At 71.8% G+C, this 57,301-nt stretch carries 52 protein-coding genes and 2 pseudogenes (2 of these 54 only partly in view); 27 read left to right on the forward strand and 27 right to left on the reverse strand.

The annotated features are described in order from the left end of the window. The 4 genes and pseudogenes from RF647_RS13165 to RF647_RS13180 all read left to right on the forward strand — a co-directional run. Positions 1–937: the 3' portion of a hypothetical protein gene (locus tag RF647_RS13165; protein ID WP_368812095.1), read on the forward strand. Its footprint begins 23 nt before the window's first position; the window shows 937 of its 960 coding nt (coding positions 24–960); its start codon lies beyond the left edge, outside the window; it ends in the stop codon at positions 935–937. A gap of 86 nt (positions 938–1,023) precedes the next feature. Continuing rightward, positions 1,024–2,073, forward strand: a pseudogene (locus tag RF647_RS13170) (alcohol dehydrogenase catalytic domain-containing protein); the annotation flags it as partial. Between the two features lie 32 nt (positions 2,074–2,105). Beyond that, positions 2,106–2,609, forward strand: coding sequence for a hypothetical protein (locus RF647_RS13175; protein ID WP_126350465.1), 504 nt, complete (start codon positions 2,106–2,108; stop codon positions 2,607–2,609). 114 nt (positions 2,610–2,723) lie between these two features. Continuing rightward, on the forward strand, positions 2,724–2,912 hold the full coding sequence (locus RF647_RS13180) for a CsbD family protein (protein WP_368812096.1): 189 nt from the start codon (positions 2,724–2,726) through the stop codon (positions 2,910–2,912). Between the two features lie 244 nt (positions 2,913–3,156). Here RF647_RS13180 and RF647_RS13185 read toward each other — a convergent pair whose 3' ends face one another. The 4 genes from RF647_RS13185 to RF647_RS13200 all read right to left on the reverse strand — a co-directional run bounded on the left by RF647_RS13185 (position 3,157) and on the right by RF647_RS13200 (position 6,539). Next, the gene (locus RF647_RS13185; protein ID WP_109221844.1) at positions 3,157–3,546 is read right to left on the reverse strand and encodes a CBS domain-containing protein; all 390 of its coding nucleotides are present in this window, start codon (positions 3,544–3,546) and stop codon (positions 3,157–3,159) included. A gap of 57 nt (positions 3,547–3,603) precedes the next feature. Then, the gene (locus RF647_RS13190) at positions 3,604–3,957 is read right to left on the reverse strand and encodes a transcriptional regulator (RefSeq protein ID WP_368812097.1); all 354 of its coding nucleotides are present in this window, start codon (positions 3,955–3,957) and stop codon (positions 3,604–3,606) included. After that, positions 3,954–5,435, reverse strand: a complete 1,482-nt coding sequence (locus RF647_RS13195) for a DUF1538 domain-containing protein (protein WP_368812098.1) — start codon at positions 5,433–5,435, stop codon at positions 3,954–3,956. Before RF647_RS13195 ends, RF647_RS13190 begins: the two co-directional genes overlap by 4 nt. A 78-nt stretch (positions 5,436–5,513) precedes the next feature. Then, a complete protein-coding gene (locus RF647_RS13200; protein ID WP_368812099.1) occupies positions 5,514–6,539 on the reverse strand; it encodes a DUF368 domain-containing protein in 1,026 nt (341 codons plus the stop codon). Between the two features lie 139 nt (positions 6,540–6,678). On the opposite strand from RF647_RS13200, the gene RF647_RS13205 reads away from it, so the two are divergent. The 9 genes from RF647_RS13205 (at position 6,679) to RF647_RS13245 (ending at position 14,885) form a co-directional block, all read left to right on the forward strand. Then, positions 6,679–8,121, forward strand: a complete 1,443-nt coding sequence (locus RF647_RS13205; RefSeq protein WP_368812100.1) for a sodium/glutamate symporter — start codon at positions 6,679–6,681, stop codon at positions 8,119–8,121. Between the two features lie 6 nt (positions 8,122–8,127). After that, positions 8,128–8,886, forward strand: a complete 759-nt coding sequence (locus RF647_RS13210) for a dienelactone hydrolase family protein (protein WP_368812101.1) — start codon at positions 8,128–8,130, stop codon at positions 8,884–8,886. A 271-nt stretch (positions 8,887–9,157) separates the two neighbouring features. Beyond that, positions 9,158–9,379: a hypothetical protein gene (locus RF647_RS13215; protein WP_035925329.1), complete on the forward strand. Its 222-nt coding sequence runs from the start codon at positions 9,158–9,160 to the stop codon at positions 9,377–9,379. Between the two features lie 103 nt (positions 9,380–9,482). After that, positions 9,483–10,355 (forward strand): N-acetylglucosamine kinase, encoded by an 873-nt coding sequence (locus RF647_RS13220; RefSeq protein WP_368812102.1) that lies wholly within the window; start codon positions 9,483–9,485, stop codon positions 10,353–10,355. A gap of 34 nt (positions 10,356–10,389) precedes the next feature. Next, positions 10,390–11,304, forward strand: a complete 915-nt coding sequence (locus RF647_RS13225; RefSeq protein WP_368812103.1) for a DMT family transporter — start codon at positions 10,390–10,392, stop codon at positions 11,302–11,304. 45 nt (positions 11,305–11,349) lie between these two features. Next, positions 11,350–11,556 carry a hypothetical protein gene (locus tag RF647_RS13230; RefSeq protein WP_368812104.1) on the forward strand — a complete coding sequence of 69 codons (207 nt, stop codon included), beginning with the start codon at positions 11,350–11,352 and terminating at the stop codon, positions 11,554–11,556. A gap of 55 nt (positions 11,557–11,611) precedes the next feature. Then, complete coding sequence (locus RF647_RS13235) at positions 11,612–12,751, forward strand: NAD(P)/FAD-dependent oxidoreductase (protein ID WP_368812105.1); 1,140 nt, start codon at positions 11,612–11,614, stop codon at positions 12,749–12,751. 83 nt (positions 12,752–12,834) lie between these two features. Then, positions 12,835–13,863 (forward strand): ion channel, encoded by a 1,029-nt coding sequence (locus RF647_RS13240; protein ID WP_368812106.1) that lies wholly within the window; start codon positions 12,835–12,837, stop codon positions 13,861–13,863. Between the two features lie 236 nt (positions 13,864–14,099). Further along, complete coding sequence (locus RF647_RS13245) at positions 14,100–14,885, forward strand: VOC family protein (RefSeq protein WP_368812107.1); 786 nt, start codon at positions 14,100–14,102, stop codon at positions 14,883–14,885. Between the two features lie 18 nt (positions 14,886–14,903). On the opposite strand, the gene RF647_RS13250 is transcribed toward RF647_RS13245, so the two are convergent. From RF647_RS13250 to rhaI, 6 genes are all read right to left on the reverse strand, one after another. Continuing rightward, complete coding sequence (locus tag RF647_RS13250) at positions 14,904–15,053, reverse strand: hypothetical protein (RefSeq protein WP_368812108.1); 150 nt, start codon at positions 15,051–15,053, stop codon at positions 14,904–14,906. A gap of 24 nt (positions 15,054–15,077) precedes the next feature. Further along, positions 15,078–15,716: a hypothetical protein gene (locus tag RF647_RS13255; RefSeq protein ID WP_368812109.1), complete on the reverse strand. Its 639-nt coding sequence runs from the start codon at positions 15,714–15,716 to the stop codon at positions 15,078–15,080. After that, the gene (locus RF647_RS13260; RefSeq protein WP_368812110.1) at positions 15,713–16,507 is read right to left on the reverse strand and encodes a ferritin-like domain-containing protein; all 795 of its coding nucleotides are present in this window, start codon (positions 16,505–16,507) and stop codon (positions 15,713–15,715) included. The genes RF647_RS13255 and RF647_RS13260 overlap by 4 nt, the downstream gene beginning before the upstream one ends. Positions 16,508–16,612: 105 nt before the next feature. Further along, positions 16,613–18,094: a rhamnulokinase family protein gene (locus tag RF647_RS13265; RefSeq protein WP_368812111.1), complete on the reverse strand. Its 1,482-nt coding sequence runs from the start codon at positions 18,092–18,094 to the stop codon at positions 16,613–16,615. Continuing rightward, the gene (locus RF647_RS13270; RefSeq protein ID WP_368812112.1) at positions 18,091–20,136 is read right to left on the reverse strand and encodes a bifunctional aldolase/short-chain dehydrogenase; all 2,046 of its coding nucleotides are present in this window, start codon (positions 20,134–20,136) and stop codon (positions 18,091–18,093) included. Before RF647_RS13270 ends, RF647_RS13265 begins: the two co-directional genes overlap by 4 nt. A gap of 42 nt (positions 20,137–20,178) precedes the next feature. Further along, complete coding sequence (rhaI, locus tag RF647_RS13275; protein ID WP_368812113.1) at positions 20,179–21,345, reverse strand: L-rhamnose isomerase; 1,167 nt, start codon at positions 21,343–21,345, stop codon at positions 20,179–20,181. A gap of 333 nt (positions 21,346–21,678) precedes the next feature. Between rhaI and RF647_RS13280 the strand changes: the two genes are divergently transcribed. The 3 genes from RF647_RS13280 (at position 21,679) to RF647_RS13290 (ending at position 24,617) form a co-directional block, all read left to right on the forward strand. Continuing rightward, entirely contained in the window at positions 21,679–22,047 is a 369-nt protein-coding gene (locus tag RF647_RS13280; RefSeq protein WP_368812114.1) for an L-rhamnose mutarotase, read from the forward strand. Positions 22,048–22,124: 77 nt separating this feature from the next. After that, positions 22,125–23,423, forward strand: a complete 1,299-nt coding sequence (locus RF647_RS13285) for an MFS transporter (protein ID WP_368812115.1) — start codon at positions 22,125–22,127, stop codon at positions 23,421–23,423. Between the two features lie 168 nt (positions 23,424–23,591). Beyond that, positions 23,592–24,617 (forward strand): LacI family DNA-binding transcriptional regulator, encoded by a 1,026-nt coding sequence (locus RF647_RS13290; RefSeq protein ID WP_368812116.1) that lies wholly within the window; start codon positions 23,592–23,594, stop codon positions 24,615–24,617. A 48-nt stretch (positions 24,618–24,665) separates the two neighbouring features. Here RF647_RS13290 and RF647_RS13295 read toward each other — a convergent pair whose 3' ends face one another. Further along, complete coding sequence (locus tag RF647_RS13295; protein ID WP_368812117.1) at positions 24,666–25,349, reverse strand: maleylpyruvate isomerase family mycothiol-dependent enzyme; 684 nt, start codon at positions 25,347–25,349, stop codon at positions 24,666–24,668. 102 nt (positions 25,350–25,451) lie between these two features. Between RF647_RS13295 and RF647_RS13300 the strand changes: the two genes are divergently transcribed. After that, positions 25,452–25,904, forward strand: a complete 453-nt coding sequence (locus tag RF647_RS13300; protein ID WP_368812118.1) for a MarR family winged helix-turn-helix transcriptional regulator — start codon at positions 25,452–25,454, stop codon at positions 25,902–25,904. A 3-nt stretch (positions 25,905–25,907) separates the two neighbouring features. Here the strand turns inward: RF647_RS13300 and RF647_RS13305 are convergent, their stop codons facing one another. The 4 genes from RF647_RS13305 to RF647_RS13320 form a co-directional block, all read right to left on the reverse strand. Then, a complete protein-coding gene (locus tag RF647_RS13305) occupies positions 25,908–26,090 on the reverse strand; it encodes a PspC domain-containing protein (protein ID WP_017834030.1) in 183 nt (60 codons plus the stop codon). Positions 26,091–26,173: 83 nt separating this feature from the next. Then, entirely contained in the window at positions 26,174–26,659 is a 486-nt protein-coding gene (locus RF647_RS13310; protein WP_017834031.1) for a pyridoxamine 5'-phosphate oxidase family protein, read from the reverse strand. Between the two features lie 161 nt (positions 26,660–26,820). Then, positions 26,821–27,411, reverse strand: a complete 591-nt coding sequence (locus tag RF647_RS13315) for a hypothetical protein (protein WP_368812119.1) — start codon at positions 27,409–27,411, stop codon at positions 26,821–26,823. Next, on the reverse strand, positions 27,408–28,427 hold the full coding sequence (locus tag RF647_RS13320) for a bile acid:sodium symporter (RefSeq protein WP_368812120.1): 1,020 nt from the start codon (positions 28,425–28,427) through the stop codon (positions 27,408–27,410). Before RF647_RS13320 ends, RF647_RS13315 begins: the two co-directional genes overlap by 4 nt. Before the next feature lie 78 nt (positions 28,428–28,505). Here RF647_RS13320 and RF647_RS13325 point away from each other — a divergent pair, with 78 nt between their 5' ends. After that, a complete protein-coding gene (locus tag RF647_RS13325) occupies positions 28,506–29,681 on the forward strand; it encodes a PP2C family protein-serine/threonine phosphatase (RefSeq protein WP_368812121.1) in 1,176 nt (391 codons plus the stop codon). A gap of 33 nt (positions 29,682–29,714) precedes the next feature. Here RF647_RS13325 and RF647_RS13330 read toward each other — a convergent pair whose 3' ends face one another. From RF647_RS13330 to RF647_RS13340, 3 genes are all read right to left on the reverse strand, one after another. Continuing rightward, positions 29,715–30,026, reverse strand: a complete 312-nt coding sequence (locus RF647_RS13330) for a hypothetical protein (protein WP_368812122.1) — start codon at positions 30,024–30,026, stop codon at positions 29,715–29,717. A gap of 363 nt (positions 30,027–30,389) precedes the next feature. Beyond that, positions 30,390–30,944 (reverse strand): thymidylate kinase, encoded by a 555-nt coding sequence (locus tag RF647_RS13335; RefSeq protein WP_368812147.1) that lies wholly within the window; start codon positions 30,942–30,944, stop codon positions 30,390–30,392. Positions 30,945–31,258: 314 nt separating this feature from the next. Next, positions 31,259–31,744 carry an Lrp/AsnC family transcriptional regulator gene (locus RF647_RS13340; RefSeq protein ID WP_368812123.1) on the reverse strand — a complete coding sequence of 162 codons (486 nt, stop codon included), beginning with the start codon at positions 31,742–31,744 and terminating at the stop codon, positions 31,259–31,261. 164 nt (positions 31,745–31,908) lie between these two features. On the opposite strand from RF647_RS13340, the gene RF647_RS13345 reads away from it, so the two are divergent. The 5 genes from RF647_RS13345 (at position 31,909) to RF647_RS13365 (ending at position 38,170) form a co-directional block, all read left to right on the forward strand. Continuing rightward, positions 31,909–33,168, forward strand: a complete 1,260-nt coding sequence (locus RF647_RS13345; protein ID WP_368812124.1) for an MFS transporter — start codon at positions 31,909–31,911, stop codon at positions 33,166–33,168. A 146-nt stretch (positions 33,169–33,314) separates the two neighbouring features. Next, entirely contained in the window at positions 33,315–33,947 is a 633-nt protein-coding gene (locus RF647_RS13350; protein WP_368812125.1) for a dihydrofolate reductase family protein, read from the forward strand. Between the two features lie 390 nt (positions 33,948–34,337). Further along, positions 34,338–35,231, forward strand: a complete 894-nt coding sequence (locus tag RF647_RS13355; protein ID WP_368812126.1) for a zinc-binding dehydrogenase — start codon at positions 34,338–34,340, stop codon at positions 35,229–35,231. Between the two features lie 37 nt (positions 35,232–35,268). Further along, a complete protein-coding gene (locus RF647_RS13360) occupies positions 35,269–36,495 on the forward strand; it encodes an SGNH/GDSL hydrolase family protein (protein WP_368812127.1) in 1,227 nt (408 codons plus the stop codon). 343 nt (positions 36,496–36,838) lie between these two features. Continuing rightward, on the forward strand, positions 36,839–38,170 hold the full coding sequence (locus tag RF647_RS13365; protein WP_368812128.1) for a serine hydrolase domain-containing protein: 1,332 nt from the start codon (positions 36,839–36,841) through the stop codon (positions 38,168–38,170). Here RF647_RS13365 and RF647_RS13370 read toward each other — a convergent pair whose 3' ends face one another. Both RF647_RS13370 and RF647_RS13375 read right to left on the reverse strand, forming a co-directional pair. Beyond that, the gene (locus RF647_RS13370; RefSeq protein ID WP_368812129.1) at positions 38,171–39,031 is read right to left on the reverse strand and encodes an LssY C-terminal domain-containing protein; all 861 of its coding nucleotides are present in this window, start codon (positions 39,029–39,031) and stop codon (positions 38,171–38,173) included. A gap of 97 nt (positions 39,032–39,128) precedes the next feature. Further along, on the reverse strand, positions 39,129–40,097 hold the full coding sequence (locus RF647_RS13375) for a GlxA family transcriptional regulator (protein ID WP_368812130.1): 969 nt from the start codon (positions 40,095–40,097) through the stop codon (positions 39,129–39,131). Between the two features lie 160 nt (positions 40,098–40,257). Between RF647_RS13375 and RF647_RS13380 the strand changes: the two genes are divergently transcribed. Then, positions 40,258–40,899: an isochorismatase family protein gene (locus RF647_RS13380; RefSeq protein ID WP_368812131.1), complete on the forward strand. Its 642-nt coding sequence runs from the start codon at positions 40,258–40,260 to the stop codon at positions 40,897–40,899. A 557-nt stretch (positions 40,900–41,456) separates the two neighbouring features. Here the strand turns inward: RF647_RS13380 and RF647_RS13385 are convergent. From RF647_RS13385 to RF647_RS13410, 6 genes and pseudogenes are all read right to left on the reverse strand, one after another. After that, a pseudogene (locus RF647_RS13385) lies at positions 41,457–42,488 on the reverse strand (NAD(P)-dependent alcohol dehydrogenase); the annotation flags it as partial. A gap of 457 nt (positions 42,489–42,945) precedes the next feature. Beyond that, positions 42,946–44,409 (reverse strand): L-lactate permease, encoded by a 1,464-nt coding sequence (locus RF647_RS13390; protein WP_368812148.1) that lies wholly within the window; start codon positions 44,407–44,409, stop codon positions 42,946–42,948. 840 nt (positions 44,410–45,249) lie between these two features. Next, entirely contained in the window at positions 45,250–46,599 is a 1,350-nt protein-coding gene (locus RF647_RS13395; RefSeq protein WP_368812132.1) for an alpha/beta hydrolase family protein, read from the reverse strand. A 254-nt stretch (positions 46,600–46,853) separates the two neighbouring features. Next, positions 46,854–48,068: an AI-2E family transporter gene (locus RF647_RS13400; protein WP_368812133.1), complete on the reverse strand. Its 1,215-nt coding sequence runs from the start codon at positions 48,066–48,068 to the stop codon at positions 46,854–46,856. A gap of 425 nt (positions 48,069–48,493) precedes the next feature. After that, complete coding sequence (cls, locus tag RF647_RS13405; RefSeq protein WP_368812134.1) at positions 48,494–49,957, reverse strand: cardiolipin synthase; 1,464 nt, start codon at positions 49,955–49,957, stop codon at positions 48,494–48,496. 134 nt (positions 49,958–50,091) lie between these two features. Next, entirely contained in the window at positions 50,092–50,775 is a 684-nt protein-coding gene (locus RF647_RS13410; RefSeq protein ID WP_368812135.1) for a hypothetical protein, read from the reverse strand. Positions 50,776–50,979: 204 nt separating this feature from the next. On the opposite strand from RF647_RS13410, the gene lysX reads away from it, so the two are divergent. Together lysX and RF647_RS13420 are read left to right on the forward strand one after the other, a co-directional pair. Next, on the forward strand, positions 50,980–54,291 hold the full coding sequence (gene lysX / locus RF647_RS13415; protein ID WP_368812136.1) for a bifunctional lysylphosphatidylglycerol synthetase/lysine--tRNA ligase LysX: 3,312 nt from the start codon (positions 50,980–50,982) through the stop codon (positions 54,289–54,291). 123 nt (positions 54,292–54,414) lie between these two features. Further along, positions 54,415–55,569, forward strand: coding sequence for an alpha/beta hydrolase (locus RF647_RS13420; protein WP_368812137.1), 1,155 nt, complete (start codon positions 54,415–54,417; stop codon positions 55,567–55,569). 130 nt (positions 55,570–55,699) lie between these two features. Here the strand turns inward: RF647_RS13420 and RF647_RS13425 are convergent, their stop codons facing one another. Then, positions 55,700–56,578, reverse strand: coding sequence for an LssY C-terminal domain-containing protein (locus RF647_RS13425; protein WP_368812138.1), 879 nt, complete (start codon positions 56,576–56,578; stop codon positions 55,700–55,702). A 406-nt stretch (positions 56,579–56,984) separates the two neighbouring features. On the opposite strand from RF647_RS13425, the gene RF647_RS13430 reads away from it, so the two are divergent. Beyond that, positions 56,985–57,301, forward strand: the 5' portion of a protein-coding gene (locus RF647_RS13430) for a hypothetical protein (RefSeq protein ID WP_368812139.1). The gene runs 43 nt beyond the window's last position; the window shows 317 of its 360 coding nt (coding positions 1–317); its start codon is at positions 56,985–56,987; the stop codon falls past the right edge of the window.

The raw sequence follows: 57,301 nt of genomic DNA on the forward strand, positions 1-57,301 counted from the left end.
CCCCCTCGTCCCGGCCCTGTGCGCCGCGCTCCTCCTGACCGGCTGCGCCCAGGGCGCCGGCAGCGGCTCGGCGGCGACACCGGCGGCGGATGCGTCGCCGTCGTCGGCCGCCCCCTCCCCGACCCCCGTGCCCGAGGAGCCCGCAGAGCTGATCGGCGGGGGCACCGAGGTGTTCCCCGACCGGCGGATGGTCGCCCTGTACGGCCGCCCCGGGACGCCGGCGCTGGGCGTGCTCGGGGAGCAGGGCCCCGAGGAGTCGGCCGTCCGGGCCAAGGAGCTCGCCGCCCAGTACGAGCCCTTCAGCGAGGTGCCGGTGGTCCCCGCGTTCGAGATCATCGCGACCACGGCCTCCGCGGGCCCCGGTGAGGACGGGGACTACTCCGAGGAGCTCCCGGTCGAGGAGCTGCGCCCGTACGTGGAGGCCGCGGCGGAGCACGGCGTCTACGTGGTGCTGGACCTCCAGCCCGGCCGGCAGGACTTCCTGAGCCAGGCGCAGCAGTACCAGGAGCTGCTCGAGCTCCCCAACGTGGGCCTGGCCCTGGACCCGGAGTGGCGGCTGGGACCGGACCAGGTGCACATGGTGCAGATCGGCTCGGTGGACGCCGCGGAGATCAACGCGACCACGGCGTGGCTCGCCGGCCTGACCCGGGACAACGACCTGCCGCAGAAGGTGGTGGTCCTGCACCAGTTCGCGGAGTCGATGATCACGAACCGCCACCTCGTGGACGCCTCCCGCCCGGAGCTCGCACTGGTCCTGCACGCCGACGGCCACGGCACCCCGGAGCTGAAGACAGGGACGTGGGAGCGGCTGCAGCAGGGCCTGCCGGAGGGGATCCGGATGGCGTGGAAGAACTTCTACGACGAGGACACGCCCACCTTCACGCCGGAGGAGACGTCCGCGATCGAGCCGCAGCCATGGTTCGTCTCCTACCAGTGAGCCCTGCCGGCCCGGGATCCTCGCGCCTACGATGAGGACGGGCGGCCCGGCAGCCCGCCGGACCGGCAACCAAGGAGGACCCCACGAAGGCACTCGTCTACCATGGACCGGGCCGCAAGGCCTGGGAGGAGGTCCCGGACCCGACCCTCCAGGACCCCACCGACGTCATCGCGAAGGTCGACACGACCACCATCTGCGGCACCGACCTGCACATCCTCAAGGGCGACGTCCCCGCGGTCGTCGACGGCCGGGTCATCGGCCACGAGGCGGTCGGCACGATCACCGAGGTCGGGGACGCCGTGACCGGGCTGGAGCCCGGCGACCGGATCATCATCCCCGCGGTCACCAACTGCGGGAAGTGCTCCTACTGCAGGAACAACCAGCCCTCCCACTGCCAGACCCTGGGCGGCGTCGGATGGGTGTTCGGGCACCTCATCGACGGCACGCAGGCCGAGTACGTGCGCGTGCCGTTCGCGGAGACCTCCGTGCACAAGGTCCCGGAGGGCCTCGACGACGAGGACGTCCTGTTCCTGACCGACGCCCTGCCCACGGGCTTCGGGATCGGCATCCTCAACGGCAACACGAAGCCCGGCGACACGGTCGCGATCGTGGGCGCGGGGCCGGTGGGCCTGGGCGCGGTCATGACGGCGAACCTCTGCGGCGCCGGGCGCGTCATCACCGTGGACCTCGACGAGCACCGGATGGACAAGGCCCTCGAGCTCGGGGCCACGGACAAGGTCAACGCCGGGGACCCGGACGCCGTCGAGCGGATCAGGGCGCTGTCCCCGGACGGTCTCGGCGTGGACGTGGCCATCGAGGCCGTGGGCGTGCCCCAGACCTTCCGGACCTGCCTGGACGTGGTCCGGCCCTACGGCACCGTGGCCAACGCCGGCGTGCACGGCAAGCCGGTGGAGCTGCCCCTGGACAAAATGTGGATCTCCAACGTGCGGATCAACATGGGCCTGGTCGACTGCCGCACCGTGGGCAACCTGCTCAACATGGTCCGCTCCGGCCGGCTGGACGCGAAGGCGATGGCCACCCACCGCTTCACCATGTCCCGGATGGAGGAGGCCTACGAGCTGTTCGGCAACGCCGCGCAGCACCGGGCGTTGAAGGTGGTGATCACGGCGGACTGAGCAGCCGGCCCGGCGCTTGCTAGCGTGTGGCCGTGCGGACCGACAGACTCCAGAGCCCCCGGCAGCGCAGGACCATCGACCGGCTGGCCCGGTGGCTCGTCCGCGCCCACGGGACCGAGCCGGGATGGGACGCGCTCGTGCTGGACGTCCTGAGCGTGGGCCGGGACCTGCGCCTGCAGGTGCGGGAGGTCCGCGGCGACCGCACGACCCGCCGCCCCGTGGACGCCGAGGGCCTGCGCAGCACCCCGCGCCGGCTGGCCCGGGCCCTCCAGGAGGACTACGCCGATCTCGTGGACGGGTCGTGGCTGTCCGCCACGCTGATCGTCACCGTGGCCGGGCGGCGCTGGCAGCGCCCCGGCGTGGAGCTGGTGCTCAACTACGACGACGACCCCGCCCTCCCGGCGCACGCCCCGCACCCGGTCGCCGCGGAGGACTGGCGCCGGCACCTCGGGCGCTACCGGAGGATGGACCGCAGGATCCCGGCCTGGCTGCGCGAGCGCCTGACCGCGGCCGGCCTCGACGTCCCGGAGCGCTGAGCGGCCGCTGTTCGCCCTGGGGGGAACGCCCCTTCCGAGGCGCCCCGCCTGTTCCCTCAGCATGCTGAGGGGTCTACGCTGGTAGCACCTGTTCACCGACCGGAGGGAGAGCCCATGGGACTCGGAGACAAGTTGAGCAACGCCGCGGAGAAGGCGAGCGGCACCGCTAAGGAGAAGGTCGGCGACGCCACCGACAACCGCGACCTCCAGGCCGAGGGCCAGGCGGACAAGCTGTCCGGCAGCGCCAAGCAGGCCGGCGAGAACGTCAAGGACGCGGGCAAGAACTTCAAGGACGGAATGTAGCAGCACGGTTCAGCCGTCGAACCACCCGGAGGGCCCCGGTGTCACAGTCGACACCGGGGCCCTTCGCCGTGCTCCGCCTCCCCCCGCCGCCGCGAGGGGTCGCGTTCTGCCTCCTGCCACCGCGAGGGGTCGCGTCCTGTCGGAACGCGCCGCTCGTACGGACAGAACACGACCCGTTAGCGCGCGGGACGGCCGCCCGCCGCTCTCGGGGCCCTCGAGGCCGGGGATGTCGCAGGCGGGCCGGTCAGGTGAGGTCGCTGATCAGCCGCGCCAGGATGTCGTTCATCGCCAGCAGCCCGATGAGCTCGTTGCCCTGGACCACCACCAGGCGGTTGAGCCGGAAGCGGGTCATCAGCGCCGCGGCCTGGTTCACGGACAGGTCCTCGCCGACCGTGACCACCGGCTTGACCGCGGCGTCGTAGACGTTGAGGAGGTCCACGTCCCCCTCCTCCGCCACGATGGCCTGCAGCAGCTCGCTGTAGCTGAGCAACCCGTAGCCGTCGTGGGGGTGCTGCGGCTCCACCACCAGGCTCTTGACCTGGCGGGTGCTCATGGTCGACAGCGCCTCCCGCAGGGTGCTGTAGGGGGAGATGGTGATGACGTCGCGCACCATGACGTCCTTGACGGTCAGCACGGGGTTCCTCCTGGGAATCTCGGACGGAGCTCGATCGGGGTTCGGACGGGCGTCGGGTCAGGCGCCCTCGCGGCGCATGTGCTCCTCGAACCGGGCGACCTGCTGCATGTCGATGCCCGTGAGGTGGTCGATGGGGATGCTGAAGGCGATGCCGCGGGAGCCGCCGCCGCCGTCGACGAGCAGGTCGTGCATCACCTTGAGGATGGGCGTGGCCAGGTGCGTGCCCACGACCATCAGGAGCACGGTCTGGGCGCCCTCGAACGTCAGGCCGAAGAAGGTGCGCTTGGTCTCGCCCCCGATGCCCTTGCCCGGGAGGATGGTCACCCCCGTGGCCCCGGCGTGCTGGGCCTGCTCGATGACGGTGTCCTCGAGCTCGTCGGGGGCGATGACCACCACGGCGGTGAACTTCATGTCGGCTCCTTCTGCAGGCGGGGGATCCTCTCCAGGATCATGGCGTACCCGAGCACCGAGATGATCGGGAAGATGGATGCGAAGGCGATCAGGCCGAAGCCATCGATCAGCACGTCCCGGCCCTCGATCGCGCCCGCGAGCCCGATGCCGAGGGCGGTCACGAGGGGCACGGTGACCTCCGAGGTGGTGACGCCGCCGAGGTCGAAGGCGAGGGCCACGATGTGCTTCGGCGCCAGCAGGACCAGGACGATGACCACGGCGTAGGCAGCCATGATCACGTAGTGCAACGGTGCTCCCACGAGGATGCGGTACACGCCCAGGGTGATGCCGACCGCCACGCCGACGGCCACGACGAGCCGGATGGCGGAACCGCTGATCCGGCCCGGCGAGGCCGCCTCGGCCTGCTCGCCGATGGCCACCAGGGCCGGCTCGGCCATGGTCGTGGCGAAGCCGATGAGCAGGGCGAAGAGCAGGATGAGGGCGGGCGCTCCGCGCTCGATCAGCTGCTCCGCCATGATCGTCCCGATGGGGAAGAGCCCCATCTTGAGGCCGACGACGAACGCGTACAGCCCTACGAGGACCATCACGAAGCCCACGGCCACGCGCAGCGGGTGGGCCACGCCGCGCCGCAGCACCACGTACTGGAAGAACAGGACCACGAGCACCATGGGCAGCACGTCCCGGACCATCTCCGCGAGCCCCAGGACGTGCTCCAGGGCCCAGTGCACCGGGGCGCCCCCGGACCCGGCGGCGCCGACGGCCTCGGCGTCGCCGAACGTGTAGACCCAGATCCCGTACAGCTGCACGCCGATCATCGGCACCATGACGCACAGGGCCACGAGGCCGAAGCCGTCCGAGAGCGCGCTGCGGCCCCGGATCGAGTTGGCGAGACCGATCCCGATGGCGGCGATGAGGGGCACAGTGACGATGTTCGTGGTGACGCCGCCGGAGTCGTAGGCGAGGCCCACGATCTCCGGCGGGGCGACGTACGTGGCGACGAGGACGAGCACGTAGCCGGGCAGCAGCAGCCTCTGCACCGCCCAGCCCCGCAGGATGCGCAGGATGCCGAGGACGAGCACCGCGCCCACGGACACGGCGATGACGAGGCGCAGCACGAGGGCGCTGATCCGTCCCTCGCTGACGAGCTCGGCCTGCTCGGCCACGGCGATCAGCGCGGGCTCGGCGACCACGGCGGCGAAGCCGATGGCGAAGCCGAACGGGAGCAGAAGCCCCAGGGCGCCGCGGCGGGCGAACTGGTTGGCCAGGTTCTTGCCGACCGGGAACACGCTGAGGTCGAGGCCCTGCAGGAACAGGGCGATGCCGACGCCCACGACCAGCAGCCCGGCGACGAGCCGCAGGGGCTGCTCCGGAACGTCCCGGAACACGGCCAGCTGGAACACCACGACCACCACCACGATGGGCAGCAGACTCCGCAGGGCCTTCAGGAACTCCCGGGAGAAGTGCGTGAGGTGCTCCATGGGCGCTGCCGGACCTCCTCCGGGGGAGCCGCGGGCGAGGTGTCTCCCGCCAGTCTGTCGCGGCCGGCCCGGGGCCGTCTACCGGGTGCTGTCCGCTGCGTCGTCGCCGGACTCGACGCCGGCGAGCTCCTCCTGGGAGCCGTGCCCGGTGCGCGCCCGGGTGCGGGCGTCGACGGCCAGCAGGGCGAGGACGACGACGCAGCCGGCCGCCGCCGCGAGCAGCTGGACCCACCAGTCCCCCTCGGGGGAGAGCAGCGTGCGGTCCTCGAGCTGCCAGGGCCACAGCGTGCGCAGGGCGCCGAGCATGAGCCCGGTGAGCGCCAGCATGGTGACGCGGTGGTGGTGGTCGAGGAGCCACTGCAGGCCCTTGACGATGACCACCATGCCCAGGACCGCCCCGAGGAAGAACAGGGACAGGTAGCCGAGGTCGAGCTCGTCGACGGCCCGCAGCGTCGGCTGGTAGAGCCCGATCGTCAGGAGTAGGAAGGAGCCGGAGAGCCCGGGGAGCAGCAGCGCGGACACCGCGACCATGGCCGCGAGCACGATGAGCAGCGGCGCGGGGGCCACCGTGGTGGGCGGGACGGACACGAGCACGAACGCGAGCACGGCCGCGAGCGCCACGACGGCGGCGTCCCGGGCCCGCAGGGCCCCGCCCGCCAGGCGGAGGGGCACCCCGATGGAGGCCAGGACCATGCCGAAGAACAGCGCCCGCATGGTGACGGGGTACTCCTCGACGAGGTGGCTCATGGGCCCGGCCACGGTGAGCAGGGCCGCGACCATGCCGATCACCACGGGCACCACGATCCGCCAGTGGACCCGGGCCAGGTGGTGCCGCACCCCGGCGGCGCGGTCGGGCCCGAGCAGCGCCCGCCTGCCGGCGGAGACCACGTGCCCGGCGGAGTTGATGAGCTCATCGTAGATGCCGACCACGAGGGCCACGGTGCCGCCGCTGACCCCGGGGACGGTCTCGACCACGCCGATGAGCGCGCCGCGCACCACGTTGCCCGGGATGCTGCGGCGGACCTCCCCGCCGGGGGTGGTCGTGGCGGTGGTCGTGGTGGCCGGCGGTGTCGAGGGACGGTCCGGGGGCGACGAGGGCGTCACAGGTGCTCCTGGGCAGGGGAAGAGGGGACGCCTGCCAGGGTACCGGGGCGGGCGCCCGCCCCGGCGGCCCCGGGTGTGCCGCCGGACACGCGTGCGTAGACTGGCCCGACCGCACGAGCCTTCGACCCAGGAGCCCGCCATGAGCCCCGACCACGTCGGTTTCGCCCTGATCCTGCTGGCAGCGCTGTTCCTCGTGGGGAAGTGGTTGCGGGTCCGGGTGCGATGGATCCAGAAGATCTTCCTGCCCAGCTCCATCATCGCGGGCTTCCTCGCCCTGCTCGCCGGCCCCCAGGTCCTGGGCCGGGCCGGGGAGGCCGCCGGGGTCGGCTGGCTCGCGGACGGGGGCGTGTTCACCCCGGAGATCCTCGAGGTCTGGGCCGCCCTGCCCAGCCTGCTCATCAGCGTGGTCTTCGCGACGCTCTTCCTCGGGGCGCCCATCCCCGGTCCGCGGCGCGTCGCCCGGCTCGCCGGCCCGCAGCTGTCGGTGGGTCTCGCCTTCGGCTCCGGCCAGTACGTCGTCGGCCTGCTGCTGGTGATCGCGGTCCTCGGTCCCCTGTTCGGGATCTCCCCCATGGCCGGGGCCCTCATCGAGATCGGCTTCGAGGGCGGCCACGGCACCGCGGCCGGGATGCGCCCCGTGATGGAGGAGCTCGGCTTCGAGGAGGGCGCGGACCTGGCCCTGGGCATGGCCACGATCGGCCTGGTGGGCGGCATCGTCATCGGGATCGCCGTCATCAACTGGGGTGTGCGCACCGGGCGCACCAAGGTGCTCAAGGGCAACGTGGAGCAGTCCGTCGAGGAGCAGAAGGGCCTCTACCGCCGGGACGAGAACATCCCCGCGGCCATGATGACCTCCCGGCCGGCCTCGATCGAGCCGCTGACCCTGCACGTGGCCGTGGTGGGCATCGCGATTCTCATCGGCTACCTCATCCTCACGGCCCTGCAGTGGGTCGAGCAGGCCCTGTGGGCGGACACCGTGGAGCTGCTCGCGTTCGTGCCCCTGTTCCCGCTCGCCATGCTGGGCGGCGTGGTGGTGCAGCTGGTCATGGACTGGCGGGGCATCGGCCACCTGCTGGACCACCAGATGATGCTGCGCATCCAGGGGCTCGCCCTCGACTTCCTGATCCTCGCCGCGATTGCGACCCTGTCCCTCACCGCGATCGCCGCGAACTGGGAGGTCTTCCTGGTCCTGTCCGTCGCCGGCGTCGTCTTCTGCACCGGCTTCCTGCTCCTCTTCGTGCCCAAGGTCATCCCCGACTACTGGCTCGAGCGCGGCATCGCGGACTTCGGCCAGTCCATGGGCGTGACCGCCACCGGCCTCATCCTGATGCGCATCGCCGACCCGCACGACGAGAGCCCGGCGATGGAGGCCTTCGGCTACAAGCAGCTGTTCTTCGAACCGTTCTTCGGCGGCGGGCTGATCACCGCCGCCTCGGTGCCGCTGATCTACCAGTTCGGCCCGTGGCCGTTGCTCGTCGTGATGTCGGTGCTGTTCGTGGTGGCGCTGGTCGGCGGCATGTCCTACCGCCGCCGGCTCGTGGCGGCCGGCTCCGCCGACGCCGTGCACGCCCGGCAGGCCTGACGGGCCATGAGCGACGTCCTCGTGGCCACCGGTCACGGGCAGATGCCCGTCCACGTGGCGGTGCCCGACGGCCCGGGGCCCTGGCCCGGGGTGGTGCTCGTGCACGACTTCACCGGGATGAGCCAGGACCTGCGCCACCAGGCGGACTGGCTGGCGGGCACGGGGTTCCTCGCCGTGGCCCCGGACCTCTTCCACTGGGGCGGCCGACTCCGCTGCCTGCGCACGATTATGAAGGACATCGGCGCCCGCCGGGGACGCACGTTCGACGACGTCGAGGCGGCGCGGTCCTGGCTCACCGCGCGCCCCGACTGCACGGGCCGGATCGGGGTCGTCGGCTTCTGCATGGGCGGCGGCTACGCGCTCGCCCTCGCCGTGGAGCACGGGTTCTCGGCCGCGAGCACGAACTACGGCGGGTGCCCCGAGGGCGCCGAGCAGTGGCTCCCGGACGCCTGCCCCATCGTGGGCAGCTACGGCGGGGCGGACACCACTCCCCTGGGCGCCGACGCCGGCCGCCGCCTGGAGGGCATCCTCACGGAGACCGAGGTGGCGCACGACATCAGGATCTACCCCGGGGTGGGTCACGGCTTCATGAACGACCACGACCCCGAGGACCTCTCGCCGATGCTGCGGGTGCTCGGCCGGTTCAGCCGCACGGCCTACGACGATCCGGCCACCCAGGACGCCCGGCGCCGGATCGTCGCGTTCTTCGACCGGCACCTGCGGGAGCCGGCCGATCCGGACGGAGCGCAGGACTCCGAGGGCTGAGCACCCGGCGCGAGGGCGCGCACGACACGGATGAGGGTGTGCGACGACGAATTCGTGACGTGTTGTTGTTCACGCGCCCGGCCGGGACGGCCGTCACAGAACGCCGCCCTCGAGACCCCTCCGGCAACCGTTGCAGGTTGCCGACCGGACGGGGGTGTGACGAAGGTCAAGACCCGCGGGCCGTTTGTCAAATCGAGGTTGCTGCGCAGGTCACCGCGGACAGTGCACCATGGAAGCACACATGAACGAAGACTTGATGGGAGGTGGCGGAATGACCGCTGCTGAGAAGTGGATGACCGACCTGAGCCAAATCCAGCCCGGTGACCGGCTCGAGATCTGGGACGAGTTCTACGAGAGCTGCGTCGGCACCGTGGGGCAGGTCTCGCACCCCCTGGGCGTCCTGTGGGTCCTGGAGGCCGGCACCGGCGTCCGCCGGCTGTTCTCCTTCGAGGACTGCCGCCTGCGCCCCGCGCCCCTGGCCCTCGCGGCCTGACCGGACACGGTCCACGACGCCCGATCGGGCCGGTTCGCACCGGCGCCCGGTCGGGCGTCGTCGTGCCCTGGGCCTGCCCGGCCGCGCACGGCAGGATGGACCCATGACCATCCTCATCGGCCTGGACATCGGCGGCACCACGACCCACGGCCTGCGGGCCGAGGACGGCCTCCCGGTGCAGGAGGCCGTCGGCGGCAGCGCCAACGTGCAGAACGTCAGCTTCGCCCAGGCCTCCCGCGCCCTGGCCGGCGTCCTCGGTGAGCTGGGCGCCTCCGCCGCGGACGTGGTCGTGGCGGGGGCGGGCGGCGTCGACACGCCCGCGGACGCCGAGGCGCTGCGCGCGCTCATCGCCCCGCACACGGGTGCGGCGCGGATCGTCGTCGTGCACGACACCCGGCTGGTCCTGGCCGCCGGCGGGTGCAGCACCGGCATCGCGGTCATCGCCGGCACCGGCTCCGCCGCCTGGGGCGCCGCCCCGGACGGCCGGGAGGCCCGGGCCGGCGGCTGGGGGCACCTGCTGGGCGACGAGGGCAGCGGCTACTGGCTGGGCCGGGAACTCGTGCGCCGCGCCCTCGCCCGGCTCGACGACGGGCTGCGACCCGACGCCCTGGACCGGGCAGTGCTGGCGCACTGCGGGATTCCCGAGCCCGGTCAGCTCATCGAGCGCTTCCACAGCGGCGCGGACCGCGGGTTCTGGGCCGGGCTCTCCCGGGTCGCCTTCGAGGTCGCGGCGCACGACGACGACGCCCTGCAGCTGGTGGAGCGCGCGGCCGGCGCGCTGGCCGACCTCGCCGCCACCGTGTCCCGGCGGCTGGAACTGACCGGCCCCGTGGTGGTGGGCGGTGGCCTGGCACGGCACCAGCCGATGCTGCGGGACCGGCTGCAGCAGGCCGTCGCGGCCCGCGGTCTCGGGGAGCTGCGGGTGCTCGAGCGCGATCCCGTGCACGGCGCCCTGCGTCTCGGCGAGCGCCGGTGACGGCAGAGCCGCCGGGGAGCTCTACCCTGAACGGGTGACCACCCTCGCTCCCGCCCGCGGCCCCCGGCTGCGCCCGACCCTCTACGTGCTGGCCGCCGTCGTCTCCGTCCAGTTCGGCGGGGCCCTCGCCGCCGTCCTGGTGCCCCTGATCGGGGCGTCCGCCACGGTGACCATGCGGCTGCTCATCAGCGCCGCGATCATGCTGGCCGTCATCCGGCCGCGGCTGCGCGGCCGGAGCCGGGAGGCGTGGCGGTCCGGCCTGTTCTTCGGGGCGGCCCTGGCCGGCATGAACTTCGCCTTCTACCAGTCCCTGGCCACCCTCCCGCTGGGCGTGGCCGTGACCATCGAGTTCCTGGGCCCCCTTGCCCTGTCCGCCGTGCTCTCCCGCCGCGGCCGGGATGTCCTCGCCGTGGCGGCGGCCCTGGGCGGGATCGTGCTCATCTCCCAGGCCCTCACCGTGCCGTGGGCGGAGCTCGACCTCGCCGGCATCGCCTGGGCGGCGCTGGCCGGGGCGGGCTGGGCCGCCTACATCCTGGGCAGCCGTTCCGCGGGCCGGCACTTCGACCAGCTGGACGGTCTCGCCGTGGCCCTGGTCGTGGCGGCGGTCCTGGTCACCCCGGTGGGTGTCCTCACGGCGCACGTCCCCGCCCTGACGTGGGGCGTGCTGGGCGCGGGGGTGGGGATCGCGATGCTCTCCTCCGTGGTCCCCTACTCCCTCGAGCTGCTCGCACTGCGGGCCATCCCGCCCAAGGTCTTCGGGATTCTGCTGAGCCTGGAGCCCGCGGTCGCGGCCCTCGCCGGGCTGCTGGTGCTCGGGCAGGCGCTCACGGGCCTGCAGCTCGTGGGCATGGGTCTGGTCGTGACCGCGAGCGCCGTGGTCATGGTGGGCGGGAGCTCCCCCGAGCTCGCCGCGGACGCCGCGGCGGACCCGGCGGCCCGCGAAAACTGATCAGTCCCCTGTTCAATGTCGGACGGCCGTGATGGGATGGAGACCATGGAAGCCAACGAGATCATGGACCGCATCCGCTCCGCCCGGGACCACGCCCTGGAGCAGGAGCGCGAGGAGCGCAGCAACATCGCGAACGCCGACACCGCGGACAAGCAGGGCGCGGCGAGCGTGCGCCTGGCCACCCGGCAGGCCGTGCGGGAGGCCTTCGACGACATCCTCGGCGAGAGCACCGACCCCGGGCAGGACGGCTGAGCGCCCGGACGGCCGCGCGCTCGACCGGCGTGACGAGCGTCCCCGGAGTCCTCCGGTGACCCGCACGGCCGTGGTCGGCGCGGGCATCGTGGGCCTGGCCGCCGCCCACGCCCTGCGGGCGCGCGGCGCCGACGTGACCCTGTACGAGTCCGGGCCGCCCGGCGGCGGGCAGTCCGCCGGGCAGGGCCGGATCTTCCGGCACGCCCACGAGGACCCCCGGCTGGTGGCGCTGGTCGCCCGCAGCCGGGCCCTGTGGCGGAAGTGGGAGCTGGAGTTCGGCGTCGAGCTGGTCTCCCCCGACGGCGCCGTGGCGATCGGGGACGGCGTCGAGGACAAGCTCCGCACCCTGGAGCCGTTCGAGGACGTCCCCGTGCGGCGCCTGTCATCCGAGGAGCTGCACGAGCGGCTGCCGCTGCTGGCCGACTGGACCGGCCCGGCGATGCTCGACGTCCGCGGCGGTGCCATCCGCACCCTCGCCGCCGTCGCGGCGCTGTCGCGCCGGCTCGAGGGATCGATGCTGCGCGAGCACGTGCTCACGGTCCGGCGCACGGGCACGGGGGCGGTGGAGGTGCGCACCGGGACCACCTGCGAGACCTACGACCACGTGGTGCTGTGCGCCGGCCGGGGCACCGCCCCACTGGCCCGCGGCGCCGGGCTCGACCTGCCCGTGGAGGTGGGCGCCCACGTCCGCCTCACGTTCGCCCTGGCCCCGGACGGGCCGGCCCATCACGGCTCGGTCCCGGACGGAGCGCCCCCGGGTGTCGCCCGAGGCCTGCCGACCTTCCAGGACGGCAGCGGGGCCTTCGGCGAGACCGGCGTGTACGCCGCGCCGTATCCGGACGGCCGCCACTTCTCGGTGGGCCTCAGCGCCGACACGCCCGCCCACCCGGACGGCGGCCTCGCCGATCCCGCGGCGCTCGCCGCCCTGGCCGACCGGGCCGTGGCCTACGTGCGGCGCGCCCTGCCCGGCCTGGACCCGCGGCCGGTCGACCACGTGCACTGCTGGGTCACCCGGCTGCCCTGGGGCGACGACGGCGTGGGGATCTGGTCCGAGGACGGGCTCACCGCCCTGGCCGGACACAACCTGTTCAAGCAGGCCCCCGCGCTCGGCGAGGCGCTCGCGGAGACCGTGCTGATCGGCACGGTCCCCGGCCATCTCCGGCACGAGGAGCGGCTGGGCCGTCCGGCCGGCTGAGGCCGCCGCACCGCGCCGTGGTGGCCGCCGACGCGGATCGGCGTAGGCTCGGTGGGGGCCCGCCGACAGACAGGAGACCACCGGTGCCGTTCATCCTGGCTCGTCTGGTCCGCCGGCTCGGCCGCTTGCGGGCCTGGGGGTTGCCGTTGCTGATCATTGCCACGGTGTTCCTCACCAGCTGGCCGCTGATGGCCTGGGCCGAGCCCCCCGAGAACACGATCAGCGCGGCGGAGAACTACTGGTGGTGGTTCCTGGTCACCGCCTCCACCGTGGGCTACGGCGACTTCTTCCCCACCACTCTCGGCGGCCACCTGGTCGGTGTGTACGTCATCGTCGGCGGCATCGCCACGCTGACCATCATCTTCACCAGGATCGCCGCCGCGATCGAGAACGCGAAGGGACAGCGCATGAAGGGCCGGATCGACCTCGGCATGTCGGACCATCTGGTGATCCTCGGCCACACGGCCGGCCGCACCGAGCGGCTCGTGCAGGAGCTCACCGGGGACGGCACCGGGCCCATCGCGCTGTGCGCGTGGGAGGACGTGCCGCAGCACCCGATGCCCGAGCACCCTGGTGTCGGGTTCGTCCGCGGGGACCTCGCCGACGAGGCCGTGCTGCGCCGCGCGGACCTGCACCGCGCGGCACGCGTCCTCGTCGACGCACGCGACGACAACGAGGCCCTCACGCTCACCGTGGCGGTCACGCACGTGAACCCGGACGCCCACGTCGTTGTGACGCTGCGCGACATGGGCCGGGCCCGCAACTTCTCCTACGTCGACGACGACGTGCGGTGCGTGCAGTGGCACTCGCCGCGCCTGGCGACCGAAGAGCTGCAGGACCCGGGCATCGCCGCGGTCTACGCCGAGCTGATGACCCACGGCGGACGGAACACCTACAGCGCCCGGCTGCCCGCGGAGCTGGCCGGCAGCGGCTTCGGATGGGTGCAGGAGGCCATGGGTCGCAGATTCGGCGCCACCGTGCTCGCCGTCCAGCACGACGGCGCGCTGCTCGACCCGGAGTGGGAGACCCCGTTGCCGGAGGGCTCCGTGCTGTACTACGTGGGCCGGCGCCGTCTCTCGGCGGAGGAGATCGCCGGCTGCAGCTCGGCCTGAGGCGGACGCCCGGGGTCCCCGGCCTCGTCCTCCCCCGGCCGCACCCACCTCGTCGAACAGGCCTCCGCGCTCGGCGGGACGCCGGCAAGAGCCGTGCGGAGCGGGCCGTTAGCGCGTCCGACCGGGCCCCTAGCCTGGAACGTGTCGGAGGTCACAGCGCGCCGTGTCCGGGTCCCGGACCCCGCGGAGGACCCCCGGCGGCACCGTTGCACCCGACCCCCGGAAGGACCCCCGTCATGACGACGCACACCGAACCCTGGCCGGCCGGCACGCCCTGCTGGGTGGACCTGATGGCCTCCGACCTGGGCCGCGCCCAGGCCTTCTACCGCGACGTGCTCGGTTGGACCTACTCCGAGTCCCAGCCCGAGTACGGCGGCTACTGCAACGCCCTGCTCGACGGGCGGGCGGTCGCCGGTCTCTCCCCCACCATGGAGGGCATGGAGAGCGCCCCGCACGTGTGGTCGGTCTCCCTGGCCACCGAGAACATCTCCGCCCACGCCGCCCGGGCGGTCGAGGCCGGGGCCACACCGGTGTACGAGCCTATGGAGGTCGGACCCTTCGGCTCCATGGGGATGTATGTCGACCGCACCGGGGCGGCCTTCGGCATGTGGCAGGCCCACGAGCACACCGGCTTCGGCGCGTACGGGGAGCCCGGCGCGGTGACCTGGTGCGACCTCATGACCGACGACCCTGCCGCCGCCCAGGGCTTCTACGCCGCGGTCTTCGGCTACACGTACCAGGACATCGGCGACGAGAACATGCCCTACGCCCTGTTCACCGTTCCCGGCGGGCAGATGCCCGCCGGCGGCATCGGCGGTCTCGACCCCCAGGCCGGTGACGCACAGCCCGGCTGGTCGGTCGCTTTCCAGGTCGAGGACGTCGACGCCGCCGTGCGGCGCGTGCGCGAGGCCGGAGGGTCGGTCGACCGGGAGCCCTTCGACTTCGAGTACGGGCGGATGGCGGTCGTCGCCGGGCCCGACCGGGAGGTCTTCATGGTGATGACGCCGAAGGAGGACATGTAACCCCTGCGCCGGGGCGCCTCAGGCCCGGTCGAGGCGCCCCAGCGCCGCGGCGACCGGTCGGGCGCCGGCCAGGCCGGGGAGAGCGGCGAGATCCTCGTCGAGTCCCAGCAGGCCGGCACGGGCGGCCGGATCGGCGAACAGCCGGCGGACCCAGACCCCGGCCGGCACGGGGGCGCAGTAGCGGGTGCCCGGCTAGCGCCACCGGGCGGTCCCGGAACGCGCCAGTCGGCGCGCGTTCGCGCTGCGGACCAGCCGCGTCCCGGCCTCCTCGGCGAAGAACACCAGGTGCCGTTCCTTGAGGCGCACGATCTCGAGGGCCGTCCCGGCCAGCCGGGGCTCGGTGGCGCCCAGTCGGTGGTAGACCGCGGCGAGCACGGCGGTGTCGAGCCCTCCGGTGGCCATCTGTCCCCCGGTGACGTCGGCGCCCAGGAGGTTGCTCGCCACCGCGCCGATCGTCGGCCGGGCCCGCTCGTCCCAGCTCCGCCGCCACCGCCCTCCGGCCGTGTCGCGGGGTTCCCGCGCCACGCGCCCGTTGGCGGCGAGGACCGCGGCGAGGGTCTCGGCGAGCCAGTGCTGCTCGTAGGCCCACGCGGTGAGGAAGGCGGTCACCCGGGACTCGGCGTGGGTGGGGGTGACCAGGAGGTCCCGCAGCCGGTCCAGCAGACCGCGTTCGACGCACCACAGGTGCGCCAGCACGTCGAGCGTCTCGGGCGAGAGCCCGCGCAGGCTCTCCGGGTCGAGGTCCGCGGGGCGCAGCTCGTGCGGGTCGCGCGCGAAGGCGCGCACGTCGAACCGGGAGCCGGGCACGTCGAACGCGGCGCTCGCACTCACGCCGGCACGCCCCGGGCGTCCAGGGCGTCGGCCACGACGGTCAGGCCCGCCATCCCGGGCAGCTTCGCGATCTGGCGGTCGATGGCCTCGACCTCCTTGCGGCCCGCCGCCCCGGAGAAGAGGTGGCCCATGACGTGGGTGACCTCGTCCTCGGGCGAGACGCCGGAGCCGACGGGCTGCCAGGCCGTGCGCAGGGCCAGGCGGGCCAGTTTTTGTGCCTTCGGGTTGTCCTGCAGCCGGTCGCGCGCCTGGGTCGTGTAGAACGCGATGTGCTTGGTCTCCTGCGCGGCGATGCGCCGCAGCAGCGGGGCGAGCATCGGGTGGTCCTCGAGCGCGGCCAGACGCCGGTAGGCGGCGGCCGCGGACCGCTCGTTCACCGCGCCCCAGAGCATGTGCACGGCGACGAAGTCCGCGCCCACGACGTTGGACAGCAGCGACTGCTTGACGGGGCCGACCCGGTCGCGCCAACCGAGCTTGACCCGCTTGGCCTTGAGCTCGTCGAAGGCCACGGTGATGCCGTGCAGGGCCAGGACGTGGGCGAGGGCCTCGCCGTGCCAGAACTCCTCCCGGTTCCACATGGTCATGAAGGTGCTGACCTCCGGGTCCTTGCGGGAGGGGCTGACGAGCATGTCCCGCAGATAGCAGACGGTGTGGAACTCGACGTCGCACATGTACCGCAGCGTGCGCAGCGTCTCCGGGGGCAGGGGGTCCTCGCGCAGCGCGTCGAGCCCCAGGTCTCCCCAGTTCAGACTGGTGGACTCCTCGGCGAACCGGTCGATGTCGAAGGCCATGACGCCTCTTCTCCTCCTCGATGGGGTGGTCTCACGAGGATGTTCGGCGCCGCGGCGGCATCGGATGGGTCGGAGGAGACCCTGAAGGGGATGCGACCGCGCCCGCTACGGCCGGCGGGCGGGGCTGAGCACCCGCGGGACGTAGCGGACGGGCTCGAAGGTCCTGGCCACGAGGTCCCGCAGGGTCTCCAGGGTGCCGGAGAGGACGCCGGCGGCCCGCAGCTGCACCAGGACGTTGCCGATCGCGGTGGCCTCGACCGGCCCGGCGTGCACGGTGCGGCCGGTGCGGTCGGCGGTGAGCTGGCACAGCAGGGCGTTCTGCGACCCGCCGCCCACGATGTGCACGGTGCGGATGCTCCGCCCGGAGAGCCGCTCGGCCTGCTCGATCGTGGTGGCGTACGCCGCGGCCAGTGACTCCAGGATCGAGCGCACCACCTCGGCGCGGGTGCGCGGGGGTTCGACGTCGTGCTCCCGGCACCAGGCGGTGATGCGGGCGGGCATGTCCCCCGGGGCGGTGAAGCGGTCGTCAGTGGCGTCGAAGACGGGCACGGGGCGGGTCACGGCGGCGGCCTCGGCGAGCAGCGCCGCGAGGCCGCTGCTGCGCTGGGCATCGGTGGCGCCGGGTCCGTCCCAGGTGCGCATGGACTCGGTGAGCAACCACAGCCCGGAGACGTTCTTCAGGTACCGCACCCGCCCGTCCACGCCGCCCTCGTTGGTGAAATTCGCCGCACGGCTCTCCGCGGTCAGGACCGGGGCCTCCAGCTCGACGCCGACCAGCGACCAGGTCCCGGAGGAGATGAAGGCCGCGTCCTCGGCGGTGCTCGGCACCGCGGCCACCGCCGAGGCGGTGTCGTGGGAGCCCACGGCGGTCACCGTGAGCCCCGGTGCCGCCCCGAGCTCGGCCGTCACCGCCGGCAGCAGCGCACCGATGGTGGTGCCGGGGGCGACGACGGGGGCGAGGAGCTCCCGGGCGAGCCCGAGCTCGTCCAGCAGCCCGGTGTCCCACTGTCCGGTGCGGGCGTCCAGCAGTCCGGTGGTGGAGGCGTTGGTGGCCTCGGCCACCTGCTGCCCGGTGAGCCAGTAGGCGACGAGGTCGGGGATCAGCAGGGCCCGGTCGGCTACGTCCAGGTCCCCGGCGACCCGGTCTGCGGCCAGCTGGAAGACCGTGTTGAACGGCAGGTGCTGCAGTCCGTTGCGGGCGTAGAGCTTCTCCGGCGGCACCTGCCCGTGCACGGCCGCCACCCCGGCGGCGGTGCGCTCGTCCCGGTAGTGGTACGGCACCCCGAGCATCCGCCCGTTCCGGAGCAGGGCGTAGTCCACCGCCCAGGAGTCGACGCCGACGGAGACGACGCCGTCCTCCTGGCGGAGGGCCTGGGCCAGCCCGGCGGTCACGGACCGGTGGAGCTCGGTGATGTTCCAGTGCAGCCCGGCCCGGTCCCCCTCGTGCAGGCGCACGGGCTGGTTGGGGAAGCGGGCCACGTGGCGCATCCGGAGCCGCCCGTCCACGAGGCCGCCGAGGATCACGCGCCCGCTGGTGGCCCCGAGGTCGACGGCGGCGACCGCCGCGGTGGTGCGCACCGGGCTCATCGGAGGAAGGCGGCGGCCACGCCGGCGTCGACGGGCACGTGCAGGCCGGTGGTGTGGGAGAAGTCGGCGGTGCACAGGGCGAAGACCGCGTTGGCGACGTTCTCGGGCAGGACCTCCCGCTTGAGCAGGGTGCGCTGGGCGTAGTACGCGCCCAGCTCCTCCTCCGGCACGCCGTAGACCGCGGCGCGCTTGGCGCCCCAGCCGCCGGCGAAGATCCCGGAGCCGCGCACCACGCCGTCCGGGTTGATGCCGTTGACCTTGATCCCGTGCTCGCCCAGCTCGGCGGCGAGCAGCCGGACCTGGTGGGCCTGGTCGGCCTTCGTGGCGGAGTAGGCGATGTTGTTGGGCCCGGCGAAGATCGAGTTCTTCGAGGAGATGTAGACGATGTCCCCGCCCAGCCCCTGGGCGATGAGCACGCGGGCCGCGTTCTTGGAGACCAGGAAGGAGCCCTTAGCCATCACGTCGTGCTGCAGGTCCCAGTCCTTCTCGGTGGTCTCCAGCAGCGGCTTGGACAGCGACAGGCCGGCGTTGTTGACCACCAGGTCCAGCCCGCCGAAGGCCAGCACGGCCGCCTCGATCGCGGCCTGCACGGCGGCCTCGTCCGAGACGTCGACGGCGACGCCGACGGCCACGTCGGTCCCGCCGAGCTCCGCGGCCGCGGCGCGGGCCTTCTCGGCGTCCAGGTCGGCGATGACCACGCAGGCGCCCTCGGCGGCCAGGCGGGTGGCGATGGCCCTGCCGATGCCCGAGGCCGCCCCGGTGACCAGGGCGATCCGGGTGGCCAGCGACTTGGGCGCGGGCATGCGCCGGAGCTTGGCCTCCTCCAGGGCCCAGTACTCGATGCGGAACTTCTCGGCCTCGTCGATCGGGGCGTAGGTGGAGATGCCCTCGGCTCCGCGCATGACGTTGATCGCGTTGAGGTAGAACTCCCCGGCCACCCGGGCGGTCTGCTTGTCCTTGCCGAAGGAGAACATGCCCACCCCGGGGACGAGCACGATCGCCGGGTCCGCCCCGCGGATCGCGGGCGAGTCCGGGCCGGCGTGGCGGTCGTAGTAGGCCTGGTAGTCGGCGCGGTAGGCCTCGTGCAGCTCCTTCAGCCGTACGACGCAGTCCTCGACCGGGACGCCGGCGGGCAGGTCCAGGACCAGGGGCTTGACCTTGGTGCGCAGGAAGTGGTCCGGGCAGGAGGTGCCCAGTGCGGCCAGGCGCGGGTGCTCGGCGGCGGCGAGGAACTCCAGCACCCGGGCGTCGTCGGTGAAGTGGCCCACCTGCGGGCGGTCGGCGGAGGCCAGCCCGCGGATCACGGGGGCCAGGGCCGCGGCCTTGGCCCGGCGCTGCTCCTCCGGCAGCGCCCGGTAGCCGTCCAGGACCGGGCCGAAGGGCTCGGCCGGGGAGTGGGCGTCGATGTAGGCCTCGGCGGTGTCGATGATCCACCGGGAGTGGGTCTCGGCCTCCTCCGAGGTCTCGCCCCAGGCGGTGATGCCGTGCCCGCCGAGGATGCACCCGACCGCCTCAGGGTTCGCGTCCTTGATCGCCGCGATGTCCAGGCCCAGCTGGAAGCCGGGGCGGCGCCAGGGCACCCACACGACCTTCCCGCCGAAGATCTCGGCGGTGAGCCGCTCCCCGTCGGCGGCGGTGGCGACCGCGATGCCGGAGTCGGGGTGCAGGTGGTCCACGTGCGGGGCGTCGACCAGCCCGTGCATGGCCGTGTCGATGGACGGCGCCGCCCCTCCCGCCCCGTGCAGGCAGTAGTCGAAGGCCGCGACCATCTCGTCCTCGTGCTCGACCCCGCGGTAGACACCGGTCAGCGCGCGGACCCGGTCCAGCCGCAGCGCGGCGAGGCCCTTCTCGGTGAGGGTGCCGAGGTCGCCGCCGGAGCCCTTGACCCACAGCAGCTCGACGCCCTCGCCGGTGACGGGATCGGTGGCGGTGCCCTTGGCGGAGGTGTTCCCGCCGGCGTAGTTCGTGTTCTTCGGGTCCGCGCCGAGCCGGTTGGAGCGGGCGATCAGGTCGGCGACGACGGAATGCGTGGTGGTCTGCATGATCAGGTGTCTCTCTGCGAGGTGGTGTGCAGGGGGGTGAGGTCAGGAGGCCCAGGAGGCCTGGGTGCCGCCGACGCGCTCGGCGGCCAGGCGCTGCTGGTGCCCGGAGGCGGCGTAGGCGGCCATCGGGTCCGCCGGCAGGCCGCGGGCCTCGCGCCAGTCCGCCAGGGCGGGGCGGACGTCGGTGTAGAAGGCGTCCATCAGGACCTGGTGGGCGCCGAGCACGTCGCCGGCCTCCTGGGCGGCGGTCAGGGCCACCCGGTCCAGCAGCAGGGCGCGGGCGGTCATCTCCTGGACGTTGAGCACCGAGCGGATCTGGCCGGGGATCTTCTCCTCCACGTTGTGGCACTGGTCGAGCATGAAGGCCACGCCCGAGTCCGGGTCCAGGGCCCCGCCGCGGATCACCTCGACCATGATGCGGAAGAGCTGGAACGGGTCCGCCGCGCCCACGATGAGGTCGTCGTCGGCGTAATTGCGGGAGTTGAAGTCGAAGGAGCCGAGCTTCCCGAGCCGCAGCAGCTGCATCACGATGAACTCGATGTTGGTCCCGGGGGCGTGGTGGCCGGTGTCCAGGCAGACCAGCGCCCGCTCCCCGAGGGCGGTGACCTGGGCGCAGGCCGTCCCCCAGTCCGGCACGTCGGTGTGGTAGAACGCCGGCTCGAAGAACTTGTACTCCAGCACCAGCCGCTGCTCCGCCCCGACCTGGGCGTAGATCTCGGCCAGCGACTCCGCCAGCCGGTCCTGGCGTCCGCGCAGGTCCTGCTGGCCGGCGTAGTTGGAGCCGTCGGCCAGCCAGATCTTCAGGTCCCGCGAGCCGGTCCCGGTCATGATCTCGAGGCACCGCAGGTGGTGGTCGACGGCCTTCCGGCGCACCGCGGGGTCCGAGTGGGTCAGGGAGCCGAACTTGTAGGCGTCGTCCTGGAAGGTGTTGGAGTTGATCGTGCCCAGCGCCACCCCCTGGTCGGCCGCGTACCGGGCCAGGGCACCGTAGTCGTCCACCTGGTCCCACGGGATGTGCAGGGCGACGGTCGGGGCCAGTCCGGTGAACCGGTGCACCGTGGCGGCGTCGGCGATCTTCTCCTCGACCGTGCGCGGGGTGCCGGGGGTGGAGAAGACCTTGAACCGGGTCCCCGAGTTGCCGAACGCCCACGAGGGCAGCTCGATGGCCTGGGCGGCCAGCTGGGGCGTGATGTCGTCGAATGCAGTCATGGGCTTCACATCTTCCGTGCGGGGATCGGGGGCGCGACCGGGACGTCGGCGTGGGAACGTATTGAATCGTTTCATGACGATAAGCGGTGATCCCTGTCACGTCAAGACCCATCCGGAGTGATGGCGGCGGGGTTCCCCTCCTCCACGCAAGGCATCACCGGAAAAAACTGCGGTATGGGTATTGAAACGACTCAAAGTGTGACTACGATGGCCCGGTACTGAGAGGCACCTCACATGCCGCGGTCGGCAGGACGTCCGGACCGCCCCGCGGAGCATCACCGCCTCTCGTCCCCGGCAGGTCGTTCCGACGGCCCCACCACGAAGGAGTCCCGCATGGGCGCCCACCCGTCCGCCGCGACGCTGCAGGAGCTGATCGAGCTGCCCGAGGAGATCACCCGCACCCGCCGGTGCTTCCTCCTCCACGTCCGCCCCGAGAAGCTCGTCGAGTACGTCGAGGTGCACCAGCAGGTCTGGCCCACGATGCTCGCCGCCCTCCGGGAGACCGGCTGGCGCAACTACTCCCTGTTCCTGCACCCGGAGGACGGCCTGGTCGTGGGCTGCTTCGAGGCCGACGACGTCGCGGCCACCCAGGCGCTCATGGACGACCACCCGGTCAACGCGCGCTGGCAGGCCGAGATGGCCCAGTACTTCGTCGAGGGATCGCACCCCGAACCGCTCCTCCAGTACTTCCACCTGGCCTGAGCCGGGACCACCACCCGCACAGCACAGCCGTCACCGTCACCGTCACCGTCACCGTCACCGTCACCGAAGGATCACCCATGACCACCACGAAGCTCGGGGGCTGGAAGGCCACCATCGCGGTCTCCATGTCCAACTACATCGAAGCCGGGTCCATCATCGCGCTGGCCACCAGCCTGAGCCTGTGGCAGGAGTACTTCGGCTTCACGAACCTCGCCGTCGGCCTCGTGGCCGCGCTCAGCGCCAACGCCTTCGGCGCGGCCCTCGGCGCCCTGATCGGCGGGCCGCTCGGCGACCGGTACGGGCGCAAGTTCATCTACACCTACGACCTGATCCTGTACATGATCGGCACCGCCTTCGTGATCTTCGCCGTGGCGCCGTGGATGCTGGTGCTCGGCGTGGTCCTGACCGGCATCGCCGTGGGCGCCGGCGTCCCCGTGGCCTGGACCTACATCGCCGAGGAGGCGCCGTCCGAGGCCCGGGCGAAGCACGTGGGCACCGCCCAGTTCGCGTGGTCCCTGGCTCCGGCGCTGGTGTTCCTGTTCGCCACCTTCGTGGTGCCGCTGGGGCTGCTGGGCACCCGCATCGTCTTCGCCCACCTGTTCGTGGTCGCCTTCGTCACCTGGTGGGTCCGCCGGGGCCTCACCGAGTCCCACACCTGGAAGAAGTCCGACGAGGAGCGGCGCGCCTCGGAGGCCACCGGGATCAAGCGGCGCAACTACCGCGAGCTGCTCACCAACCGCACCAACCTCAAGGCGCTGCTCTTCCTCGTGGGCGTGTACGCGCTGTGGAACCTCGTCGCGGGGCAGATGGGCATCTTCATGCCGCGGGTGTACGAGACCGCCGGCGTCGAGTCGGCCACCCAGCAGAACCTGCTCCAGGTGCTGCTGTGGAGCTTCACGGTGCTGGCCACCTGGTTCGGCTTCATGCGCTACGGCGACCGGGTCGACCGGCGCCTGCTCTACGGCATCGGGGCGCTCCTGGGGATCGCCGCCTGGGTGCTGCTGGTCTTCGCCCACGTCACCATGCCGGTGCTGATCCTCTTCGCCGTGCTCTGGGGCGTGTCCGCCGGCATCGGCGCCCAGGCGTTCTACGCCCTGTGGGCCGCGGAGATGTTCGCGACCCGCTACCGTGCCAGCGCGCAGGGCGTGCTGTTCTTCGTCGCCCGCATCGTCGTGGGCCTGCTCAGCTACTGGTTCCCCACCCTGCTCGCCGAGCACGGCGTGCCCTTCGTGGGCATGATCATGATCGGCGCCCTCCTGGTCGCGCTGCTCGTCGGCGTGATCGGCGCCCCGGACACCCGCGGCAAGAGCCTGGAGCAGATCGAGGAGGACCGCTACGGGACGCCCGCCTCCCGGCCGGCCCAGCCGGTGGGCTGAGCCTGGCGCACCGCAGCGACACCACCGGGCCGCGACCCCTCGGCGTGCCGGCCGAGGAGCCGCGGCCCGGCGCGTCGAGGGGACCGCGGCCCACCCGCGCGCCGGGCACGCCGGGCGGCCGGATCGTTAGAATCGGGGACCTGGACAGTTCCGAGGGAAAGTGACGACGTGACCCCTGCGCGACCGGCGGTGAGCATCAAGGAGGTGGCCCGGGAGGCCGGGGTGTCCATCGGCACCGTCTCCAACGTCCTCAACCGCCCCGAGGTGGTCTCCGAGGACCGCCGCCGCCGCGTGCTCCGGGTCATCGAGGACCTGGGCTACGTCCGCAACGACGTCGCGCGCCAGCTCAAGGCCGGCCGCTCGCGCACCGTGGGCCTCGTGGTGCAGGACTCGGCCAACCCCTTCTACAACGAGATCGCCCTGGGCGCGGAGACGGCCGCCGAGCGGCTGGGCCAGGCCGTGATCATCGGCAACGCTGGGCTCTCCCCCGAGCGGGAGAGCCTGTACCTGGACCTGTTCGAGGAGCAGCGGGTCCGAGGTGTGCTCGTCACCCCCCAGACCCCGGAGCGGGCCCGCGTCGACGTCCTGCGCTCCCGCGGCACCCCGGTGGTGCTGGTGGACGAGCACGCGGCTCCCAGCGAGTACTGCTCGCTGGCCGTGGACGACGTCGAGGGCGGCCGCGCGGCCGTGGCGCACCTCCTGGGGACGAGGCGTCGGCGGATCGCCTACGTGGGCGGCCCCGACTCCCTGCACCAGGTCCGCGACCGCCGGGCGGGGGCGCAGCGGGCGGTCGAGGCCGTGCCCGGCGCGTCCCTGGAGTCCTTCGGCACCACCGCCCTGACGGTGCTGGAAGGACGCCGGATCGGCGAGCAGATCCTCGAGCTCCTCCCGGGGCGCCGTCCCGAGGCCGTGTTCGCCGCCAACGACCTGCTGGCGCTCGGGCTGCTGCAGGCCTTCGCGTTCACCCACCGCGTCCGGGTGCCCGAGGACATCGCGCTCATCGGCTACGACGACATCGACTTCGCGACCTCGGCGATCGTCCCGCTCTCCTCGATCCGCCAGCCCGCCCGGCTGATCGGGCGCACGGCCGTGGAGCTGCTGGAGGACGAGATCACCGACCCCGGCCACCACCACCGCCACGTGAGCTTCCAGCCCGAGCTCGTCGTCCGGGACTCCACCCGTCCTACGGCTTGAGCTGCCGAGCGCCCCGCCCGGGCCCCTGGAGCTGCGTGGGCCCAGGAGTCACGCGGGCGCGAGCCGGTGCCGCAGCATCTCTGCTCCGTCTCCCGTCAGCCGGTCCAGCCCGGCGCGGCGGCCCGTGAGCAGGAGCAGCAGCGCGGCGGCCGGTCCCCGGATCTCGGGGCCCTCGCCCGCGGCCCAGGAGACGTCGGTGGCGACGAGCCGGAAGCCCTCCAGCGGCAGGTGGCGGAAGACCCGCGCCGTGCGCGTGCCCTCGGTGGACCGCACGCGCTCCGCGGCGACGGCCGCGGCCTCCGGGGGCATCTCGAGCTCCAGGCCCAGCGGCACGGCGATGTCCTGGCCGTGCACCAGGATGTCGGTCAGCGTCTCGAGGCTCGTCACACCCACGTTGTGCCGCCGGGAGCCCACCGTGGCGCGGATTCCCGCGACCAGGCGGTCCGCCGGACGTCGGGCGCGGTCACGGGCGGACTCAAGGATGACGTGGTTGAGGCCGCCCGGGTGCCGCAGCGCGGACAGCAGCGCGGCGCCGAGGCCCAGCTGCTGCAGCGTCAGGTGGGCGGCGACGTCCCGCACCGTCCATCCCTCGCACAGCGACGGGTGGTCCCACTGCTCCCCGGAGAGCCCGGCGAGCAGGTCCGCCGTGCGCCGGCGCTGAAGGTCGATCACGGCCCAGACGTCGTCGTCGCCCATCGGGCCGGTCGTGCTGTTCTTCCGGACCGTGCTCATGGTCCTGCCTCCTCACCCGCGGACGGGACCGTCACCGAGCCCCTCGTGTCCGCCGGATGACCCGATTATAGTTCGTTCATAGGACTATTTCGAGGGGCAGGCATGACAGGACAGCTCAACATCGGGGTGCTCATGTTCATCGCGCACCGCTCGGCGGAGAACCGGATCGTGGAGGCGGTGCGTCGGGCCGGCTACACGGACCTCACTGTGCCGCAGGCGCGCATCCTGGCGCGGATCGGCCCGGACGGGACCCGCCTGTCCGAGCTGGCCGAGCAGGCGCAGGTGGCCAAGCAGACGGCCACGGTGCTGGTGGACCGGCTCGAGCGCGCGGGCTACGTGGAGCGCACGGTCGACCCCCGCGACGCCCGGGCGCGGCTGGTGCGGATCGCGGGCCGGGGAATGGAGCTCGTGCCGATCGCCCGCGCGGAGGAGGCCCGGATCGAGGCGGAGTGGAGTGCGCACCTGGGCGAACGGAGGATGCGCCAGCTGCGCGAGGCGCTCACAGCACTGCGCGAGATCACCGACCCGCACGCGGGGCCGGAGGAGCAGGGGTGAGGCTCAGGCCTCCTTGGGGATGATGATCCACAGGGCGATGTAGACCAGCTCCCCCACGCCCACCAGACCGAAGACGATGAAGCCCAGCCGCAGGAGGAATTTCGGCAGTCCGAAGCGGGCCGCCAGGGCCGCGCAGACGCCGGCGATGAGCTTGCCGTTGCGGGGGCGGACCAGAGAAGTGTTCATGCCCGGATCCTACCAACGCACCCCGGGACACGCCCGGGGGCGGGACCGTCCGGTCCGGGCGGAGCGGACGGCCCCGGCCGGCGTCATAGGTCGACGACGCCCTTGTCGCCCTTGATCGTGTCGCCGGTGACCTTGGACTTCACGAGGTTGGCCACCTGGGTGACCTTGCCGCCGCCGGGGGTGTCCCAGTACTCGGCGGAGCGGCCGGTGACCTCGATGAGGATGTTGTTCGGGTTCTCCGGCCCGCCCTCGAGCCAGGAGCCGGTGAAGCTGTCCCACAGCTCCTTGAGCTTGGCCTCGTCGTTGAGCACCAGCGCCGTCCCGGTCAGCGAGACCCAGGCGCCGTCCCCGGCGTAGGCGACGTTCACAGCCGGCCGCTGCTGCAGGTCCTGGACCTGGTCCGAGGTGCGCTCGGCGATGAAGTACACGGTGCCGTCGAAGTCCACGTCCTGCGTGGCCATCGGCTTGGAGATCAGGTTCCCGTGCTCGTCCGCGTGGGTGAGCATGGCGATCCGGGTGTCCTTGATGAGCTGGCGCACCTTGGCGGTGCCGTTGTCCTGGTCGGTCATGGGGAGATCCCTTCTTCGGTGGACTGCTGACGGTGTTCGACTGCTGAACTGCGGTCCGCGGCGCGGAGGGCCAGTCTATGAACCCGGGGCGCGTCGCACGAGGGGTGGGCCGACGAACGGCCCCGGCCAGGCCGCGGGGAGGACCGCCGCGGCGACCCTTCCTACCGGCCCCCCGGCACCTCGGCCGCGGCCGGGACCACCGCGTTGCGCGCGGTGGAGACCGGCAGGTTCACGGGGCACGCCATCTGCTCGGCGAGGCGGTGGACCACGGCGCACGCGCTGAGGACGAGCGCCAGCACCCCCAGCCACGGCTGGACGAGCGCGAACCACGTCAGGGCCCCGGTGGAGCCGAGGGCCAGCAGCGCGAGCTTGTTGCAGACCGGGCAGCCCACGGCGAACCAGGCGGCGAACGTGCCGACCGCGCCCAGCCGGGCGCTGCGGCGCTCGCCGGACTCGACGGCCCGGGCCACGGTGGCCGCGGCGACGTCGTCGTCCCCGGGAAGCGGGGTGCCGCCGGCCACGGGGGACACGTAGGAGGCCACGAGGACACCGGTGAGCGCCGAGGTGGCGATCCAGACGGGATAGTTCCACCACACGGGCGGGATCTCGCGGCTGAAGACGCCGTTGGGGACGAGCACGGTGGCGAGCCCCAGGACCAGGGCGGTGGCGAGCCCCGCGAGCACAGCGGCGCCCCACTGGCGCGGACCCCACAGTCGGAGGGCCTGGGCGGCGGGGCGGAAGCGCTGCGTCATGGGCGGGGTGCCTTTCGGTCGGACGGGGCGGTGCCCCCACTGTGTCGTGGATCGCGGTCCCGCACCAGCGCGGGGACCAGCCGCACCAGCACCACCATCCCCACCAGCTCGACCAGGGTCTGGGTGACGACGACGAACGGCGTCAGCGCGAGCCGCTCCGGCAGGGCCAGGGCCAGGGGGAGCACCACGAGGGAGTTGCGGGTGACCCCGCCGAAGACCAGGGCCCGGGAGACCGGCACGTCCAGGCGGGCGAGGCGGGCGGCCAGGATCCCGATCGGGACCATGAGCACCAGGAAGCCGGCGTAGAGCGGCACGACCGCCGCGAGGTCGGCCAGCTGCTCCCCCACCCCGCGCACCTGCGAGGCGATCACGGTGAACAGGGTCAGCGCCATGAGGGGCACCATCGCCGCGCCCGTCGCGGACTCCAGCCGCCGGGCCGCGGCGGAGCGGGAGGCCGCCCGCTGCACGGCCGCCGCCGCGGCCAGGGGCAGCAGGATCAGGAACACGAACGCCTCCGCGAAGGGGCCGAGCTCCACCAGGGCGACCGCCTCCGGGCCGGCGAGGAGCAGCAGGTGGACGGGCAGGAGCAGCATCTGCGCGAGCATCAGCAGCGGGGCGGCCGCCAGCAGCCGGTCGGCGGCGCCCCCGGCGAGGCCGGTGAAGACGATGACGTAGTCCACGCAGGGGGCCAGCAGCACGAGCAGCACGCCCAGCAGCAGGGCCTCGTGTCCGGCGACCGGCCGGGACAGCCCGAGGACCACGACCGGGACGACCACGAAGTTCACCACCAGCAGCGCCGCGAGGAAGCGGAGATCCGCGAAGGCCCGGCCCAGTGCGGCGAACGGGACGGCCAGGAACGTGGCGAACAGCAGCAGCCCCAGGACCGGGGTGATGGCCGGGGCGAGCGCGGGCGCGCCGGGCACCGTCCAGCCCACGAGGACCGCGGCCGCGATGGCCACCAGGTACACGGCCACCTGGTGGCGCTCGGCCCGTGCGGCGGCTGTCGGTGCGTTCACCCGCCCAGCCTAGGGGCAGGCTTTCCGGGGGGGGTGCCGGCGGTCGTCGCCAATCCGCACCCCCGATAACCTGGGGGCATGCAAACGCACACGGCTCCCACGGAGGCCGCACGGATCGATGCCCTGCACGCCCTGAACGTCCTGGACACCCCCCGGGAGGAGCGCTACGACCGTGTGGTGCGCCTCGCCCAGGAGGTCTTCGGGGTGAAGGCCGCGGCCGTGAACCTCATCGACGCCGACCGGCAGTTCACCAAGGCCGAGGCGGGACTGGACGGACTCGTCCACGCCACCCGCACCGACTCGCTGTGTGCGCGCACGGTCGACCGGGACGCCCCGCTGATCGTCGCCGACGCGATGACCGAGCAGTGCTTCGCCGGCAGCTCGTTCGTCACGGGGGACGACCCGGTGCGCTTCTACGCCGGTCACCCGCTGCACGCCCCCGGCGGTGAGCCGGTCGGGTCCCTGTGCCTGGTCGACAGCGTCCCGCGCGAGCTGGACGAGCGGGAGCGGCGCATCCTGGCGGAGATGGCCGGGTGGGTGGAGCGCGAGCTCGCGGCCCAGATGGAGCTGGACCGGGCCGAACAGATCCAGCAGATGCTCATGCCCCGCACCGGGCTGGTCACCCCCGCGGTCGAGGCCGCCGGACGGTGCCTGCCGGCGCGGTCCATCGGCGGGGACTTCTACGACTGGATGGTCCTGGGCGACGAGGTGCAGGCGATGGTCACCGACGTGATGGGCAAGGGCATCCCCGCGGCTCTGCTGTCCGCCTCGGCGCGCGCCGTGCTGCGCGGGACGTTCCAGTACAACCCCCCTGCGGAGGCCATGAAGCGCGCGGCCGGGGCGCTGACCCCGCTGCTGGAGGAGGCGGGGGCGTTCATCACCGCCTTCATCGCCCGGGTGCACACCGGGACCGGGGAGATGAGCTACATCGACGCCGGCCACGGCCTGGCGCTGATCCTGTCCCCGGACGGCACCCACCGCCGGCTGATCTCCTCGGGCCCGCCCCTGGGGGTCGTGGCCGAGTGGATCTGGGACGTGCACACCACCACGCTGCTGCCCGGGCAGACCCTGCTGGTGGTCTCCGACGGCTATCTGGACTTCTTCGACGACCTCGAGTCGGCCGTCGAGACCGCCGCAGCCCTCAACACGCTGGCCGGCACCGCCGAAGAGCTCGTGATGCTGTGCAGCGACTACGCCGGCACCTCCGGCGCCGATGACGACACGACCGTCCTCGCGCTCCGGCGCACCGCCTGAGCACCCACCGGCCGCTGCGCCCGGCCCGAGGGCTCACCCCACGTGCCGGCAGGCGGGCTCGCTCGTGTAGGTGAGGACCACCTCGTCGTCCTCGGGGCGTTCCCGGGAGGAGCGGTGGCTGACGGCGGCCAGCACCGCGGTGATGACCGCCTCGTCGTCCTCGGGGCGTTCCCGCTCGGAGCTCCGGCGGCCGGGGGGACGCCCGGCGCTTCCGGCCGGTGCGGCGCCGGGCCGGGTCTGCTCCCGGGGCAGGACCTGGAATCCTCGAACGCTGGTCCCGATCGTCTGCGGCGCCGGCGGTGCGGGCGGTGTCGATCCGGAGTGGATGTTGGTCGTCGTGGTCATCGCGCTTCCCTACTTCGTCGTAGTGGTGTGCTCGGTGGTGTCGTGCCGCGCCCGGTCGGTGTCCGCCCCCGCGGGGCGTGACGCTTCCGGTGTAGTTTCCCGCTTCCCGGACTCCCAGGACCGTCGCGGGGCCCGCGGGTCACGGCGGTCCGGGTGGAACCGGGCGCGCCGGTGGACGCCGAGGAGTCCGGGAGTCGCAGACGGCGCGCTGGTGGGGATTCGCCTCTGCCCGCAGGTGGACCTGAGACTAGCGACCCGGGCCACGGACCGAAACCGCTCGGCGAAATATGTCGACGCATGGGGCGCGCGAAGGGCGAGAGCGCGCCGGGCGACCCGGGAGGACCGGTCAGGAATTCCCGTCCGTCACCGGCCGGTGAGCCCGGTGACCCGGGCGAGAACCGACTCGGGCGCCCCGGTGGCGTCCACGACGGTCCAGCCCAGAGCACCGGCGAGCTCCAGATAGGCCGCCCGGGCCGCGCGCAGGTACTCCAGCGACTCGTGGTCCTGCCCGCGGGCGAGGATCCGCGCACGGGCGGTCGCGGCCGGGACGTCGAGAACCACCACCACGGCCCCGCGCAGCGCCCTGACCGCCAGCCACGGCAGGACCCGGCCCGGTGGCAGACCCCGGACCTGCCGCAGCACCGACTGGCACACCAGGTGGCGATCGATCACCACCAGACCGTCCCGGTGTGCGGCACGCACCTGGGAGACCAGGACGTTGGCGGTGCGCACCACGGTCTCGAACCGGTCCGCCCACCGCAGCGGCACCTCCACCCCCCACCGCGCCGAGGTGCGTGCCAGCCAGCGGCGGCCGGACCGGTTGCGCAGCACGGCCGCCTCCCGCCCCGCCTCTTCCTCCGCCGCCACCAGTGCCGCGGCGGTGGTCGTCTTCCCGGCCCCGTCGACGCCCAACAGCACCACGGTCCGGGCCCGGCGATCCGGCAGAGCTCCGGGCCGCCGCCCTCTCCGGGCCGCAGCGGGACGGCCCCGGATCCCCGTCATCGGACTGCTCCCGGTGCTGCTGGACAAGACACGGCGCACGGCCTTCCTGAGAGTCGGAGGCTTCGCGGACGTCCCGCGGCGCGGCACGGGGACAGAAGCCTGGAGGCCCCCATCCAACCAGTCCCGGGAACCGGTGGGCTGATCGGTGCCCGCGCGAGGACAGCGTCCGCCGCCGCGCGGGCATCGTGGGGTGGACGCAGCGGGCTTCGGGGGTCGCCGGGGAGCGACCCTCACGCTGACGTGCGGTCACCCTCCGTCAGCGTTCGCAGGAGGGGTTGGACGCGGTAGGGGATCTGCTCGCTGAGGGCCAGGGACGTCTCGGCGCGGAGGACTCCCCGGATCCGCAGGATCGAACGCAGGACGGCGTGCAGATCGCGGGTCTCCCGCGCCGCCACTCGGCACCAGACGTCCCCGCGCCCCGAGATCTCGTGCACCTCCAGGACGTTGTCGATGCCGCGCAGGGCGGTGACGACGGCGTCGAGCTCCCGGTGGGTGACCTCTAGGGTGAGGAACGCCAGGACGTCGAAGCCCACGGAGGCCAGGTCGACGTCTCGACCGCCGGAGCGCAGCACCTCCCGGCGCTCGAGCCGGCGCATCCGCGAGACCACGGTGTTGCGGGCGACCCCGAGCGCGGCCGCCACCTCCCCGATCTGCGCCCGGGGGTACCGCAGGAGGTGCAGCAGCAGCCCGATGTCGACGGCGTCCAGTGTGGTCACGGTGGTCTCCCTGTCAGTTGTCCGACTCCAACTTTTGATCAGCGTGATCAGTTCCGCAAGCATCTCCGTGGTGCCGAACTTAGTCTCCGGCAGACTGCGTGAGCACACTGCGCCGGCCACCCACGGCACAGCCCGCAATCGCCGCTCCCACCGGAAGGCCCGCGATGACCGTGTTCAACGAGCTGACCATGCGCTCCGGCACAGCCGACACAGGCAGGGGATGGAACGCGGGGTCGCGCTCCCGCCTGGTGCTGACCATGTGCACGACGGCGCTGCTGCTGGTGGGCGCCAACCTGGCCACCCCGCTGTACCCCGCGCTGCAGGAGCGCCTGGGGCTCGGCCCCTTCGCGGTGACGGTGGCGTTCTCCTCCTACGTCCTGGCCCTCATTGCCGGGCTCGTCCTCTACGGGCACTGGTCGGACCACATCGGGCGGCGCACTGCCCTGGTGCTGTCGGTCCTCGTGGGACTGGCCGGTGAGATCGTCTTCGCGACCGCCGGGGGTCTCGCCGGTCTCGTGACCGGTCGGGTCCTGCAGGGCGCAGCCGTCGCGATGGTGACCGGCGCCAGCAGCGCGGCGCTCCGGGAGCTCCTGCCCCACCGCCCGGAGTGGGCCGGCCGCTTCACCCTCCTGGCGTCGGCGGGCGGAGTGGCGGCAGGCCCCCTGCTGGGTGGCGTCCTGGGGCAGCTGCCCCACCCGACGACGACTCCCTTCGCCGTCCACTGCACCATGCTGATCGCCGTCCTGGTGCCACTGTGGACACTGCACGCCCGGCCGGCCATCGCCCCGGCCCCGGGATCGGCGGCCTTCAAGGCCCTGCGTCCGCGCCGTCTCTGCCTGCCGCTCGGGGTCCGCACGCGGTTCCAGCAGGCGGCCGCGGTCGGTTTCCTCAGCTTTGCGCTCTTCGGCTTCAGTCTCTCGCTGGCTCCGGGCTACTTCGCCCGAACGCTGGGGGTGAGCTCCCCGGCCGGGATCGGGGCGCTGGCGGCCCTCGTGCTCATCGGATCCGCCGCGGCGCAGCTGGTGGGAAGCCCCCGCGTCCAGGCCCTGCCCGGGGCGCTGGTGGGGATGGCCCTGGGCACGGCGCTGATCGGGGTGGCGGGCGCGCTGTCCAGTCTGCCGCTGCTGCTCCTCGCCGCCCTGTTCGCCGGGGCATCCCAGGGCGTCGCGTTCCGCACGGCGTACAACGAGCTGTCCGTGGCCGTTCCGGCCGCCGACAACGCCCGGGTGGTCAGCGCGGTCTACGTCGTGACCTATCTGGGCAGTGCCGTGCCGGTCCTGGGCCTCGGGGTCCTGGCCGGCGCGGTGGGCGTTCCCTCGTCCGTCCACTGGTTCGCGGGCACCCTGGCCGCCGCGTGCCTGCTGCTGGCGGGAACCGTCCGGCTCCGGGCCCGTCGCGGCCCGCGGCGCGGACAGCAGGTCTGACCGGCCGGGGCACGAGGGACAGTACGCGGGGGACCGCCGTCAGGCGATGATCCCCGGCGGCGGCCACAGGTGACTCTTTCCCCGGGTGCGCCGAGCAGTCATCATCGTGGGACGACGGAGTCGCCGAGTGCGAAGGAGCACCAGCCATGTCACGGGCCCGCGTCCACAACTTCTCCATCTCCCTCGACGGCTTCGGCACCGGTGAAGGTCTGAGCCGGGACGCCCCCTTCGGGCACGCCGGACAGAGGCTGCACGAATGGATGATCGCCACCCGGTGGTGGGATCCCGGCGGCAGCGGTGGCGTGGACGACGCCTTCGCCCAGCTGCACGGGGTGGGGATCGGCGCCGAGATCATGGGGGCGGGGAAGTTCGGTCCTCCCGGGTGGCACGAGGACCCCGGGTGGGAGGGCTGGTGGGGTCCCACCCCACCGTTCCACACGCCCGTCTTCGTCCTCACCCACTCCCCGCGCCCCTCGATCGAGATGGAGGGCGGCACCACGTTCCACTTCATCGACGCCTCACCCGCAGAGGCGCTCGAGACGGCGCGCACGGCCGCCGACGGCCAGGACGTGCGCATCGGCGGGGGCCCCACCACGGTCCGCGACTTCCTGGCGGCCGGGCTCGTCGACCACCTGCACGTGGTGGTGGTCCCGATCCTGCTGGGCCGCGGCGTGCACCTGTGGGAGGGGCTCGAGGGCCTGGAGGCGGACTACCGGGTCGAGGCCACCTCCTCGCCCCGTGGAGTCACCCACGTGACCTTCACCCGGACGAGCGCCTGAACCGGGGTCGCGAAGGCTGAGGCGAACGTGGATCACAGGTGATCCCGGAGGCGGGTTGCCGGCCGGGTGCGGGCAGGCCGTGCGCAGCATCGCCCTGCCCGCACCCACACCGCGACCGTCAGCCCGTTGGCATCAGCACTGACCGTGACCCAAGACGAGGGATGACCACGACTCCACCCCTCCCCCGGACACGCGTCGCCGGCGGGACCATGATGGCGGTCGTCACCACCGGTGTCGGCGGCTACGAACGTCTCGTGCTCTCCCGAGTGCCCATCCCCGAGCCGGGCGAGGGTGAGGTGCTGGTTCGCGTCCTGGCGGCCGGCATGAACAACACCGAAATCAACACCAGGCTCGGCTGGTACTCGTCGTCGGTGACGGCAGGAACGAACGATGTGTCCGAGGACCTCGTCGGAGACGCCTCGACGAGACCGGACGGGGGGCTGGAACGCGGCAACCCCGTTCCCGCTGATCCAGGGCGCGGACTGTTGCGGGCGGGTCGTGGCCGTCGGTCGTGGGGGCGACGAGTCCACCCTCGGGACACGGGTGCTGATCCGCGCCTGCATGCGCACGCAGGGTTTCTCCTCCTGGGACACGACCTGGCCGGGCTCCGATCTCGACGGAGCCTTTGCGCAGTTCGTCGTCGTCCTGGCGCACGATGTCTTCCCGGTGGACTGCGACTGGAGCGACGCGGAGCTGGCAACCATCCCGTGCGCCTACGGGACGGCGGGGAACATGGTCCGCCGCGCCGGCATCAGCACGGGGGCACGGGTCCTGGTGACCGGCGCCTCCGGCGACGTCGGATCGGCCGTGGTGCAGCTCGCCAAGCGGCGCGGAGCCCACGTCGTCGGCATGGCCGGCGACGCCGAACGGGACCAGGTCCGCGCCCTCGGTGCCGACGAGGTCATCGGGCGGGACGACCCGCGGAACGTGCTGGGCGCGGACGGCGTCGACGTCGTGATCGACAACGTCGCCGGGCCCGGCTTCCCGGCAGTGCTGGGCCTCCTCCGGAGGGGCGGGACGTACGTCTCCTCCGGGGCCATCGGCGGCCCCCTCGTCGAACTCGACATGCGCACCCTCTACCTGAAGGACCTCACCCTGATCGGGTGCACGGCGTGGGACGAAGAGGTGTTCCCTGACGTAGTCTCCTACATCGAGCGCGGAGAGATCCGGCCTCTCCTGGCGAGGGTATTCCCGCTCGAGCAGATCGCGGCCGCCCAACGGGAGTTCCTCGAGAAGACGCACGTCCGCAAGTTCGCCCTGATTCCGCCCGACCCCGCACTCTGAGCCACCGTTGCCGGACCCGACACACCCTGGGAGGACCATGCCGATCCCCGACCGACACTGCACAACACCCGTCACCGACGACCTCCTCCACGGCGTCCTGGAGCTGGAGCGCACGGACGACGGAGTGATCCCGCACCGCCTCCCCGCTTGGGCCAGGAACCAGGCCCGCGACCCGCAGCTGGCCATGGCCGAGTCCCAGCCCTCGGGTGCGCGGCTGCTCTTCGCGACCGAGGCGAGCCGCATCGAGCTCCGCGGGCGCGCCACACGCTTCCGGTACGAGGGCGCACCACCGCGCCCGGCCGGCGTCTTCGACCTGCTGGTCGACGGCCGGCGCACCCGGCAGGCCGGCCTCGAGGCCGCGACCGTGGTGAGCATCGACATGACCACCGGCGACCGGCAGACCACGCAGGCCGAGATCGGCGGCGTCGTCTTCGACGACCTGCCCCGGGGCCCCAAGACGGTCGAGCTCTGGCTGCCGCACAACGAGACCGTGGAACTGGCCGAGATCCGCTCCGACGCCCCCCTCCGGCCGGTGAAGGACCCGCGCCCGGTGTGGGTGCACCACGGCAGTTCGATCAGCCACGGCTCGAACGCGGTGCATCCCACCGGCACCTGGCCGGCGGTCGCCGCGAGGCGGGCCGACCTCAATCTGCTCAACCTCGGCTTCGGGGGCAGCGCGCTGCTCGACCCGTTCACCGCACGCACCATCCGGGACACCCCGGCCGAGCTGATCAGCGTCAAGCTCGGCATCAACCTGGTCAACCTCGATCTGATGCGGCTGCGGGCCTTCGGACCCGCAGTGCACGGGTTCCTCGACACGATCCGCGACGGCCACCCCCACACCCCGCTGCTGGTGATCTCCCCCCTCCTGTGCCCGATCCACGAACACACCCCGGGACCCGGCGCCTTCGACCCGGAAGCCCTCGCCCGGGGTGAGATGCGGTTCCGGGCGACGGGCGATCCCGGCGAGGTCGCCGCCGGCAAGCTCACCCTGACGGTCATCCGTGCAGAGCTGGCACGGATCGTGACGGAGCGGGCGCACGACGATCCGCACCTGTTCCACCTCGACGGACGCGAGCTCTACGGGGAGTCCGACGCCCAGGAACTCCCCCTGCCCGATGCCCTCCACCCCGACGGGACCACGCACCTGCGGATCGGCGAGCGTTTCGCCGAGTTCGCGCTCGACCACGGTTCGCTGCCGGCCACCGATCGACGCCCGAACCCACCCAGATCCTCGGAGCACGGCCGGCGACCCACCTCGTGACTCGGTGCGCCCAGGCGGCGCCCCGGCCGCAGAAGGGGTGTGACATGTTCGGTGGTTGGGTAACGATCCGGGGCAGGTCGGCCGGCCGGTCCGGAAGGCCGTCCTACGCTGGGGGCACCGCCTGTCCCATGAGTCCGCCGGGGCCGGTTGGTGATCCAGGGCCGTGGACCGGCCCGTCATCTCATCGATTCCATGGCCCGTGCGTGCTGTCGGGATGTGCCTTCGCGGTGGAGTGCGGCGCAGGGGTCGACATCGTCGCCCATGGCGACTGAGCCGGAAGCACTGTTCTCCGGGTGCAGGCCCTCCCCGGAAGCGGCCTGCGCCGATCGAGAAGGAAACGAAGATGTCCGCACCTGCACGATCCACACGCCACACGTTCGCCGCCGCCACGGCGGCGGTGCTCCTCCTCGGGACCACCGGCGGGGCAACCGCCGGGCCGCCCTCCCCGGCCGGGCCGGCGGCCACCCCGGCCGCCGCGGCGGCACCGTCGGCTCCGGCCACGGGCTCCGAGGCCTGTGTCACCGATGTCGACGACGTCGTCACCCGAGAACCCTCCGCGCAGATGTCCGAGCCGCTGCCCGAGGAACTGGCGACGACGTTGGACGCCGCCGCTCGCGCCTCGTTCGCCCAGGCCTCCACTCCCGGTGCGGTGGTGGGGGTCTCCTCCCCGGAGGGCACCTGGACGGCCGCCTACGGGGTGGCCGACCCGGCCACCGGGGAGCCCATGGAGGTGGGGGTGCACACCCGCGTCGGATCGGTCACCAAGCCCTTCACCGCCACCCTGGTCCTGCAGCTGGCCGAGGAGGGCGAGCTCTCCCTGGAGGACCCCATCGCCGACTACATCGACGGCATCCCCAACGGAGAGCAGATCACCCTGCGCCGGCTGGCGGACATGACCAGCGGGGTGGCCAGCTACACCCGCAGCACCCAGTTCACGGACCGCTTCTTCGCGGATCCGCAGCAGGTCTTCACCCCGGAGGAGCTGGTCGCCGTCGGCGTCTCGGAATCCCCCCTGTTCGCCCCCGGTGCGCAGTTCGACTACTCCAACACCAACTACATCCTGCTGGGCCTCGTCGTCGAACAGGTCACCGGCCAGCCGGTCGGGGAGGTCCTGGAGGAGCAGATCTTCGACCCGCTGGGACTCGACGAGACCGTCTGGCCCGGTACCTCCACCGAGATGCCGGAACCCTACGCGCAGGGCTTCACGCTTCAGGGCGACACCGCGACCCCTGAAGCACCGGCCAACGCCACCCACTGGAACCCCAGCTGGGGAGCCACCGCCGGGGCCCTGATCTCGGAGGTGGACGACCTGCTGGCCTACGGCCGAGCGATGGGCACCGGGCACGGACTGCTGGAACCGGAGGCCCAGCGAGAACGCCTCACCTCGTTCCAGCCCCCCGAGTCCGGCTACGGGCTGGGCTTCGGGTGCATCGACGGCTGGGTCGGGCACACCGGGACGCAGCCCGGGTACAACACCACCGTCTACTACGACACCACCACCGACACCACCGTGGTCGTGCAGGCCACCAGCGACATCCCCTCCGGGGACTGCCCGGAGTCCCCGGTGCTGGCCGACGACCCCAGGACCCTGCCGTGCGCCACCCCGGCCACACGGATCTTCGCCGAGGTCTCCACCGCCCTGGGCCACACCTTCACCCCCAACCCCGAACGCTGATCACCCGCTCCACCGAATCGAGCGGACGTCGATGATGGGCAGGTCCCCGTCCGTCTCGATGGCGTCCCCGCCCCCGTTGCGGGCGTGATAGCCGGTGGAGTACTGCTCGACGACGTGGACCGTGGCGCCGACCGAGTGCAGGGACGAGACGACGAGATCACGCTCGCGGTCGGTGTCCGCGGCGATCTTGTGCGTGATCTGGAGGGTGAACAGGGACAGTCCCACGCGCCGGTCGAAAGTCGCCGCCCCGATGAGGTCGACGGCGTACCCGCCCGGCAGCCTCCACCCCGGCGGGCAGCTCCAGAACCGGACGTGGTGGCGCTGGGCCGGGCTGCCCGCCACCTCCCGCTCGAACGCCAGGGACTGCCGGGACCCGAAGGCGAACAGGGGGCTGACGGGCGCCGCCGGGTAGCTCCGGCGCAGCAGGGACGCCCGCACGATGCGCCAGCCGGTGCCCAGGCTCAGCGGATCCGCGGCGGTCCAGCCGGCCCCGACCATCGCGGCGGACAGCTGCTCGGGGGTACCGACCACCGCCAGGTTGACCGGGTCCCCCAGCAGGCCGTCGGAGGTGCGGGCCCGCCCGATGAAGTAGCTGGGGACGTAGATGCCGGTGAGCAGACGGTTCAACCGCGGCAGGAGCACATAGGCCGTCAGCACCCACAGCGGCAGGAACAACCAGGGCAGACGCCCGTCGTCGTCGACCTCCTCGAGGACGAGATGGTAGACGCCCCAGCCGGCCAGCACGCTGGTGACGAGGAAGCCGGACCGGTGCGCCCACAGCACCACGGTGGCCCGCCGGGCCCCGCCCCTGGGCAGCGGGCTCCGCTCCTCGCCGTCGGGGTGCCCACGTCCTGCATCCATCTCGTGCTCCCCGCCCCGTGTCCCGCACCGGACGCCCCCGGCGCCGATCATGGTGTCACCAGGCTAAGGGGTGCTCCGGACGTTCCGGAGCCTGCACCTAACGGGATTCCCCGCCAGCCTCTCGGGTGGCGAAGCTCCGCCGGTAGGCGGACGGCGTGGTCGCGTAGGCCGAGACGAAGTTCTGCCGGAGGGTGACAGCGCTGCCGAAGCCGCAGGCCAGCGCGATCCGGTCGACACCCCAGCGCGTGGTCTCGAGCAGGCTGCGGGCCTCGTCGAGGCGTCGCGCGAGGACCCAGCGGGCGGGGGTGGTGCCGGTGGTGTCGCGGAAGCGGCGCACGAGGGTCCGGCGGCTCATCCGGGCGTGGGCGGCGAGCTCGTCGATGGACAGGGGCTCGTGCATCCGGGCCATCGCCCAGTCCAGCGTGGCGGCCAGGGGATCCCCGCTGTCGGGCCGGGCGACCGGGCGCTGGATGTACTGCGCCTGGCCGCCCTTCCGGTGCGGGGCCACGACCAGGCTGCGGGCGACCCGGTTGGCGGCCGCGGCACCCAGGTGCTTGCGGACCAGGTGCAGGCAGGCGTCCAGGGAGGAGGCCGTGCCGGCGGAGGTCATGACGTCGTCGTGGTCGATGTAGAGCACCGAGTCCTCGACAGCCAGCTCCGGGTGACGGGACGCGAGTTCGTCCATCCCCTCCCATTGGGTCACGGCGGGCCGCCCGCCCAGCAGGCCGGCCTCGGCGACGGCGAAGGCCCCCATGCACAGACCCACCACCCCGGCGCCACCGGCATGCGCGCGCAGGAGCACGGCGCGCAACGGCTCGTCGACGGCCACCGGCGGATAGGGCCAGGAGGGGATCACCACCACGTCGGCGTCCTCGGCAGCTTCTGGCCCGGCGAGACGGCCCAGCGAGTAGCCCTCCGCCGTCGTGACCATGTCCGCGCCCGTGCTCCACAGCACCGTGTCCCAGCCCTCGGCCAGACCCAGCCGGGTGACCTCGCCGAACACCAGTTGCGGCACGGCCAGGTGGAACATCGTCACACCCTCGAACGCATGGATCGCGATCCGCACCTTGTCATTCCCCTCATACCGGGTCCACCACGGAGGAGAAGTGGCCCGATCCCATCGTGATAGTGCACGCGGGCCGATCGCGGCGGCGACCGGCATGGCAGGAGCATGAAGACGGGCCGAGCACCACAGCCTGCCCATCCCACTTTCCAGAAAAGACACCGTGACCATTCCCCGCCGCGCCCTGATCGTCGTCGACGCCCAGATGGAGTACTTCGACGGCCCGATGTCCATCCAGTACCCGCCCCTCGAGGTGTCGCTGGCCAACATCGGCCGGGCTCTCGCGGTCGCCGCCGAGCAGGACATGCCGGTCGTCATGGTCCAGCACGAGACGGACGAGGGCGCCCCCATCTTCGCGCCCGGCTCGACGGGATACCCGCTCCACCCCGATCTCGAGCAGCTCGACAACCGGCAGTGGAAGCAGGTCGTGAAGGGGTACGGCAGCGTCTTCGCCGGCACCGGCGTGGCCGAGTGGCTGCGCGAGCGCGGCGTCGACACGATCACGGTCGTCGGCTACATGACCAACAACTGCGACCTGGCCACGGCGGTCGAGGCCGAAGGACTCGGCTTCGCCGCCGAGATCCTCGCCGACGCCACCGGCGCGATCCGCCTCGCCAACGAGGCCGGTCAGGTCTCGGCCGAGGATCTGCACCGCACCCTGATGGTGCTGCTGCAGTCGAACTTGGCCGCGGTCACCACCACGGACGGCTGGAGCGGGGCGGTCGCCGGCGGCGAATCACCGGTCCGCAGCAACCTCGTCGCCTCGGCGATGAACGGGGCGGAAGCGTTCACCAGCGGTTCCTAGACGGTATGTCGTGACCGCCCAGCCTCGCTGGGGGGGGTCGGGCCGGGGGCCACCGAAGGACACCCACCCGGCGCGGTTCAGTCGCTCACGGAGCGCACGACCCGTGCCGGGGACCCCACCACCACGGACCTCTCCGGGACGTCCTTGGTCACCACCGACGCCGCCGCCACGACGGCGTCGTCGCCGATGACCACCCCGCCCTGGTCCTGGAACGTACACCCCGAATTGATGAAAACCCGCTTCCCGAGGGTGATGTTCTTCCCGAAGTCGGAGTGGAAGGGCGGGAACACCGTCACCGATGCGTCCACCGGCTTGCCGGTGAGCTGGGCCAGCAGCTCCCGCACCCGGGCCGGTTCCCGGTATCCGCAGTTGAGCTCCCCGGTGATGCGCAGGGCCTCCTGGCTGACCCGGTGCATCACCTCGTGCAGGGGCGAGGCCCCCGTGATGGTGCGCCCGGCGTCGAGCTTTTCCAGAAGATCGGTCAGTTCCATGGTGTCCTCTCGGTGGTGTCCGGGCAGCGGGTCCGCAGGTCCAGCGCCTGGGCTCAGACCAGGGGGGGCGGCGTCGATGACGAAGCGGTAGCGCACGTCCGAGGCCAGCACCCGCTCGTAGGCCTCGTTGACCCGGTCGGCTGAGATCAGCTCGGTCTCCGGTGGGATGCCGCGCTCGGCGCAGAAGTCGAGCATCTCCTGGGTCTCGGCGATGCCGCCGATCATCGACCCGGCGTAGGTGCGACGGCCGCCGATCAGGGAGAAGACGTTGAGGCTCAGCGGCTCCGCCGGGGCCCCGACGTTGACCAGGGCCCCGTCGACGGTGAGCAGGGACAGGTAGGCGTCGACGTCGATCACGGCGCTGACGGTGTTGAGGACCAGGTCGAAGGTGCCGGCCAGTTGCTCGAAGGTGGCCGGGTCTGAGGTGGCGAAGTAGTGGTCGGCACCCAGCCGCAGCCCGTCCTCCTTCTTGTTCAGCGACTGCGAGAGCACGGTGACCTCCGCGCCCATCGCGGCGGCGATCTTCACGGCCAGGTGCCCCAGCCCGCCCAGGCCGACGACGGCGACCTTCCGGCCCGGGCCCGCGCCCCAGCGGCGCAGCGGGGAGTAGGTGGTGATCCCGGCGCACAGCAGCGGGGCGGCCGCGGCGAAGTCCAGGGAGGCGGGCACGGACAGCACGAAGCCGGCGTCGACGACCACGTGGGTGGAGTAGCCGCCCTGGGTGATGGTGCCGTCCCTGTCAGCCCCGCCGTAGGTGGGCACCATGCCCGCCAGGCAGTACTGCTCGTCCCCGTTGCGGCAGGTGGCGCACTGCCCGCAGGAGTTGACCATGCACCCCACCCCGACGCGGTCCCCGACGGCGTGGCCGGTGACCTCGGGGCCGATCTCGGCGACGACGCCCACGATCTCGTGGCCGGGCACCAGGGGGTAGTTCTGGGGTCCCCAGTCACCGTTGACGGTGTGGATGTCGGAGTGGCAGATGCCGGCATAGGCGATCTCGATCAGCACGTCGTTCGGACCCACCTCGCGGCGGGTGATCGTGGTCGGCTCCAGCGGTGCGCCGGCGGAGGGGGCGGCGTAGGCGTTGACGGTCAGCAAGGGGAACTGCTGATGCGGTGGGGGCAGCGGAACAGATCGGGCGGACGTCGTGGGAGACCCGTCCGTGCAGTCGCCCGAGCGTGCGGGAAGGGCCCGACGGATCAGCGACGGCACCACCTCATCAGGAATGGCAGGACTCAGGGAGTCCCTGGTGAAGGGCGTACTGGGAGAGCACCCCAGGAGCGGTGCCACCGAGCTGACACCGCTCCTGGCGGCCGCCCACGGACGCGGCGGCACAGGGCAGTCCTGGACATGCCCGGATCTCGTGCTGCCTGGGTGGCCGGCTCCCCGGCCGCGACGTGAATGACCCGGCAGCGCGTGCCGATGCGCCGCTCGCGGAGGACGGTGCGCCCGGTCTGCTCGTCCTGGTCCTCGATGGCGCGCACGAGCCGCTCGTGCTCGTCCAGGGTGGAGTCCCACCGGTCCTCGGTGGACAGCGTGGACTTCGGAGCGGGCGTCAGCCTGCCGCCGGCATCCAGAGCATGTTCCCGATGCCCCACAGCACCAAGCACACCAGCACGAACGGCAGGGTCCTGGCCACCAGGGCCCCGCGGGTGAGGACGGGCCCGGGGGTGTCCTTCCGCTGGAGTGGGCCGGCGATCCGGTAGGCGAGCTCGATGCGCGCCGGGCTGGCCAGGCAGGCCAGTCCGGCCGCCACGTTCTGGGAGGCCATCATCCACAGCGGGTCCATGCCGAGGGCATGCGCGGCTGCGTCCTGGGTGCCGCCGAACATGGCGTTGGCGCCCGTGCCCGACGCCGTGATGTATCCCCCCAGGCCACCGACCACGGGGACCAGGAACAGGTAGGCCTGTCCCAGCCCGGTCAGCGCCGTGGCCAGCGCCTCGGCCAGCCCGCCCCCGGAGACCGCGGAGCCCAGCACCAGGTACAGGCCGGTCGGCGCCGCCACCTGGAGCCACATCCGGCGGGCCTCCCGCGGAAGTCGCCGCCGGTGCTCCCTGCCCATGGAGAGCACGACGACGCCGACCAGGGCGCCGCTGATGGACCACAGGGCCGGCGAGCCCAGCACCGCGCCGAACCCACCGGGTGGCAGCAGGCCTTCGAGGAGCTGCCCGATGATGGTGCCCCCGAGCAGCACCAGGTACGGCACCAGAGCGCGGGCCGGGGCGGGCCCCATCCGTCCCCGGCTGATCACGCCGGCCCAGCCCGCGGACATCACCAGGGTGGCCACCGCACCGGCCACAGCCGTGCCGAACGCCAGATTGGCGGCGAGGACCAGGACGAACAGCACCACGCCCGATGCCAGTCCCATGCCGATCCAGGCGCCGTAGTCAGCGGGCCGGGGCCGGGCCCGGCCATCGGAGGTGGGCAGTCCCCGGCCGGCGATGACCGCGGCCACGGCACCGGATCCCAGGAAGGCGATGACGTTCAGGATCCCGGAGGCCACCCCGAGGTCGTGCAGGGTGACGCCGGCGATCTGGGAGCCCAGGAGAGTGCCGGGGCCCATGGAGCCCCACGGGCCCACCATGAGCGCCACCAGCGAGAGCGAGGCCGCTCGCAACGGCGTGAACCCCAGGGACAGCAGCAGCGGCAGCCCGATGATCACGGAGACGCCGAACCCGGTGACGGTCTCCATGAACGGCACCACCCCGTGCACCATGAGCAGCGCCGAGACCACCGTGGGGCCACCGCCGTCCGAGAGCCACCGGGCCAGCTTCTCCTGAGCGCCGGTCCGGTCCATGACGCGTGAGAGCAGGATCCCGCCGGCAATGATCGCCAGCACCTCGACCAGGATCCAGAAGCCCTCGCCGAAGGCCGAGGACACCTCCGCCACCGGGGTGTCGAACCAGGCCAAGCCGATCACCACGGCTGAGACCAGTCCGGCCGCGGGAGCCACCCATGGCGGCGCCGGCACGAGCAGGAGACCCAGGGTCAGCACCATGGGCAGGGCCGCCATCAGCACGTCCAACGGCGGCCCACCTCCACACTTCTCCTGTCAGATCTCTGTCACCGGCCGATGCTACGCCCCGACGGCGTCGAGGTGATCACTGATGCGGAGGGCATCCCCTACGGCGCCACCGCTTCGTGAGCCCGGCCGGTAGCAGATCATATGTAAAGCAACAACGGTTGGCGCGCCGGCAACCGCCCGCACCGGTGGCGCACCAGTTGTGGCCGGCCCAGATCACTCGTCGGAGGGGTCCTGGGGGTGCACCTGGTACTCCTGCAGGTCCAGCAGCCTGCGTTCCCCCACCCCGTCCTCGCGGATCCACACGACCCCCAGTGGGACCGAAACAGTCTCCACCGTCCCAATCCAGTGCACCACCCTGTGCACCCGTGCCTGCACCAACTGACCCGGCCACAACAGCTCCACCGCTGTGCCGGTCTCGCTCCGGGCCTCCTCGGTCTGACCGTCAGTCACCGCGTCCCCAGCGCCCGCATCGCCCCCTGTGGATCCACGCATACTTATGACTCATCCTCTCCGTTGGAGCGCAGCAGCCGAGGACTGTGACCGAAAGTGGCGCTGATCTGCGGAAAGCCGGCCGCTTCCGGCGCTCTGACGGTGGAGCTGACCAAAGACCGGACCGACAGGTCATGGCCGTACGGCCGAAGACCACGGGGTTTCCGGTCCGCGGTCGCACAGACCAGAGCGTCGAAGACGCATAGTGCGCCGCGCACCAAGAGGCAGCGGCAGCAGCTCGCGCAGATCATTCACCGGGCCTGGACAGTTGAAACGATTCCTCGGGTGACCTCGACTTCGTCCCGGGGCTCAAGCCGTCGCCCCTCATGGTCCAGGGCAGTACGCCTATCGTCGCGACTCCAGGATGTCGTCGAGCCAGTCGAGCACTCGGCGGTTGAGTAGGGAGCGGTTCATCATCTCGCAGTGCTCGCCGGCTCCTTCGGCCGCGCTGAAGTCGACGACCGTGGCCGGGGCCGACAGCGCGGCCGCGAACCGCTCGACCCCCGCCGCGAGAGGATCGTTCTCCGCCCTGGTCAGCAACACCGGGCAGCGGATGTCGACGATCCGGTCGCGGAGGGTGAACTGCGCGGTCTTCTCGAGGAAACCGCGCATGTCGCTGACACCGTTGGCCCAGAACCCCCGTTGGAGGATTGCCCACGTCAGCTTGGGGTTGGCGCGCACGGCTGCGGTGATCCGCTCCAGCAGGGCGTCACTGATCAAACGCGGATCCGCAGCCTCCTCCGACGTCGCCCCGAACCGGTGCACGAAGTCGCGCATGTTCTCGCCGAGATCCCACTGACCCGGGTCCGCGATGCACGCGGCGATCCGGGGGTCTCCGGATGCCGCCCGCGGGGCGAGGTAGCCGCCCAGGCTCCAGCCGCTCACCGCGATGCGGTCGGGGTCCACGAGCGGGGAGCACAGTGCGTGATCGATCAGGGCCGAGACGACCACTTCCCAGTCGGGCCGCAACGGCACTCCCTGCTCGTAGAGGACCCCGCCCTGCCCGGGCCCGTCGAACAAGAGGCAGTGATAACCGCGGCGCAATGCGGCAACCGCGGAGGCGAAGAAGACGTCCGTGATGGTGGCGTCGTAGCCGTTCACGAGGATGAGCAACGGCCGCACCGCGGTCTCGTGGCCGGGGGCGGGAATGAGGTAGACGGGCATGCGGACCGCCCCGTGCTCCGGGTCCGCGAGAATGACCTCGTCTCGTGGCACCGGAACGTCGCGCAGCGCCATGCCCCGGTCGAAGGCCTGCATCTGCGCCCGGTAGGCGTGCAGCAACCGGGGGTCGACCGGCGCGCCGTACAGCGGATGATAGGCGCTGGCGTAGAAGGCACTGGCCCGTAGGTACAGATCTTCGGCACTTGAGCGGTGCCCAGCAGAGGCTGCGGCCTCCGCTTCAGCCACGGCCCGGTCACCGGCGGTGACCCAGGCGTCGTAGAACGCGCCGTCGTCGCCGTCGCCCACCGCTGCAGCCACCGCGGCGACGTCACCGTGGTCGCCGCCGCCGTACGGTGTGTACCCCAGCATCCAGGTGCCGAACTCGTCGTGCATCTCGGCGATGAACAGTTGGCCGGAGGCGTTGCCCATCGCCTGAGCGTACCGCCGGACTGCCACCCGATCCGCTTGTCCGCCGACTGTGACGCAGTCCCGCTCCAATGACAGGACGGCAGCACACGCCGCGACGACGCGCATGCATGATGCTCCAGCCGCGATGACCCCAGCGGGTGTTGCCGTCCGCGGCGGGGGCACGACGACGTCGACGAACGGCTCCGGCATGACGACCTGCCGTTCCCGGACCAGCGCCTCTCCTGGTGCCTGGGGAACGGCATCGGCAGACGGGTCCGACGGTGGTCCGGGAGCACTGTCGGATCCGCTGCCCACGATGCTTCCCATCGACCTGTCCTGTCGGCTGTGGTCGCTGAGTGAACGGCCGGGACCGTGAAGGGTCAGGGCGAGATCCGGGGGTGGGAGGACAAACGCGGGGGTGGAGACGTGGCCCAGGGCGCGGGACGGTCTTGGCCGCGCATGCGCTGGTATCGGCGGCGGTTCAACCGGCTGACCCGGGCGGCTGCGCTTTCCTCCGGGGAGACGGGATCGGGCCCCAGCACTGGGTCCTCGCCGGTCTGGTAGCGAGTGGTCCAGACCTGCAGCACGGCCCAGGTCACGGCGGTCAGCGGCACGGCCAGCACCGCTCCGGCGACCCCGGCGAGCACGGTGCCGGCCGACAGGGCCAGCAGCACCACGAGAGCGTGCAGACGCAGGGTGTGGCCCATGACCACCGGGTGCAGGAAATAGCCTTCGAGGTGATTGACGACCACCACGATCAGGACGACGATCAGCGCCGCGACCGGGCCGTTGGTCACCAGCGCCACCAGTGCGGCCAGTGTTCCGGCGACCAGGGCGCCGACGATGGGAACGAAAGCGGTGAGGAAGACGATGATCGTCAGCGGAACGACCAGGGGTACTCCCGCCGCCCAGAGCCCGATCCCGATGAAGGTGGCATCGACGGTGGCGATCAGTGCGATACCTCGCACGTAAGAACCCAGGATGCTCACCGCCCGGTCCCCGGACTCGGCGAGCTTGGCCCGGGTGTTCCCGGTGAACCAGCGCAGCATGAAGCTCCACAGGCGGGGACCGTCCTTGAGGAAGAAGAACAGGACGATGACCATCAGCACGGCGCCGGTCAGCACCTCGGAGGCCACCGTCAAACCGCTCAGGGCGCTCTGCCGGGCGCCGGCGCTGGCGAGGTAGTCCCTGAGCTGGGCCAGGGCCGCGTTGAGCGTGTCCGCGTCCACCGGCGCCGGCAGGGGTCCGGTGGCGAGGAACTGCTGAAAGTGCTGCCAGCCGGTCGTGGCCGCAGTGACCAGGTCGTCCAGCTGCCCGCGCACCCCGAGCACCACCCCCGTGATGACCCCGCCCATGACGCCGAGCAGGCAGGCGAAGACGGTAACCGCCGCCCCGGTGTTGCCCCACCCAAGGTGCGTCAGAACCTGGACCAGGGGGCGGACCGCGCAGGCGAGAATGAGCGCGACCACCACCGCCAGCACGACGGTCTTCAGCGCCAGTAGGACATAGAGCACCATCGCTGCCACGGCCGTGAGCGCCAGTAGTTGCACGGCCCGTGCCCCGGCCCGGCCCAGCCCGTCGGCCCACGGGGACACCGCCTGCGGCGCGGGAGGCGACGAGTCAACGGCAGAGGCCGTTCCTGACGGCAGGGGTGCGCGGGGCGACGATTCGACCTCTGGACGCTCCGACTGGCGACGAACAGGGAGGAGGTGCGGAAAGGTTCGCACAGGGACCACTTCCTACGGCCGGTGAACGCCGACGCGGCTCATCGTACGCCCGTCGGCGGGAAAAGGATCCCTGCGTCGTGCACACGACGACGGTCGTCAGCACGCGGCTCCGACAACTGTCAGCGCGGCGCTGCCCAGCCCTACCGGAGTCGCCACGTGCCAGGAGCAGCGTGGCGGTGGTCTCACATGTGATCGTGCTCGCGCCCATGAACTCCCGTCTCACCCGCGTCGTGGTTGCCCCGCGGTGCCGGGCACGACTGCGTCCGGCAGGCCGGGGTCGAGTGCTGGAAAGCTCACATGACGGCCGACGTCAGTCGGCAGACGTTGTCGAGGTAGCGCTGGTATCGGGGTTGCCTTCTCCATTCGGCCAGGGAGAGTTGGTGGGCGACCGCACGGTACTGCCTGTCGTTGGCCTGTAGACGTGCCACCAGGTCCCCGCCGAAGGCGAGCAGCATGATCTCGTAGTCGAGGGTGAAGGAGCGGAAGTCCATGTTCGAGGAGCCGATGGCGGCCACGCTGTCGTCGATCGTCAGGTACTTCGCATGCAGCACCGTCGGGGCGGGATAGAGGTGGATGCGCACGCCTGCCTCCAACAGGACGCGATAGTACGAACGCTGAGCGTGCCCCACCAGGAACTGGTCGGCCTCCTTCCCCACGAACAGCTCCACCTGTACCCCGCGGTAGGCGGCCGTCGTGATCGCTGCCAATAACGATTCGTCGGGCACGAAGTACGGACTGGTGATCGACACCTTCTCGACGGCCAGATGGACCAGGGAGGTGAAGATGCGAAGGTTGGGTTCGGAGGGGAACCCTGGTCCCGAGGGAATGAGCTGCATGGCATTGGCAGTGCCTCCGGGAACGAGTTCCGGCTTCCGGACGAAGTGCTGCCGGGGGTCGAGCTGCTCCCCGGTCTCGGTGTACCAATCGGTGGCGAAGACCGCTTCGACCGAGAGCACGATGTTGCCGCTGACCTTGATGGTGAGGTCCTTCCACCGACGCCCGAGTCGTGCGTTCTTCGCGCTGCCATAGGCCGGGTCGATCATGTTGTGGGAGCCGACGAAGGCGGTCTCGCCGTCGACGACGAGCAGTTTGCGGTGGTTGCGCAGGTCGGGGCGCCGCCACTGAGCGCGCAGTGGGGAGATCGGCATCATCAGGTGCCACTCGATGCCTGACTCCGTCAGTCGGCGGCGGAAGTGCCGCCACCCCGGATATTTGCGTGAGCCGAGGTGATCCATCAGCAGACGTACCGCAACGCCTCGCCCTGCAGCATCCGCCAACGCAGTGAAGAACGGGTCGGTGGTGTCGTCCCACGCCATGATGTAGAACTCCACGTGCACGTAATTTTGGGCGGAGGCGACGGCAGCGGTCATCGCGGCGTAGGCCTCGCCCGTGTCGCCGAGGAGCCCTTCGTCGGTCCCTGTGATGCAGGGCAGGGCGGTGAGCCGACGAGCCATGCGCAGCACCGACTCCAGGGCCGGCGAAGGTTCGGCGCCGAGGGGTACCGAGGGAAGGTGCCCGGTGTGTTCGATCAGCCGCTGATTGGCCTCGGCCTGGATAGCGTGCCTACGCCCCCGCACATAGGGGCTGCCGATCAGCCAGTACAGCGGGAAACCGACTAAGGGCACGAACAGGATCAGCAGCAACCACGCCGATGACGACGACGGGCGGCGATTCTCCGGCACGGTCCCGACGGCGACCAGCTTCAGACCGTACTCCATGGTGAGGAACACGGTCGTCACTACGTGCACCCAGCCCATGGCCACGGAGTCTACTGTGGCTTGGCCGAGACGCCCGTGGTTCTTCCGCCCCGGGACTCGCCATGTGTGGGCGAGATGTCGTCCCGGCACCCGGTCCTGTGCACGGGTCCCACCCGTGCGTCCCAGGAGTCGGGCTAGTCGATCAGGAAGCGGCCGATGGCGAGGAATCGCACAGCGTCCACGGTCAGGAACAACCCCACCAACCCCAGCGCCGTTCCGAGCAACAAATGGGCCAGCGGGCCCAGGCGTTTTTGGGCAGCCGTCACGATGCGCACCATGGCGGTGTGCCTCTTGGCCATGATGGCGACGAGGAGCAGGGCCAAGGGCAGCTGGGAGATCAGAGCCCAGAGGGTCCATCCGGCTCCCACCAGCCACTGGGGTTGGTCGCCCGCCGCAGTCACGAAGATCTCGAACGGCACGTCGAACACGACGATGGCGACGAATCCGAGGGCCGTGAGGTACAGGCCTGTCACGTTGGGAGGACGCCGGGTCGAGCTCCGCGCGCCGTGATGACGGCGGACCAGGCGGTGGGTGGCGTAGACGAGCAGCCCCACCCCTACCGCGAGTTCGATCCAGGCCGCTGTGGCCCCATCGCGCAGCAGAGCATGCCAGTCCACCCGCGACAGACGCGAACCGACCAGCGCGGTCAGGACGATCCCGCAGATCGCGGTCCCCGAGATCAGCACGGCCCCGAAGCCCAGCACATGGCGATGCGGAATCCCGGAGCCCAGCGCGGCCGCCCCGATCAGGGCTGGCCCGGGGTCGAATCCGCCCAAGCCTGTCGCGGCCGCTGTTCCGATGAAGCTCCACAGGTCCACCGCTCGCCCTTCCGCCGCTGCACGGGCCGCTTCATCCACGTGACGATCAACGTGATTTGTCTACCGCAGGACCGGCTCCTTGCCTAGGCTAAGAGCGGATGTCACCGGGAAGGATCTCCGCCCATGGGTATTTCCGCGCCGGTTCCCTTGGTTCCCACTGCCGCCGATGCCGACGGGCCCGTGCCCGCGTCCGGACTTGCTCCGGTGCCGACTGCCCGTGAACGGTGGGCGAAGGTGCTGGTCTGGGCTTTCGCCCTGGCCACGGTCCTCGCCCTCGTGCTGTGGTTCGTGCACTTGCTGCGCCCCTCCCTCGTGCACTGGCCGACCATGATCCTGGGTGCGCTCAACATCCCGTTGAGCCCATCGCTGGTCTCGGTTGTCACCCTGTTCCTGCTCACCGGGGCCCTTATCCGGCGCAAGCGCATGGCCCTGGTGATCGTTGCCGCCTTCGAACTGGCAGGGATGCTGATCTCTGCGGGCATCCTCGTCGGGGTGTGGGGCTTCGACCTCGAGGTGGGCCCGGCAGCGAGGACAGGGCCCACCCACCTCGCCTTCGAGGTGCTGGCGGTGGCGGTGGGCCTACCCCTGCTGTGGTTGACCTGGTGGGTGCGAGACGCTTTCCCGGCACGCACGCGGTCAGGGGCTGGTGGGGCCGCTGCGTTGACGCTCGTGACCGGGGTCGCCCTGTCGGTGGCCCTCACTCATGTCCTGCTGCTGGCAGTCACCGCCACGGCGGTCGACGACTGGGCCGTCCTGGCCGCGGCGATCTCCCGTGCCCTGGGAGTACCGGTGGGGAATCCGCGCTTCCACGAGGCGGTGCCCGAGTGGATTCCCTTGTTGACCTCGGTGCTGCTGGCCTTGACCCTCATCTCGGCCCTCTACGTGTTCCTCCGCCCGTCCCGGCGCAACGAGGACTGGTCGGGGGAGCAGGAGGTGGCGTTGCGCTCGTTCCTGGCCGCCCACGGAGAGGACGACTCACTGGGGTACTTCGCCACGCGTCGTGACAAGGAGGTCGTCTACTCCCCCGATGCCCGGGCGGCGGTGGCCTACCGGGTGGTCGGGAGTGTGTCTCTGGCCGCCGGTGACCCGGTGGGAGACCCGTTGTCCTGGCCCCAGGCGGTTGCGGCGTGGAAGGAACGTGCCCGCCGGTACGGCTGGACCCCGGCGGTGCTGGCGGCATCCGAGGCCGGAGCGAGGACGCATGCCGCAGCAGGGCTGGCAGTCACCACGCTGGGGGACGAGGCTGTCCTGCACACCGATCGGTTCTCCCTCGCCAGCACGTCCATGACCGAGGTACGCCGAGCGGTACGCCGAGCCGGCCGGGACGGGTTGAGCGTACGGATCCGCCGTCACGCGGAGCTGCCCGCTGGTGAGCTGAGGCGACTGGGGGCCCTGGCGGAGCAATGGCGTGGAGACGAACCGGACCGCGGGTTCTCCATGGCGCTGAACAGGTGGGCCGATCCGGCCGACGAGCAGTGTGTGGTCGTGACCGCTCATCGCCGCGAGGGCGAGGTGGTGGGCCTGCTCTCGTTCGTGCCCTGGGGGCGGCGTGGTCTTTCCCTGGATGTGATGCGCCGGTCCCCCGACGCGCCGAACGGCACCACCGAGCTGATGGTCGCCGAGCTCATGGAGCAGGGCTCGGCACGCGGGTTCACAAAGGTGTCGCTGAACTTTGCGATGTTCCGCTCGGTCTTCGTCGACGCCGAACGACTGGGTGCCGGTGGATTGACCCGGATCAACAGTTCCGTCCTGGGGTTCTTCGACCGGTTCTTCCAGCTGGAGAGCCTCTACCGGGCCAACGCCAAGTACCGCCCGGAGTGGGTGCCCCGCTATCTGTGCTTCGACGGTTCCTTGGCCCTGGCCCGCACCGGGGCCGCGGCCGGCCAGGCCGAGGGCTTCCTGCCCATGCCCTTCACCGCACCGGCATCGCAGCACCAACTCGACGAGAGTCAGCTGCGCCGGATCCGGGCGCTCCAGGAAGCACCGGTATCCGTGCGGGAGCCCCGACGCACCCAGCAGACCCAGCACCGACTCCGGCACGCGCGCCTGCTCCAAGAGGCCGGAATGCCCCCGTACCCGATCGGAGTGGCCCCCGCCTCCTCCGTGGGACTCGTGGACCCGGCCGCGGCGACCGTCACGACGCCGTCCACCGACGACGACAGGTCACGGCCCCGATGGCGGGTGCACGGACGGGTGCGGGGCATCCGCCACCACGGCGGGGTGCTCTTCCTGGATGTCACCGACGGCGGAACCACCCGTCAGGCCGTGCTCGAGCGCGACGTCCTGGGGGTGGAGCACTTCGGCGTGCTGGCCCGGGCCCTGGACACCGGGGACCTGATCGTCGCGGAAGCATACCCCGGTCGATCCCGAACCGGGACGCCCTCCCTGCTCGTGTCGGCTCTCACGGTGGTGGCCAAGGCGCTGCACCCGGTGCCCTTCTCCGGGTTCGAGGACCCGGAAGCACGGTTGCGGCGCCGATCCACCGATCTGATCGTGCACCCCCATGACCTGGACGTGCTCGCAGCTCGTTCGGCCGCGATCACGGCGATGCGCCGATTCCTCGTGGAGGCCGGCTACCGGGAGGTGGAGACCCCCATGCTCAACACCGTCCACGGTGGCGCCTCCGCACGCCCGTTCCGGACCTTCATCAACGCCTACGGCACCGCGCTGACCATGCGCATCGCTCCGGAACTGGCCCTCAAGCGGCTGCTCGTGGCCGGGGCGGGACCCATTTTCGAGATCGGGCGCAACTTCCGCAACGAAGGCGCGGACGCCACGCACAACCCTGAGTTCACCTCGCTGGAGGCCTACCACCCACTGGCCGACTACCATGACATGCGCGAACTGACCGAACGTCTCATCAAGACCATGGCCACCACCCTGCACGGTTCACCCCTGCTGCCCCTGCGCGACGTCCACGGCGCCGGACGGGTCTCCGTGCTCACCGACGTTTCCGGCCCCTGGCCCGTGGTCCGGGTCACCGACGCCGTCTCGCGGGCGGTCGGACGCCCCGTCTCGATCACCTCCGATCTCGACGAGCTGCTGGAGATCGCCGCCGAGCACGGAGTCGGCATCGGGCCGGGCAAGGGAGCAGGTGCCGTGCTGGAAGAGCTCTACGGTGAGCTGGTGGAACCGGCCACCATCCACCCCACCTTCTACTGCGACTTCCCGGCCGAGACCTCCCCGCTGACCGCCCCGCATCGGAGCGTTCCCGGGCTCGTCGAACGCTGGGACCTGGTGGCCAACGGGATGGAGATCGGCACCGCGTACTCAGAGCTCACCGACCCGGTCGAGCAACGGCGACGCCTGACCGAGCAATCCCTGAAAGCGGCCGCCGGGGACGTGGAAGCCATGGAGATCGACGAGGACTTCCTCTACGCCCTGGAGACGGGCATGCCACCGGCCGGAGGCCTGGGCATCGGAGTGGACCGGCTGGTGATGCTCCTCACGGACAGCACCACGATCCGCGAAGTACTCACCTTTCCGTTCGTTCGTCCTCCTTCCCCACGCGCTTGAACCCGCGGGATCGAACCCCGACATGGTCGTGTCCATCGGTTGGGGCGCCCCTGCATGGCCCAGGCGATCGGCCCTTCACCTCGCGAGGCCACGGTCGGGGACAGTCAAGTGACAGGAGAAGAAGTGCCTGACTACGAACTTACCGAGTGGGTGCCGCTGGTCACCACGGTAGTGCTCTTGGTGATCACCGCCGGGTTCGCGGTCCTGTGGCTGCCCGGCCACCGGGGACCTGGATGGGGCAAGTACCTCGTGCAGGCCCTGGCCTTGGTCCTGGTCACCCTGCTCACGGTCCTCACCCTGTTCCTGAAGCTCAATGCGGACAACCGTTGGTACTCCTCCTGGGCGGACCTCTTCGCCGGTGACGCACCCCGACCGGTGACGGAGACGGTGATCGGTGCGGAACCCGGGCGCGTGAGCTCCCCCGCACCGCTGGACGGTCCGGCGTTCAGCGACCTTCAACGGAATCCGCGGTCCAATCCTGACATCGGGTCCCAGATCGCCGCGGCGTCGGATGAAGGTCAGTGGGTGTCCTTCGACCTGGCAGGGCCCACGACCGGCATCACCCAGCAGCTGCTGGTGTGGTTGCCCCCGTCCTACCTGGACCGCCCTGACCGCGCCTATCCGGTCCTGACCGCCTTCACCGGCTTTCCCGGGACTCCCGAGGCCTACATCCACACCTTCGACTTCGACCGCATTGTGCGGGACCAGGTGGCCCAGGGGCAGCTGCGCGAGCCGATCGTGGTCATCCCCGACGTCTACTCCTCAGGGCTGGACTCCGAGTGCGTCGACGGCTCCGGCGGGCACTACGAATCCTGGGTGTCCGTGGACGTAGTGGAGTGGGTGAACACGAACCTGCGCGCCGCCGACGACCCCCAAGCATGGGCCACCTTGGGCTACAGCGCCGGCGGCTGGTGCGCCACGATGCTCTCGGTACGCCATCCAGACCAATGGCCCCGATCGATCAACATTGCGGGCTACTTCTCCCCGATCTACACACCGGGCCAGCAGTGGGCGGCCCCCGACGACCCCCGTTACACGCTGGGAACGAGCGTCGCCCAGCACCGACCCGACGTGGACATGTGGTTCTTCAGCGGCGGCGGCGACCCAATGCCACTGCAGTCCTTGGCCTCATTCCAGCCGCAGGTGCTGGCGCCGACCTCGCTGACCACCCGCATCACCAGCTCGGGCGGACACCGCCCCGACGTGTGGCGCCCGGCCATGGTCGACTCCATGACCTGGTTGGGAGACACGTCGTCCTACTTCGCGCCCATGGCCTGACCCTCAGGCGCGGCACCCGACCTGAGCCTGACTTCCCCATCTTGCGAGCACGCGCGGAATCGGCGCCGGTGCCACTCGGCGGGCCGATTGATTCGTGGGATCGCCCGGTGATCCTGCCCGACGGAACTGCTCACCCGTCGTCGAGGCCACCTTTCGGCGCCCCGACCGGGCGGACGTCGATGATGGGCAGGTCCCCGTCCGTCTCGATGGCGTCCCCGCCCCCGTTGCGGGCGTGATAGCCGGTGGAGTACTGCTCGACGACGTGGACCGTGGCGCCGACCGAGTGCAGGGACGAGACGACGAGATCACGCTCGCGGTCGGTGTCCGCGGCGATCTTGTGCGTGATCTGGAGGGTGAACAGGGACAGTCCCACGCGCCGGTCGAAAGTCGCCGCCCCGATGAGGTCGACGGCGTACCCGCCCGGCAGCCTCCACCCCGGCGGGCAGCTCCAGAACCGGACGTGGTGGCGCTGGGCCGGGCTGCCCGCCACCTCCCGCTCGAACGCCAGGGACTGCCGGGACCCGAAGGCGAACAGGGGGCTGACGGGCGCCGCCGGGTAGCTCCGGCGCAGCAGGGACGCCCGCACGATGCGCCAGCCGGTGCCCAGGCTCAGCGGATCCGCGGCGGTCCAGCCGGCCCCGACCATCGCGGCGGACAGCTGCTCGGGGGTACCGACCACCGCCAGGTTGACCGGGTCCCCCAGCAGGCCGTCGGAGGTGCGGGCCCGCCCGATGAAGTAGCTGGGGACGTAGATGCCGGTGAGCAGACGGTTCAACCGCGGCAGGAGCACATAGGCCGTCAGCACCCACAGCGGCAGGAACAACCAGGGCAGACGCCCGTCGTCGTCGACCTCCTCGAGGACGAGATGGTAGACGCCCCAGCCGGCCAGCACGCTGGTGACGAGGAAGCCGGACCGGTGCGCCCACAGCACCACGGTGGCCCGCCGGGCCCCGCCCCTGGGCAGCGGGCTCCGCTCCTCGCCGTCGGGGTGCCCACGTCCTGCATCCATCTCGTGCTCCCCGCCCCGTGTCCCGCACCGGACGCCCCCGGCGCCGATCATGGTGTCACCAGGCTAGTGACGACCCCAGCACCGGCGGAAGCACCGCCTGGGGCCGCCGCACGATCGGGTGGTGTCCGAGCTGGCTGATGGCCGCTATCTTGGCCATATGTAAAGCAAGGGGAAGGGGGCGTGCCTGGTCCCGCTGGTTGCGGCACAACCGGTTTTTGCTCGACGGGCTCTGGGAACGTTGAGGGCAGACGAGGGTTTCCACGGTGCGGGTTCTACCCGTCGGTTAGGGAAATGTGGGGCCCTGGTGAGGATCGTTCCTTGTCAGCCCGACAGAAGCTTCCCTGCCGTGGGGAAGGGCCCGGGGCAGGGCCTGAGGTTTCCAGCATGCGATGAAGGATGCTCACCCATGGACCACCAGTTTTCCGTGCTCGTCCAGGTCGAACTGCACGGCGCCTACGTGCGCCTGGTCGTCACCAGGTCCGTGACCGAGGCCAACCAGCACGCCCTCCATCCTCTGGTGGCCCGGGCCCGGACGCTGATCCCGCCGGTGACGGTGACCGTCGATCTCACCGGTGCCGAGCATGTGGAGGCGGGCGCGGTGGACCTGCTGCGCTGGGCTCTTGAGCACGACGGCACCGCAGAAGGGGTCGGCCCGGTGGAGGTGCTGACCGCGGCCGAGATCCCCGCCCATCGCCCTGTGACCGCCCTGGCGGGCCACCGGAG

The sequence above is a fragment of the Kocuria sp. CPCC 205263 genome, from assembly GCF_040981075.1.
In the GTDB taxonomy this organism is placed as follows: domain Bacteria; phylum Actinomycetota; class Actinomycetes; order Actinomycetales; family Micrococcaceae; genus Kocuria; species Kocuria rosea.

Coding starts and splice junctions, on each gene's coding strand:
- RF647_RS13215 (WP_035925329.1), top strand. CDS start 9,158: ATGACCGCTGCTGAGAAGTGGATGACCGACCTGAGCCAAATCCAGCCC.
- RF647_RS13370 (WP_368812129.1), bottom strand. CDS start 39,031: ATGGATGCAGGACGTGGGCACCCCGACGGCGAGGAGCGGAGCCCGCTG.
- RF647_RS13305 (WP_017834030.1), bottom strand. CDS start 26,090: ATGAACACTTCTCTGGTCCGCCCCCGCAACGGCAAGCTCATCGCCGGC.
- RF647_RS13220 (WP_368812102.1), top strand. CDS start 9,483: ATGACCATCCTCATCGGCCTGGACATCGGCGGCACCACGACCCACGGC.
- RF647_RS13210 (WP_368812101.1), top strand. CDS start 8,128: ATGAGCGACGTCCTCGTGGCCACCGGTCACGGGCAGATGCCCGTCCAC.
- RF647_RS13310 (WP_017834031.1), bottom strand. CDS start 26,659: ATGACCGACCAGGACAACGGCACCGCCAAGGTGCGCCAGCTCATCAAG.
- RF647_RS13295 (WP_368812117.1), bottom strand. CDS start 25,349: ATGAGCACGGTCCGGAAGAACAGCACGACCGGCCCGATGGGCGACGAC.
- RF647_RS13190 (WP_368812097.1), bottom strand. CDS start 3,957: ATGAAGTTCACCGCCGTGGTGGTCATCGCCCCCGACGAGCTCGAGGAC.
- RF647_RS13355 (WP_368812126.1), top strand. CDS start 34,338: ATGTGTCCGAGGACCTCGTCGGAGACGCCTCGACGAGACCGGACGGGG.
- RF647_RS13180 (WP_368812096.1), top strand. CDS start 2,724: ATGGGACTCGGAGACAAGTTGAGCAACGCCGCGGAGAAGGCGAGCGGC.
- RF647_RS13360 (WP_368812127.1), top strand. CDS start 35,269: ATGCCGATCCCCGACCGACACTGCACAACACCCGTCACCGACGACCTC.
- RF647_RS13260 (WP_368812110.1), bottom strand. CDS start 16,507: ATGGCCTTCGACATCGACCGGTTCGCCGAGGAGTCCACCAGTCTGAAC.
- RF647_RS13330 (WP_368812122.1), bottom strand. CDS start 30,026: ATGACCACGACGACCAACATCCACTCCGGATCGACACCGCCCGCACCG.
- RF647_RS13270 (WP_368812112.1), bottom strand. CDS start 20,136: ATGCAGACCACCACGCATTCCGTCGTCGCCGACCTGATCGCCCGCTCC.
- RF647_RS13265 (WP_368812111.1), bottom strand. CDS start 18,094: ATGAGCCCGGTGCGCACCACCGCGGCGGTCGCCGCCGTCGACCTCGGG.
- RF647_RS13280 (WP_368812114.1), top strand. CDS start 21,679: ATGGGCGCCCACCCGTCCGCCGCGACGCTGCAGGAGCTGATCGAGCTG.
- RF647_RS13285 (WP_368812115.1), top strand. CDS start 22,125: ATGACCACCACGAAGCTCGGGGGCTGGAAGGCCACCATCGCGGTCTCC.
- RF647_RS13245 (WP_368812107.1), top strand. CDS start 14,100: ATGACGACGCACACCGAACCCTGGCCGGCCGGCACGCCCTGCTGGGTG.
- RF647_RS13315 (WP_368812119.1), bottom strand. CDS start 27,411: ATGACGCAGCGCTTCCGCCCCGCCGCCCAGGCCCTCCGACTGTGGGGT.
- RF647_RS13350 (WP_368812125.1), top strand. CDS start 33,315: ATGTCACGGGCCCGCGTCCACAACTTCTCCATCTCCCTCGACGGCTTC.
- RF647_RS13345 (WP_368812124.1), top strand. CDS start 31,909: ATGACCGTGTTCAACGAGCTGACCATGCGCTCCGGCACAGCCGACACA.
- RF647_RS13195 (WP_368812098.1), bottom strand. CDS start 5,435: ATGGAGCACCTCACGCACTTCTCCCGGGAGTTCCTGAAGGCCCTGCGG.
- RF647_RS13205 (WP_368812100.1), top strand. CDS start 6,679: ATGAGCCCCGACCACGTCGGTTTCGCCCTGATCCTGCTGGCAGCGCTG.
- RF647_RS13300 (WP_368812118.1), top strand. CDS start 25,452: ATGACAGGACAGCTCAACATCGGGGTGCTCATGTTCATCGCGCACCGC.
- rhaI (WP_368812113.1), bottom strand. CDS start 21,345: ATGACTGCATTCGACGACATCACGCCCCAGCTGGCCGCCCAGGCCATC.
- RF647_RS13230 (WP_368812104.1), top strand. CDS start 11,350: ATGGAAGCCAACGAGATCATGGACCGCATCCGCTCCGCCCGGGACCAC.
- RF647_RS13325 (WP_368812121.1), top strand. CDS start 28,506: ATGCAAACGCACACGGCTCCCACGGAGGCCGCACGGATCGATGCCCTG.
- RF647_RS13425 (WP_368812138.1), bottom strand. CDS start 56,578: ATGGATGCAGGACGTGGGCACCCCGACGGCGAGGAGCGGAGCCCGCTG.
- cls (WP_368812134.1), bottom strand. CDS start 49,957: ATGGGCTGGGTGCACGTAGTGACGACCGTGTTCCTCACCATGGAGTAC.
- RF647_RS13365 (WP_368812128.1), top strand. CDS start 36,839: ATGTCCGCACCTGCACGATCCACACGCCACACGTTCGCCGCCGCCACG.
- RF647_RS13395 (WP_368812132.1), bottom strand. CDS start 46,599: ATGCGCGTCGTCGCGGCGTGTGCTGCCGTCCTGTCATTGGAGCGGGAC.